The organism is Bifidobacterium sp. ESL0764 (assembly GCF_029395515.1).
Classification (GTDB): domain Bacteria; phylum Actinomycetota; class Actinomycetes; order Actinomycetales; family Bifidobacteriaceae; genus Bifidobacterium.
Genome location: NZ_CP113919.1, coordinates 2,018,501 through 2,076,171, shown reverse-complemented (window position 1 = coordinate 2,076,171; position 57,671 = coordinate 2,018,501). Strand labels below are relative to the sequence as shown.

The window sequence follows — 57,671 nt, the reverse complement described above, 5'->3', positions numbered from 1 at the left end:
TCACGCGGGCACGCCGGCGACGCGCCACAGCTTCCGTCCGATCGGCATCAGCCGCACCGGCCATCTGGCGATCATGCAGATCCGCGGTTATCTGCCCGCCGAGGCCGCGAGCTACCGGTCCGTGATGTGGCTGGCGTTCGGCTCGCAGCCCACAACCGCCAACGCGCCCTTCTATACCAACGTTTCGTGCACGCCCGCGTATCTGCGTGACACCAGCGGCGAGGTCTCCACCTCCACGCTCTACTGGACCAACCGCCTCATCGCGGCGCTCGCCGATGCGCACTTCGACCTGACCGGCAGCGCCGTCGAGGCGTTCCGCGAGGACATCTTCTCGCACGGCCATCGTTTTGTCGCCGAGGCCGATGCGCGGCTTTTGCAGGCGGTGCGAAAGACTGCGGCAAAGCCGGTTGATGGCCAAGAAGCGCAAGCCGCTGAGCAGGCGCAATCGGTACTGGGCGAACGGCAGACGGATGCTGCGCGTCCAATCATGCAGGCCGCGAACCAGCGCATGGCCGACTATCTCGAGGCACGCAACAAGCAGTTGCTCGACAAGGTGCTCTACATTTCCAGCGAGCACATGCACAACGCCTTCGCCCTTTCGGACCGCCCGCAGCAATAATTGTTGGCAGGCAACAGTCGGAGGTAACGTAAAAGGCGATAAGCCGTGGCGCGAAGGGAGACTTCGGCCGGCTTATCGCCTTTTACGCAATTCGTATTAGTGCGGTTTCAGCGCCAACGGATAAGAAAAATCAGAAATTCCCGCCGTTCCAGCCCCAGTCGCCGGTGGCCGTATAGCGGATATACGTGCGGTCTTCGGGCACGCCGAGCTCGTCGTGCAGCGCGGTCATGATCTGCTTCGACATTGATTCCCAAACCGAGCGGTCGACGCTGCCGGGCTCACCCATGACGTTGACCTCGACGTAAGCCGCCGGCTTGTCGTCGCTCCCGCCGAAATAAATCGGCATGTTGTCCTCGAACGGGCACATCAGCCAGCTCTCGGTCTTTCCGGGGACGGCGGTGATGGCCTTGCCGTACGCGGCCTTCAGGGCCTCGCGCTGCTTGGGAGTGGTGGAAACGGAAACGTGGGTATGAATGACTGGCATAATGGCTCCTTCGTTGTGCTTACAAATCCTTGTTTATTGCCACTGACATCTTACGGCGTACGTTGCGTCTGGCGCCGCTCTGATTCCATTTCTGTCACGTGCGCATTGTTGCGTTTGTGACGCTTCTACGCTGATGAGCGTCACGTTTGCGATCGACCATTGCGGCTCCATTGCATGTGTGACGCTGAGGCGTTTGCTGGTGTCACGTTTGCGATCCCGTAGTTGCGTTTGCGGCAAACAGGCGGCAATAATGTGGCGGTGGTGCGCAGATTATCGGGGTATTTGGTGCAGGTATGCCCGTGGCGCCCTACTTTGCTCCGGTTGTGCGTACATTTGGAATGTTGATACGGATTGATATATCGTGCTGTATTGAAAAATATCGCTTGATGATATTTGAGCAGGCCTATTCCAGCGCGCGGACGTAATCGACGAATCGTGAAGGGAAGGAACGGCAAACGATGAGCGGTAGGCGAGGCCAAGAACCAAGCAGCAGCGTAGCGACGGCCCCGGGAAAACTGTATATCGCCGGCGAATATGCGGTGGTCGAGCATGGCCATCCGGCCATCCTCATCGCCGTGAACCGTCTGTTGACCGCCCGCATCACCGAACACGACACTTCTTCCGCTGCAGCTCAACCGCAAACCTTCGGCGTCGACCCCGTCGGCCGCATCCATTCCGCAGGTCACCCCGAGGCGTCGGTGACCTGGCGGCGTCGCGCGGGACGTGCGGTGCCTGACGTGGAGCAGCCGGGCGCGGCATTCGTGCTTTCCGTCATCCATGCGGTCGAGGAACTGGCCCAGCAGCAGGGCCGTGATCTCAAGATCTACGACGTCAATATCGAAAGCGAACTGGACGACGCCTCCGGGCGCAAATATGGCTTGGGCTCGTCCGCCGCGGTGACGGTGGCCATGATGAAGGCGCTGACCGCGTTCTACGGCCTCGAGCTCGACCCGATGCAGCAATACAAACTGGCGTTCGTTTCGGCCAGCCGCGCCCAGAAAGTCGGCTCCGGCGGCGATCTGGCGGCGAGCCTTTTCGGCGGTTGCATCCGGTTCACTGCTGTCGACCGGCAGTGGGTCACCAACCGCTTGCAGGACACGGCGCTGAGCGATTTGATCACGATGCCTTGGCCGGGGTTGAGCATCGCGCGGCTCCGGGCATTCGGGCCTTCCAGCAGCTTGTGCCTGATGGTGGGATGGACCGGCAACCCGGCTTCCACGCCTTCGTTGGTCGGCCATGTCCAGCAGCAAAGCGCCGCCGAACACGAGCGGCTGTATCAGGCCTTTTTGAGCGGCAGCGATGCCTGTGTCGACGCATTGGCCCAGGCGCTGGTCGCCGATGACGAGCAGGGCGTCATCGCGCACGTGCGCGAGGCCCGCAAACTTTTGCAGACCCTTTCTTCGTTCACCGGAGTCACCATCGAGACCCCGGCCTTGCGCGCTCTGGTCGAGGTGGCCGAAAGCCATGGTGCCGCGGCGAAAAGCTCCGGCGCCGGCGGCGGCGATTGCGGCATTGCGATTGCCGGGCCGAACGCCGACAAAGCGGAGGTTACGCGCGGTTGGCAGGAGAAAAGCATCGTCCCGCTGGATTTGTCGGTGCACGCTCCGCAGGTCGAACTGGCCGAGTGGATGGGTGAGACCTCGGATTTCATGGCCGCGAGGTTTGCCGGACATTTTTGTCAGAAAGCCGGGACCAGCCGCGCCGCCGGAAATGCTGGCAGGGAAGTCAGAACTAGCCGCGCCGCTGGAAATGTCGGCATGGAGGCACCGGCAGGTGAAATCACCGGTATCGTCGATTCGTTGACTGCTGATTCGTTCTCTGGTGATGTCGGCAGGCGCATGTTCGGTATGAATTCGCGGATTGCGGGGGCGAGTTCGAATCGCAAGGACGACCACGTGCGTCTCGCGCTCGCCGAGCATGGCGACGCGCAGCGCAACGCCTTTGATGATTTGGCTTTCATACACCACAGCTTGGGCAGTGTCGATGTCAACGACGTCGATATGTCTACGAAAGTCTGCGGGGCACGCTGGGATATGCCCTTCTATATCAACGCGATGACCGGTGGATCGGCCAAAACCGGTGCTATCAACGCCGCGTTTGCCCGTGTCGCCGCCGAAACGGGCATGGCCATGGCTTCCGGTTCCCAGCACGCCGCCATCCGCGACCCGGGGCTCGAGCCGACGTTCACCACGATTCGTAAGCACGATCCGTCCGGTTTCGTCTTTGCCAACGTCGGGCTTTCCGTCAGCGTTGAGCAGGCCCTGCACGCCGTCGAGATGATCGGCGCCGACGCTCTGCAGATTCACGTCAACGCCGCGCAGGAGCTGGTGATGCCCGAAGGCGCGCGCGATTTCGAGACGTGGCCGGCGCGTATCGCCGCCATCGTCAAGGCCTCGCCCGTGCCGGTGATGGTCAAGGAAGTCGGCTTCGGCATGAGCGTGCGAACCGTTCGGCAGCTTGCGCAGTTGGGGGTGCGTACCGTCGATGTCAGCGGAAAAGGCGGTACCGATTTCGCGCGCATTGAGAATGCCAGGCGGCAGGGCCACGAATACGGCTATATGGCCGGTTGGGGCCAGTCCACGGCATTGTGCCTGTTGGGAGTATTGCCCGACACATGTAATACAACAAATAATGATAACGGCATTCGTGCGGCCGAATCGGATTTCGGCGATACGGCAAATAATAAGGCGAGACGCGGTACGAATGTTACGAGTTCTCGGGCTGATGGCACGAATGATGACGGATGCTCTCATGCGGCCAGTGCCGACTTGCATGTTGATGGTGCTGGTAGCGTTGGGGTAGTCGACAGCATTGAAAATGATGTAAACCATTATGGTGTCGAAGGTGTTGCCGTGCTCGCTTCCGGCGGTGTGCGCAACCCGCTCGACGTGGTGAAGGCGCTCGCGCTGGGAGCCCGAGCCGTCGGTGTTTCCGGCCATTTCCTGCAGGTGCTGAACGCTAGTGGGGCCGATGGCCTGGTTGCTGAAATCAACGGCTGGAAGAGCCAGGTGCGCTCGCTGATGGCGCTGCTGGGCGCGAAAACCGTCGCTGATTTGCGGCGCACGGATTTGTTGGTCACCGGCAAAACGGCCGAAGAAGCACGGTTGTTAGGCGTAGACCTGTCGATGCTCGCGTGTCGCCTTTGAGCAGCCGGTCGATGTGCCGGTGCCGGCGCGGCACGAATCGATGGTCATTATGCCGCTCCGTTGTTTGCCAAAATGTAAATATATGCGAAACCGGCTCCAGGCCATCCCGTTTTCGGTGCATTTCGTGATTTTGAGGCCTCTTGGTGCACCAAGATGGCCTTTTTTGAAGGATTCATGGGTTATTTGCCGAATTTCCGGGTACTTGGTGCACCAAGATGGCTATTTTTTGAAGAATGAGGGGGAATTTGTGATTTTTGTGGGTACTTGGTGCACCAAGAGGCCGCAAAATCACGAATTGCTGAATTCTGGTGGGTGGGCTTCAATAGAAGCATGTTTCCTGCATTTTTGAACGAAGACGCCGAAACCGTGGCGAAAGGGTTGCTCGGCTGCACGTTGGTGCGCCAAATCGACGGCGAGACGTTGGCTGTGCGCATCGTGGAAACCGAGGCATACGACCAACTTGACCCTGCGAGCCATACGTTTCGTGGCTTGAGCGAACGCAACCGCGCGATGTTCGGCCCGTCCGGGCACGCTTACATCTATCTGGTCTACGGCACAAACCTGTGTATGAACGTCACCGCATTCGAGGAAGGATTCGGCGCAGGTGCGCTCATCCGCGCGGCCGAACCGGTGGATACTCGGACTGTCGAAATCGTCGAAAAGCGTCGTGGCGGCAAACGTATCAAGGATTGCCTCAACGGCCCGGGCAAGATCTGCAAGTCGCTCGGCATCACCATGGATCTCTACGGCCACGACCTGCGCAAGCCGCCGCTGAAGCTGGAAACGGGCTCGCTGCGCCCCGGCGAACGCATCGAGGCCACCCAGCGCGTCGGCATCACCAAAGCCAAGGATCGCCCGCGTCGTTTCGTCATCGCCGGCAACCCGTATCTTTCGCGCTGAGATTGAAATAGGTTCTGACATATCTGCTTGGACTCTCGAGAAGAGCGCATCGGTTTTCATGAGTTTGTGCTGGTAAACGGTTTTGGCGGCTTCTGAGGTGCGGTTTGCCTGCATTAGCGTGTGGTGGTGCTGGTAAACGGTTTTTGGCGGCTTCTGAGGTGCGGTTTGCCTGCATTAGCGTGTGGTGGTGCTGGTAAACGGCTTTTGGCGGCCTTTGAGGTGCGGTTTGCCAGCATTAGCGTGTATTGGTGCTGGTAAACGGATTCTGACAGCTTCTTAGATGCCGTTTACCAGCGCCGATGTGCCGTTAAACGTGCGCCGTCGGTTTCTGGGAATCGCTCGGATTGACTGTTGCCGGCGAACGTCAGGAATGTCGCCTATATCAGCGCGACCACGATGACGACGAGGTTCATCACGCTGGTGGCGGCTTCGATGCCGCCGACCTGCATGGCCTTCATGCGTTTGCGTTGCGGGAAAACAACGGCAATCAGCAGCAGTGCGGTGGCGGCGATACCCCAAAGCAGACTGGTGAACATAACGCCGTGCGGCAACGGCAATCCGGCGAAATCCTGCAACAGCGCAGGTGCGGCGAAACTTAGCGCGGCAAGTACGGCATGATAGGCGACCGAAAGCGCGTAATAATCGGAATGGCCATACTTGCGGAACATCGTCTTGACGAACACAACCGAAGCGTATTCGGTGAGGATGAACGCAACTGCGGCCACGACGCCGGCTTTCGGCAGCAGTGGTGAGCCTAGGAAATACAGCGAAAAATACTGAAACGAATGCGGCGCCGCCGTAGCAAGATGAAGGCCGGTTGGCGACAATCTTGACGCAAGGCTTTCGCCTGGGCTCGTTAGTACGAAGAAGTTCGAACCGAGCGAAGTGGCGAGCAAAGCCATCCCTCCGGCGGCGATGACGGAGACCGCGTTGCCCCAGAGCGTACGTTCACTGCGGCGCCAGGCAGCGAGGAAGGAAAGCAAAGCGAGAACGAGATAAACCGGAACCCACCACAGCAATTTCGGGGCTGAAACCAAAACGGGGATGCCGACAATAGCGGTTGCGATGAGATAAACGAGCGCGGGAGTGAGGTAGATATTTGAACGGTGAGATTTGCGTGAAGCGAGGGCAGGGTTGGTGGCGGAGCCGGTGACGGCAGTAGCTGAGCGGCGCGCCTTGGTGTGGCGTGAGCATTGGATGGTGCGGTCTGAGCATTGGGCGGCGCGGTCTGAGCGTTGGATGGTGCAACTTGAGCGTTGGGCGGTGCGGTCTGAAACGGGGGCTTGATCCGGATTTTTTCTTGACGAGCCGGTTGCCGTCGAATTTGCGATATTGGCGTTGTTGAGCCTCTTGGCTTCAGACCGGTGCTTCCGAGCGTCTTTGACCTCGTGCGAGCGGACGGCGAGCCAGCGGGCCGCGGAGAACTGGAAGCAATAACACAGCGTCCATGCCGCCAGCAACCAGACATTGCGCCACGAGACTCCGCCGATGAAGATGCCGCCGAGCGCGGGGAAGAGCGCCATGACCCACGCTCCGGGCTGGTCCGGCAGCCAGAGTTTTGCGACGTTCTTACGCTCTTTTGTCTCAATCATATCCACTACTTTACTTCATATTTCGCGGTGGCAAGGACTCAGAACCGATTATTTCTGCTTAAAAGCAATAATAATAACTATAATATAATAACTTCTTAATAAGGCCGAATGGTTTTGACAAATTTGGTTTAACGCTTTATCATGTTAGCAGTTGTGCGATAAAGCGTTAAATCAAAGTGGAGTACGTACGTTTTATCGTATGATGCAATATTGGCGATTACAAAGGAGTAGACGATGACTGCAAAACCTATCATTATTGATACTGACCCGGGCATTGACGATGCGCTGGCCATTTCGATTGCCCTGTTCGCCCCGGAAGTGGACATCAAGCTGATCACCACCGTGGCGGGCAATGTGAAGCTCGACTATACGACGACCAACGCCCTGCGCATCCTGACCTACCTCAACAAGCGCATCCCCGTGGCCCGCGGTGCCAGCGAACCGTTGCTGCGTGCGTTCCGTGACGCCAGCGATGTACACGGCAAGAGCGGCATGGAAGGCTTCGAATTCCCTGAACCGGACACCTCGCTGCTGTGCGAGCGCAACGCCGTCGACGAGATGCGCCACGTCCTGCTTGCCTCCGACGAGCCCATCACCTTGGTGCCGATCGGCCCGCTGACCAATATCGCCCTGCTGCTCAAGACCTATCCCGAGGTCAAGAGCCATATCGCCGGCATCGTGATGATGGGCGGCTCGATCGACCGCGGCAACCAGGACGTGATGTCCGAATTCAACATCAACGTCGACCCGACCGCCGCCAAGATCGTCTTCCGCTCCGGCGTGCCGATCACCATGGTCGGCCTCAATATCGGGCTGAAGGCCAAGCTGCTGGCGCAGGACAGCGCCCAGCTGCCGACGATGGGCAAGGTCGGCAAGATGGCTTACGGCCTGTTCAAGCATTATCGCAGCGGCACCATGGAGACCGGCCAGCCGATGTTCGATCCGACCGCCATGGCCTGCCTGCTCGACCCCGATCTGTTCACGCTGGTCGACACCTTCGTCGACGTCGAGACCTGCGGCGAGCTGACCACGGGCTGCACCGTCGTCGACCTCGACAACGTCCTGGGCCGGGAGCCGAACGCCAAGGTCGCCGTCGACATCGACGCCGAGCGTTTCCGCAGCTGGCTGCTTGACCGCGTCAGCAAGTGCGACTGATTTTCTGGTCATTTCCTGCTTGCCCGTCAGAGCGCGTCTGGTTCTTGGGGCTCCTCCGACGGGCGGGCCAAAATCTGTATTGACCTCACAGGGAAGGCGACGTTGGCTTTCCGCTACATGAGGGTGTCTAAATATTTTTTGTTGTGGTGTTTCATATTCGAATTCGGTAGGTGTTCTCGCCGGCGGAATTATGAAAATGAGAGAAAGAATTAGGTATGTATCTCGCGTTAGATATATTGGGAATCGCCGTGTTCCTGTTGCTGGGATGGGCGCTGTCCGATAACCGGAGAGCCATCAATTGGATGTCGGTAGGCATTATGACGGTGCTGAACATCGTCATCGCCTGGTTGCTGACCAGTTTCTCCTGGGGCCGCGCGGCCGTGCAGGTCGCGGCGCAAGGCTTCACGGAAGTCATCAAGATCTCCTATAAGGGCATCAATTTCGCCATCGGCAACTGGGTCGGCCCCACCGGCGTCAACCCCGCGCCCGTGAACTTCATCGTCAGCTCGCTGCTGCCCATCCTGCTCATCGTGCCGCTGTTCGACACCCTGAGCTACATCGGCTTCCTGCCGTGGGTCATCAAGTGGATCGGCCGCGGCCTGAGCTTCATCACCCGCCAGCCCAAGTTCGAGTCCTTCTACGCCATCGAAATGATGTTTTTGGGATGCACCGAGGCCCTGGCCGTCTCGAAGGTGCAGCTGCAGAAGACCAGCAAGGAGCGTAACCTGTCGCTGGCGATGATGTCCATGAGCTGCGTGTCCGCCTCGATCATCGGCTCGTATATCCAGATGATACCGGGCCAGTTCGTGTTGACGGCCATTCCGCTGAACTGCATCAACGCGCTGATCGTCGTGGGCATGCTGCACCCGGTGGAAGTCAAGCCCGAAGAGGATGTCATCTACAAGATCGACAACAGCGAAGACGTCAACGATGCCATTCAGGAGGCCGCGGACGCCGAAGCCGGTGTCGTGGCGGAAACCTCCGACGCCGCCAAGGCCTCTGAAACCGCGAAGGTCGTCGAAACCTCCGATACCACCGATGCCAAGCCCGCCTTCAAGGCTCGCGTCGCCAAGTTCTTCCATCGCGACCCGAACAAGCCGCAGAAGGAACCGTATTTCTCCTTCCTCAGCGATTCCCTGCTAGGCGCCGGCAAGCTGGTGCTGATTATCACCGCCACCGTCATCACCTTTGTGGCCATGACCGGCCTGATCGACAAGCTCCTCGGCCTCATTTGGGCCAAGCTTTCGCTCGAGAGCATCCTCGGCGTGATCATGTACATCCCGTCGCTGTTGCTCGGCCTCGACCCGGCCACCGCCTGGAGCATGTCGCAGATCATGGGTCTGAAGCTCGTCACCAACGAATTCGTGGCGATGGGCGAGGTGACCAAGACCATCGCGACCTTCGCGCCTCACTATCAGGCCGTGCTCGCCGTGTTCCTCACCTCGTTCGCCAACTTCGGCACGCTCGGCATGATCACCGGCCTCTACCAGGGCATCGTCGACAAGGAGAAGAACTACCTGATCGGCCACAGCGTCGGACGTATCATGCTCTCCGGCATCCTGGTCAGCCTGCTTTCCGCGGGCATGGCCGGCCTGTTCGTGTGGTGATCGCGTAAACGTCTGACGGCGGTGTGAGTTCCGCCGTCAGAAGGCTGAATGCAAAAGTCCCGCAACCGTTTTCGATATGGTTGCGGGACTTTTCTATGTCGGAACGTTGTCTGGCGGTCGGCTTGGCTAGCGGATATCGGCCACGGTCTTTCTCATCGCAAGCGTGGGGTCGATGAGTTCGTGGACGGGCGAATCGAGCCATGTGCGGTGCTGGTCGTCCTTGTAGGCCGCGATGCGTTGGCCCATAAGCCGCCAGCAGGTGTCGGCCAGGGCGGGAATGTTCTGGTCGATGGTGGCCAGATCGGAATTGAGCCCGATCCTTCCGGCGATGTTGTCGTAGCCGATCACCGAGCAGTCTTTGGGCACGCGCACGTCGAGTTCCTCCAGACGTTTCAGAAGGCCGAGAGCCATGAAATCGTTGCAGCAGAAGACCCCGGTGGCTTTCCAGTCGACGATGGAGTCGGCGGCCTGGTAGCCGCTGTCGAGCCGATAGTCGCCTTCGCAGCTGAGCACGGAGGCCTTCTTGACGCCGGCCTTTTTGAGACTGTCCATAAACCCGTTCTTTCGGGCGTTGGCGCTCACGGCCGTGCTGTCCCCCGAAATGCAGGCCAGGCGCGTGTGTCCGTTGTCGATCAGGGCTTTCGCGGCGAGCTCGCCGCCCATGTAGCCGTTCGAGCCGACGGTGTCGCACCAGTTGACCTCTTGCAGGCGGTCGGTGAGGATGACGGGAAAGTTGAGGTGTTCGATGCGCCGGCGCAGGGTTTTCGGCGATTCGACGGATTGCATCGAGGGGATGAGGAAGAGGCCGTCGATACCGCGGGATTCGAGCTGGCTCAAAAGGTTGAGCTCCGTCTGCTTGGAATCGTTGGAATTGGCGATGATCAGGGAATAGCCGTCGGCCGCGCACACGTCCTCGATCTTTTTGGCGAACGAGGCGAAGAACGGGTTTTCGATATCGGGCACGAGCAGCGCCAGCAGCATCGATTGGTTGGTCACCAGGCTTCTGGCCATCTGGTTAGGAACGTAATGCAATTCCTGAGCCTTGCGCGTGATGAGTTCGCGTTTCTGCGGCGACACCCGTAGCGGATGGTTGTTCAGCACCAGCGAGACCGTGGTTACAGAGACCCCGGATGCCTTGGCGATGTCACGCAGTGTTGCTCGTTTGCTCATCTGTGCGTTCTCTGTCTTTCTCTGCTGTCCGTACCGGTGTCGGTTTCGGCGATGAAATGCGCCGCATCAACTGTTATCGATACTACCAGCAAAGAACGTCTTGATCTGGGCGCTGGTGCCGTAGGAGGCTTGCGCGCCATATCCTGTGGCGGCGTAGGCGGCCACGTAGGAGGCCAGCGAAGCGGAATCACTCAGCGTAAAGCCCGAGGCGAGGCCGGCCAGCAGCGTGCCCATGAAGGAGTCGCCGCAGCCGGTGGTGTCCACGGCGTCGATCTTGGCCGCGTCGACATGATAGGTGCTCTCGCCCGTAAGAACCACGGCGCCGTCGCCGCCCAGAGTGACCACCGCTTCCTTGAAGCCGAAATCGTGCATGGAGCGGGCGATGTAGTTCCAATCCATGCCCAGCCAGTCGCCGTTCTTGGGCTCGGCGATGTTGAGCAACTGCGCCATCTCGTGCTCGTTGACCAGCAGGATATCAGCGTACTTGATGAGCGCCTGCGGCAACGTGTCGGTGAAGGGGGAGTCGTTCAAGAGCACTTTGATGCCGGCGTCGTGGCACATCTTCGCGGTGGCGGTGACGGTTTCGATCGGGCTTTCCAAGCACAGGCCGAGCACCGACGACTTGAGCAGCACGTCTTTCTGGCTGTCGATATAGGCCATATCTACGCTCGCGTTGGACCCGGCGGAGTAGACGATGGTGTTCTCTCCGTTGGCGTCCACCGTGATTACCGTGGTGCCGCTGGCTCCTTCGGCGTGCCGGATATGGGAGGTGTCGACGCCTGCGTCGTCGAGTTTGGCCAGCAGGAAATCCGCATTGCTGTCGCTGCCGACGGCTCCGAACATATTGACTTTCGCGCCGATCCGTGCGGCCGCCGCGGCCTGGTTGCCGGACTTGCCGCCGGGCAGGATGCGCAGCGGGCCCCCGGTGATGGTCTCGCCGGGCTGGGGCAGACGTTTGGTGGTGACCGTGTAGTCGGCGTTCATTGAGCCGACGATGCTGATTGAACCGGAAATGTCGTCCAGTAAGGAAAGCGTCTTTGCATTCATTTCATACTCGATTCACGTGCGTCTGTGCTATTGACATATAGATGTATGTATATGGTAAAACGCTTTATCAAAGAAGTCAAATTATCAGCCAATAAAGAAGGCGTGAAAAGAAGAGCTAAAGAAGAACCGAATCCGATTAAACGGCCATTTGAACATACGACGGCGCCGGATGAACGTCTGCTTCATTCATCCGGCGCCGTTACGGAATTTTGGGTATATGCGCAGCTTACGCGTACATGTTGCGCGGGTGCATGTCTTCGGGCAGGCCGTCCATCAGGCCCGAGACCGAGCCGGATTCGAAGACGGAGCGGATGCCGGCGGCCAGCAGTGGGGCGATGGAGAGCACGGTCATGTTGGGCAGGCGCTTCTCCTCGGGAATCGGCACGGTGTCCATCAACACGATTTCGCGTGCGCCGCAGGTCTTGAGTCGTTCGATAGCCGGGCCGGACAAAAGCCCGTGGGTGGCCACCAGCGTCACCGACTTCGCGCCGGCCTCGTTGAGCGTGCGCACGGCCTCGCAGATGGTACCGGCGGTGTCGATCATGTCGTCGACCACCACGCAGTCGCGCTCGCGCACCTCGCCGATGATGCCATGGGCCACGGCGTGGTTCGGGCGCGTGACGTCGCGGGTCTTGTGGATGAAGGCCAGCGGCAGCCCGCCGAGCTTGGCGGCCCAGCGCTCGGAGACCTTGATGCGCCCGGCGTCAGGGGAGACGATGGTCGCGTTTTCAAGCGGCATGGAGTTCTTGACGTAATCGAGCAGCACCGGCATGGCCGTCAGATGGTCGACAGGCCCGTCGAAGAAACCCTGTTCCTGCGAGGCGTGCAGATCGACGGTCATGATGCGGTCGGCACCGGCGGTCTGGAAGAGGTCGAACATCAGCCTGGCGGTGATGGGCTCGCGCCCGAGGCCCTTCTTGTCCTGACGCGAATAGCCGAGGAACGGGGCGACGACGGTGATGGAACGGGCTGATGCGCGCTTCAGCGCATCGATCATCAGCAGCTGCTCCATGATCCACTTGTTGATCGGGTCGGTGTGCGCCTGCAGCACGAAGACGTCCGCGCCGCGTACCGGTTCGGTATAGCGCACGTACATCTCGCCGTTGGCAAAGTCGTAGGCCGTGGTCTCCAACGGCACGGTGCCGAGGCACTCTGCCGTGGCCGCCGCCTGCTCCGGGTACGCCCGGCCTGTCACCAATGCCAGTCGCTTTTTGGACTTACCCTCGAGAATCGCCGACATATCTCACCTTCCGCTGTAGGTGTGCATTTGGCCTTGCTCTGTGCGAACGAGCAGTGCGCCGCCGGTCGTACAAGGTAGGCCGGCAGGCATCGGACGGTCGCCCGAGCCAAGGTTGATCAAAAGAAAACCAACTCCAATATACAGGCAACCCCGTGCAATTGCCCGAAGCCGGGTTGCGCGGGGTTGTCTGGATAAGTGAGTGATCAGCTATTGGGCTTTTCAGCTGCTATGGAGTTGACGACGATTTTGTGGTTGACGATCGAGAATGGGCTCTCCTTAATCGGGCCAACCACTATGCTTTGACGATGGTGACCGCTGGAAGAATCGCCTTCTCCGATACCTATAAATGAGTCAAATGTTCCAGAGTCCAGATAGATTTTGTAGAGTTCCGGATATTTGTTGATTTTTGTGAACGTAAAGCCGTTTTTTCCGTCAAAACCGTACCCGCACCCCTTCGAATCATGAGCAGCCACGCACTCGTCCACTTTCTTGTTCACAGCGGTCTGCAGGTCCTTTTTCAGCTTCGGTTTGGCCGTGAGAAAGAAGATGGGTGTAAGTTTATCGGCGTGGTTGTCCTCTGTGCCAAGCACAGGGCCATCGCTAGCAGGGATAGGGGCCCCTCCACCCCTTTCATTCACCTGTGCATCCACATATTCCTTGTTTTCGTTTTTGTATGATACCTGATATACGCCGGGATAAGCCTTGAACTCGAGAATGTTGATATTGGAGTTTTCGCTATAGGTTTTGCCCCGTGTACAGGAATTCTTAAGAGTGACTGGAGTGTCGTTGATGGTGAATTTGTCGATTGTACTGTAGGCCATCATTTTGATCGTCTTGACCAATGGAGTGGTGATGACCCAGTTGTTGAAGAGCAGGTATTTCCGTCCCCTGGATTCCACGCGTAATGTCGTTTTATATTGTTCGGCACCGCCATTCGCGTTGTAGGAGATATGAACCTGGTAGCTGCCATCTGTAGTCTGCTTAGTGTTGTCGATGGAATAAGTGCCGATTCCAGCACTTCTATCGGAATGTAAGAGAACAGCTTGGGGGCCATGAACCTGGGGGTCTACTAGCCGATTGGCCTTGGGAATATCGCCTTTGTCAATAGTAAGGGCATTGAGATACTCGCGTACCACCGCCTTGGGGCTGAACAACAGTGCGTTGGCGGCGGCGTAGCATGCGCCCAGCACGAGTACGGCGGCCAGCAGGCTGAGGATTAGAACGGTCTTGCGCTTTCGAGCAGCGCTGACGGCCGGCGTTGTGGCGATCGCCTGCGGCACCTCGGGACTCGGGACCGTTACCGGTGCTGGGTCCGAGGCCGTTGATGACGGTGGCATTGTTGCTGACGCGCCCGCTGAGGGGACGGAGTTGACCGATGTTGTTGGGGCTATCGGCTGGGTTGCGGCTGGAGGAACGGAATCGGCCGATGGCGTTGGCATGGATGCCGGCTGCGTTGGTGTCGGTACCGCTGACGGTGTGGGTGCTGACACGGTTGGCGGCGTAGGCATGGCAGCCGCTGGCATGGGCAGAGGCGCGGACCCCGGAGCCGGTATCGCCGGTATGGCAGCAGGTGCAGCTACCGGTGGTACGGGTGTCTGCGATGGCACAGGCAGAGACCCGGCCCTGGGTGTTGCTGATGCCATTGGCCCGGCGGCTGTCGGCGGCGTAGACATGGCCGCACTCGGCGTCCCCGCGCCTACGGCCTGCCCGCAGTTGGTGCAGAATCTTGAGTCTTGCGGCAATGCGCTGCCGCAATGAGGGCACTTCATCTTGATATACAATTCCTTCGATTTTCAGTTTTTGTTATGAAGTTTTAGTCGTTGATTGTATCTTCGGGCCTTTGGCCCTCGGACTGGTGAGCTTCGGACCGGTGGTCAAAAAGACTGTCGTTCTTCCGGGCCTTCGGCGACTTCGAGTCTCTGGTTTTCAGTCGTTGTTATCGCTGTTGAAAGCCACTTTCACCTTGTTGCCGGAGATGGTGAAGGTGCCGCGGATGCCGTTGGCCGTCGTAGTGGTGTCGTCCGGCTTCCACTCGTCGTCGTAGCTTTTGCGTTCATAGCTGAGTTTCATCTTCCCGGAGGAACTGGTCGTGCCGAAGGAGCCCTGCTCGATGTCGATGTAGCTGTCGCTGACCTTCGGATAGGAGACGACGGTCCACGCGAAGTTCCGGTAGTCGTCATCGTCGCCGTAGAAGTACTCGCCGAAGGGGCATCCATCGGGGTCGGCCTCCTTTTTGGCCGCACATTTATCGATTTTCTTCTTGACCTCACCGTTGAGCGCATCCTTGAGCTTCTGCGTCGGCTTGACCTTCAGAGTGCCGCTTGATGCCACGCTGGTCACATCGTCGGCGGCTACGGAGTTCAGCTTCACGTCAGAGCCGGTGAGGAAAGGAGAGGAACCGGTCGTCACGGTGTAACTGCCGGGGTAGACCTTGAGGTTCAGGGTGGTCGTCGTGGTGCTTTCGGAACCGGTGCTGTTGGTCGAGGTCGAGTTCTTGGAGGAGACGGGGATGTCGTTGACCTTCACCGAGGAGACGACGTTTGGCACGGTCACCTGCAGCTCGCCCACCATGGGGTTGGTGATGGCCCAGTTGTCGAAGAACAGGAACTTGCGGCCGCTGGTGGCCACGTTGAGCGTCTTGGTGTAGTCGCGGCCGGAGAAGCTGTAGGTGACGATGGCCTGGACCGAGCCGTCGGGATTCTCCTTGGTGCTGGTGATGCGCTGGTTGATGATGGTCCCATCGCTCTGCGCCGCATCGCTGGTCAGCAGCACCGCCTGGGCTCCGCTCACCTGCGGGTCGGCGATTGAATTGGCCTGGTCGAAATTGCCTGCGGCGATGGCATCGAGGTACGAGTTGATGGTGTTTTTAGGGCCGAATACCGTCGAATTCAATGTGCTGTAGACGATGGCCAGCAGGATGCACGCGGCGACGGCGACGATGCCGATGATGACATAGCGCTTTTGCTTGGCGGTCATCGGTTTCGCCGCCGTTGCGGAAGGTGCCGCCCCGGGCGTTGCCGGAATATCCGGTACGCTCGAGACGCCAGGCACGCTCGAGGCGGCGGCGTTGAAGCGCTGCGGGCCGGGGATGCCGGGCGCTTGCGTGGTGTTCGGCATCGGCATCGCGGCCGGTTGCGGGGCGGGAATCGGCGAGCCGGGCTGTGGTATGCCGGCGACCCCGGGCACAGGCGGAACGCTTCCGGGCGCAGAGGAAGCCGGGGAGGGGACGGAAACGGGGTTGGCCGGTTGGGCGGCGGCATTGGCTCCGACGGCCTGTCCGCATACGACGCAGAACCGGGAACCTTGGGGCAGTGGGCTGCCGCAGTTGGTGCAATTCATCTTTGGATCTCTCTTTCTCCGGCCGGTTCGCGGCCCTGAACTCTGCTTTTGGTTTTTTGCTCTTCGATCAATGGCTGAGGCCGTCGCCCGTGAGCAGGCGACGGCCTCAATCAGCGGCGGAAAGGCGGGCAGCGGCTAATCAATTAGTGATGTCTGTCTTCCCATCGTTTCGGTCGACGTCCGGTGGTTATCGCATTACCGGTGGCTGCGTCGGACCTGCAGTAGGTGAGGTATACGTCTGCGGGCTCCCCGTCGTGGGCGCGCCCGGGACTGACGGTTGTACGCCGGTCCCCGCGAATCCCTGCTGAGGTGTGACCGGATTCTGCCAGGTTGTCGGCATGCCGGTAGTACCTGCGGGCATCGTCGGTGTCGCCGGCATTGCGGGTGCTCCGGATTGCGGTGCGAGCGGAGCCGTTGGTGCGCTGGGTGTGGAAGGTGCGGCGGGAGCTGCCGGGCCGGCTGGCTTGTTGGCCCCGCCGTTGCCGAGTTCGCTGAGACGCTTGAAATTGGCGCCACAGGCGGTGACATAGTCCTTGATGTTCTGCGGGGTCGGTTCCACGGCTCCGCCCTTGGCGATCTTCCATAGTTCCGGTACTGAGGCCAATACGGTCGGCCCGAAGGTGATGGCCACCGCCTCGATGGCGAAGGCCCAGACCGCCGCCAGCAGCGGGTACCACGTCGCGATGGTGATGGACATGCTGTCCGTGGCGTGCTGGGCGCCGAAAGCGGTCAGGCCGAATACCGCGATAAACCAGAAAATGGCCGTGGCCACGGGTGCCTTCCATGTGTGGTTCCACTTGGCGTAGAACGGGTCCTGCGTGGTGCGGACCGCGGCGCGCAACGCGATGTAGAAGGTGACGATGAAGAAGACGATGGCCAGCAGGATGAAGATCCATGCCTTGGAGGTGCCGGGTGCCCACTGCTTGGCCGACATGAGGTCGGCGAACGTCACCGTGCTCGAGGACTGCGGATCGCTTGCCGTCAGGCCGCCGAAGGACATGATGTCGGTGAGCAGGAACTGCAGGTACGGCATGGCGATCGGGATCATCAGCAGCGGTGCCGCCGTCTTTACGCCGACGACCATGATGATGAGCGTGATCAGCGCCACGATTGTGGAGAGTAGGGCGTAGAGGGCGAAGGCCTCAACGAAGGTGCGTGCCGGGCCGCGCATGCGGTGCGAGAAGCGCCAGATGGCGTGGAACACGTCGTTGCTGTCCGAGGCGTACTGGGCCATGGCATAGCCGATCAGCGCGCCGATGCCGGCCATGAGGAAGGCCATGAAGAACGTGCGGAACGAAGCACCGCCGAGTGTGGCACCTGCCTTGGCGTCACCGATCGACGCCGCGGTGGTGAAGGGGAAGATGGCCGCGAGCAGGACGTAGACCAAGCCGGCGGCGAGACCGACGACGACGGAGCTGATCACGCCGTTCCATTTGAAGCGTGCCCCCACCTGATGGGCGATGAAGTAGGCGCCGAACGCCGCGCCCAGAATCAGCGCGATGCCGGAAAGGCTCATCGGCAGCCAGATCGAGAAGACGGCGCTCATCGTGCCGTTGGTGGCGTCGGACGAAGCAGAGGCGTTGCCGGAGAACGTGCCGGAGACGCCCGCGACCATCATCATGACCAGGACGTGCAGGAAGTCGCTGCTTTTGACCTTGAGCATTTCGGAGAAATCGCCGAAGGGGAGGCTGCCGATATCGCCCACGGCACTGCTGGACGAGGCCATTTCAAGAATGATGGTGTTGATCAGGGCGAGCACGGCGGCCGCGCCCACGCCGATGCCCAGCGAGACGCCCATGGTCTTCACGTTCTCCGGGGTGGAGAGGCTTTGGTAGGCACCCTGCAGCTTCTGCTGCGTGGCGGTGGGTGCTGCCTGTGCGACGGGCGTTACTGCGGGGGCAGGTGCGGAGGCGTATTGTGGCATGCCGGCTGCATTCGGCGCGGCCTGGGCCGGCATCTGGGGTGCCGCGGCCGGAGCCGCAGGGCCCGCTGGGGATGTGGCCGCGCCGGGCAGCGGAATCGACGGGGACTGCGCTGCCGGGGCCATCGGCGCTGCCGGTGTCGCTGCCGACGCAGGCTGGGTGCTTTGGCCGCAGTGCGAGCAGAATCTGGAATTTTCCGGGAGCGTCGTTCCGCAATGGGGACAATACATAATGTCTCTCCGTTCTAAGTCTCTGGCAACCCCGACGTTGGGCAGGGCCGATAACCACAGAATATAAGTGAGGGCTAACAATATGGAGGTAGATTATGCAAAAAATTAGAAATATACAATTATTCGCCTAATTTTCTCGAATCGAGGTGTGGCGGCGAGTCCTGCCGGTATGCTGAGAGAAGAAGAAATCTGCGTGAAAAGAGGGAGAAAGAGCGATGAAGCGTTGCGTATCGTGCGGTGCGAATCTTGATGACGGTGCCCAGTTCTGTTCCAACTGCGGCAGTGCGCAGGGCGGTGCGTCCGCGTCCGCGGCTCAGACAGCATGTCCGAAATGCGGAACTCCTGTCAATTCGGGGATGCGGTTCTGCCAGGTCTGTGGAACCCCCTTGACGCCTGCGGGCACGCCGAACGCCGCGATGCCGCAGCAGGCTCCTGCCTCTGCCCCTGCTATGCAGCAACCCGCGATGCCGCCGATTCCGATGCCTCAGGGCGGTGCACAGCCGACCCAGCAGTTCCAACCTGTCCAGCTCTCCCAGCCGGCGCAGCCTGCTCCGACCCAGCAGTTCCAGCCCGTGCAGGCAACGGTTCCAACGCAGTCCGCTCAATTCCAGCAGGGTTATGTGCAGCCGAACCAGCCGAGCGATGGGTATGCCGACACGTCCTCGCAGGCGGGTTCCAACGGCGTTGCAGAGCCGGAGGCCTCCGACGGCGGCGATGGTGACGGTGACGGCAAAAAGACCAAAAAGGGCAGGAAGAAGTGGATCGCCATCCTGGCCATCATCGTGGTGATCGCGTTGATCGCGGCAGGCGGTGGGCTCTGGTGGCACTTCAAGCACGGTTCCGACGCGTCCGGTTCGTCCAAGGCCACCACTTCGGTGAGCCGCAAGCACAAGGCCAAGGATTCCAAATCCAAGAAGGTCGGCAAAGAGGTCAAGGCCTCGGGCTGCCAGCTTGCGCCGAAGGCGACGCTGAGCGGCGTCGACCACAGCGACACCACGATGCTGGCCAGCTTCGACCTCGACACCAAGTGCGACAAGCAGAACCAGGCGTTCAAGCGTGACAAGGTCAAGGTCATCATCGAAGACAGCAACGCTGTGGTGGCCTCGGCCGTCTACGATTTCTCCAAGCAGCCGATCGCGTTCAAGGGCGGGTCGGCCAAGGTCACGCTGGCGTACAGCCTGTCCCAGTACTGGCGCCCGTTCGACGAGATCGAGATTTCGGAAACCAAGGTCACTTTCCAGCCTGGCGAGGCCGGCAACGGGTCGGCGGCAAAGAACGTGAAAAAGGCCTTGGGAGGCGCGGATGTGCGCGACAGCGACATCGAGCGCTACTCCAAGGAAGCGCTGAAATGGCAGACGGACCACGACGAGAGCCGCGGTTGGGACTTCCACAGTGACGTATTCACCACTCAGATCTCCAGCAAGAAGGAAGGCATGAAGGCCGGGGGCAAGACCTGGGAATTCCACGACATCGAGCAGGAATTCCTCGCCAACCGCATCAAATACCCGAAGGCCATCCTGATTTGGGGCAAGGATTTCGCGCATTACACTCAGAACGGCGCCGACGCCAGCTATTACGTCACCCTTTCCGGCGAGCCCTTCTCCGACAAGGACGCCGGCAGCAACTGGTGCAAGTCCAACAACCTCAATGCCGACTCGTGCATGGCCGTCAAGACCGGATCCGACGACTGAGCGGCGATATACGTCCTTTGAAGTCGGCCCTTTGAAGCTGTCCGGTTGAAGTCGGCCGGAACTACTATTATAGAAAAGCTATGTCTGACGCGATTTTGCGCCTGAGATGGCACGCATACACACTCCTGTCGCGGAAAGACCGCGGCCGACTTTAGTCCGAAGGAGGTGGGTGATGTCTGCACACAAGTATGAACTGATGTTCATCGCCGATCCGGAGCTTGACGAACGAGCCCTGAAGAAGCTGACCCAAGAGTATATGGAAATCGTCACCAAAGAGGGCGGTTCCGTTTCCGACCCCGATATCTGGGGACGCCGCAAGCTTGCCTATGAGATCGATGGCAAGAACGAAGGCAACTACGCCGTGGTCAACTACAGCTGCGAGCCGGCGACCAGCGACGAGCTCGACCGCGTTCTGAACCTGAACGAGTCCGTAATCCGTACGAAGATTCTTCGCAAGGATGTCAAGTAAGTCCCAACGCGGGAATATTGAATTTTAGTCTATTTGCTTTTGCTTTAAGCGTTTCAAGGCAAAGCTGGTGAGGAAGGCACGTCATGGCAGCAGGAGATACGGTTATCACGATTATCGGCAACCTTACGGCTGACCCGGAGCTGCGCACTATCGGCAGCGGTGCGTCGGTCGCGAGTTTCACGATCGCCTCGACGCCGCGCACGTTCAACCGCCAGACCCAGCAGTGGGAGGACGGCAATGCGCTGTTCATGCGCTGCTCCGCCTGGCGTGACATGGCCGACCATTGTGCGTCCAGCCTTGCCAAAGGCATGCGCGTGATCGCGCAGGGCCGCTTGCAGCAGCGTTCGTACACCGCCAACGACGGGAGCAATCGCACGGTTGTGGAGATGACGGTCGACGAGATCGGCCCGTCCCTGCGCTACGCCACCGCCCAGGTGCAACGTCAGTCGTCTTCGAACGGCGGGTTCCAGGGTGGTTCCCGCAACAACGGAGGCTATAACGGCGGCGCCGGCAACAACGGAGGCGGTTATAACCGTGGCGGCAACGGCGGATACCAAGGCGGCGCAGGCTACTCGGGCGGCGCTTCCGCCGGTCAGTCCCAGCCGCAAGGCCAGCCTCAGACCGGCAGCGATCCGTGGGGCAGCTCAGCCAATTCCGGCGACGGGTTCTCGACCTTCGGGGGCAGCTCCGATTTCGGCGGGGATTCCGACGAGCCGGAGTTCTAGCGATAGGTACGCGAAAAGGCGCCGGAAACCTAGAAGCCAAGCAATAGACGTTAAACAAGTGTTAAGGAGACATTGATATGTCACGTAAAAGGCCAAAACCACCAGTCAAGCCGTTTAAGAAAAAGCCGAACCCGCTGAAGGCTGCGAAGATCACCGAGATCGATTACAAGGACACCGCGCTGCTGCGCAAGTTCATCTCCGACCGCGGCAAGATCCGCTCGCGTCGCATCACCGGCGTGACCATCCAGGAGCAGCGCGAGATTTCCCGCGCCATCAAGAACGCGCGTGAGATGGCCCTGCTGCCTTACGCCACCAACGGCCGCTGATAGGAGGCAAGAACAATGGCTGAAACCAAAGTTATTCTCACCAAGTCCGTCTCCAACCTCGGTCACTCCGGTGACGTCGTTGAGGTCAAGCCCGGCTATGCACGCAACTACCTGATCCCGCAGGGCCTCGCCTTCGCGTGGAGCAAGAACGCCGCTTCTCAGATTGAAGCGATGAAGCGCGCACGCCTGGCCAAGTCCGTGGCCACCCGTGAAGACGCCGTGGCCGCCAAGGCCGCCATCGACGGCACCGTCGTCGAGTTGAGCGCCAAGGTCTCCGAGTCCGGCAAGCTGTTCGGTGGCATCTCCACCATGGACATCGCTTCCGCTCTGGAATCCAAGGCCGCCGTCGATCCGAAGGCGATCAAGGTCGAGACCATCAAGACCACCGGCGAGTTCCCCGCCACCGTGGCCCTGCACCCGGAAATCTCCGCGAGCTTCACCGTGAAGGTCGTCGCCGAGTAATTTCAGGATTCATAACGGTTTATCACCGCAAGCTTAAGCAAGAAAACCCGCCGCGCACATCGTGCCGGCGGGTTTTCGTATACTTGGGCAATGCAAAAGGGCCGAATCCAACAGAATCAGGATAACACTGCTGGATTCGGCCCTCTGAAATCGATCGGCGACTTACATCTCGCGTCGGCTTCCTATCGTCGACGCCGTCAAGCCGCTAATCGCCGAAATCACTGAGCGGTGTAGCCGCCGTCGGCCACGAACTCGGAGCCCGTGGAGAACTTGGACTCGTCGCTGGCCAGGAACACGGCCATCCAGGCGATGTCCTCAGGATCGCCCAAGTGGCCCATAGGGGTCTTGGACTCTTCGAGCGCAACCAGTTCCGGATGCGGATCGACCATCGGGGTGTGGATGTATCCGGGGTGAATGGTGTTCACGCGGATGTTGAGATGGTTCTCGGCGCAATAGAGAGCCGCGGACTTGGTCATCAGGCGCACGCCGCCCTTGGTGAAGTCGTAGGCGAGATTGATGGACTCGCCGATCAGGCCTTCGATGGAGCACATGTTGATGATCGAGCCGCCGCCGAAGTTCTTCAGGTTCTGCACGCCGTGCTTGGTGCCGAGCATCATGCCGGTGCCGTTGATCGCGACGGTCTGGTCCCACTGCTTGAGCGGGATGGTCTCGATGTTGTTGCCCACGCCGATGCCGGCGTTGTTGACCACGACGTTGACCTTGCCGAACTTGGCGATGACGTCCTTGAAGGCCTGCTCCCACTGATCCTCTTGGGTAACGTCGAGGGTGACGAACATGGCGTTTTCACCGAGCTCGTCTGCGACCTTCTTGCCGTTTTCCGCGTTGATATCGGCCAAAGCGACCTTAGCGCCTTCGTCGACGAACTTCTTCGCGATTGCCAGGCCGATGCCCGAAGCGCCACCGGAAACCAGGGCAACTTTGCCGTCAAGACGATTTACCATAATCTAACCTCCTCATTGTTCGATTACTTACATAAACAGTCTAACACTTGGCTATCTCTAATAATTTGTTATCAAAAAGGAGTGATCGGCAATTCGTTGCAAATAAAGCGAACCAAGTCTTTTCAGTGTGTCGTATTGTTGTTTTTATTCTTTTTGTGATTCTGCGAGATCCGTTGATTATGCGGACGAAAGTCGGTTTCGCTTTGGCTTGAAGCGACTGCGTCCATCGGCGTATAATAGGCTGGTTGCGCGTTCGGGGGGTCGGGGCGCGCCAACTGTTGCCAAACCCCTGAAGTGCCTGGCTGGCAAAGTATTGAGGTTTAAAGAATTTGCAAGAAGAACACGTATCCACACAGACAAAACTATCCATCGCCGCGGCGGCGTTGCTTTCGTTTACGGGCATCCTTACCGAGACGTCGCTGAACGTCACATTTCCGACGATGACGCGGGAATTCGGCCTGCCGCTTTCGACCATCCAGCTGCTGACCTCCGGTTACCTGCTGATGGTGACCATCGTGATGAGCACGTCGTCGTTCCTGCTCAAGCGCTTTGACACCCGTCTGCTCTTCCGCTGCGCCGTCATCGTCAGCATCGTCGGCACCGTGCTGTGCTGCCTGCCCTTGAACTACTGGCTGCTGCTGCTTGGCCGTCTGCTTCAGGCGGCGGCCACGGGCGTCTCCACTCCCTTGATGATCAACGTCATCCTCGCGTTGGTGCCGGTGAGCCGACGCGGCACCTACGTCGGCGTGGCCAACATGGTCACGTCGTTCGCCCCCGCGCTCGGCCCCACCTACGGCGGCCTCATCAATTACTACTTCTCCTGGCGCATCATCTTCGTCTTCACGTTGCCCCTGCTGGTCATCGCGTGGGTGCTGGGAGAGACGAACCTGCGGCTGAAGGCGCAGGGGGCCGGCAAGTCCTTCGACGGCATCGGATTGGTGCTGCTGAGCTTCTTCATGGTCAGCTTCACCGAGATCTTCGACCAGTTCGGAGCCGGCGGCGGTTGGTCGTACAAAGTCGCCATCGCCATCGTCGTGGCGGCGGTCCTGCTCGGGCTGTTCATCTGGCGTTGCTTGGCCAGCAAGTCCCCGTTGCTCAACCTTCGCCTGTTCAAGAATCCGATCGTGAGTCTGCGCGGCGCGAATTACGCCATCCTGCAGTTCATCAATATCGGCAGCTCCTTCCTGCTGCCAGTGTTCGCCGAGAACTTCCTCGGCATCGATTCGCTGGCCGCCGGGCTGATGCTTCTGCCGGGTTCCCTGCTCGGCGCCGCCATCGCCCCGTTCGTGGGCCGGCTCTACGACCGCCGCGGCCCGACGCTGGTGCTCTTGGTCTCCAATATCTCGCTGATCATAGGGGCCACTGCGCTGTGGGCCATGACCGGCAAGGCGAGTGTGGTGATCCTGACCCTGCTTTATATGTTCCTGCGTGCCGGTTTCAATTTCGGTTACGGCAACACGATGTCGGACGCCAGCAAGTTCGTCTCCGGCGCTCAGCAGACCGATTTCAACTCGCTGTTCAACGTGCTGCAGCAGTATGCCGGATCGCTCGGGACGACGGTGCTTTCCGCGTCGCTTTCCTTCAGCGAAGCCCGCATTCCGCACAATATCAAGGCTGCGTCGGCGGCCGGGGCCACGAATGCCTTCGCCCTGCTGATTATCCTGGCGCTGGTGGCGCTGGCGATCACACTGGTTTCCATCAAGGTGCGCAAGAACCCGTCCGTCGAAATGCAGAAAGTCGAAATCTGACCCGTCGTTTCGTGCGAATTGGTTTCTAGGCTCCGCATACGTAACGCATAATGCAATGAGCATCACAGGGTAGTTTTCATCACATTCGCCCACGGCTGGAAAGCGGCTTTGTATTGCAAAAATCGACGCGCGATGCGTTACGCTTTAAGGCAATCGATGTGAAAGCGTTTGTTGGCATTCCGCCGACGCAGCCGTAGCGGGGTCGAACGTCGTAGTGGAAAAGCGAGACTCCGGCAAAGCGAAAGAAACGGCGAACGCAGCTTGGCATCGTGAACCGACAATGGCAATGAAGCGAAAGGGGCCGACGATGGCAGACAAAATCAATGCATCCGACGCGATGATCAAGGTACTTGAAGATTGGGGCGTGAACCATATTTTCGGGCTTCCCGGAGGGTCGTTCGACTCGACCATGAATGCGCTGCACAACCGGCGGAAGACCATGAAGTACATTCAGGTGCGTCACGAAGAAGCCGGGGCGCTCGCAGCGGCCGGCGAGGCCAAGTTCACCGGCAAGATCGGTGTGTGCTTCGGTTCCGCGGGCCCGGGTGCCGTCCACCTCTTGAACGGCCTGTACGACGCGAAGCACGACCACGTTCCGGTGCTCGCCTTGGTCGCCCAGGTGCCCACCGCTAAAATGAACACCGATTATTTCCAGGAAATCGACGAAGGCCCCATCTTCGACGACGTCGCCGTCTACAACCGCACGGTGATGACCGCCGAGCAACTGCCGGCCGTGGTCGATCAGGCCATTCGTCAGGCCTACGAGCATTCCGGTGTCGCCGTGGTCATCATTCCCAAGGACCTGGGCTGGACGCCGATCGATGATGACTTCCGCTCCACCGCGCATGATTTCAGCCGTGGAAAGCTGTGTGCCCAGCCTGATCCAAAGGATGTGGCCGAGGCTGTGAGGATCTTGAACGAGGCCGAACGCCCGTTGATCTACTTCGGAGCCGGCGCCAAGGATGCGGCCGAGGAACTGGTGGCGCTCTCCGACAAGATGAAGATTCCCATGATGTCGTCCGCGTTGGGTGTCGGCGTGCTGCCGGAAGGGCAGAAGGCGTACGTGCGCAGCGCCGGGCGTGTGGCCACCAAGCCGGGCGTGGACGCGGCTTTCTGTGCCGATGCCGTGCTGTTCATCGGCACCAATATGCCCTTTACCTCCTACTTTGTCCATCCGAACGCCAAGTTCATCCAGGTCACCATCAAACCCACGGACATCGGCAAGCGCCACCACGTCGACCTCGGCATCGTGGCGGACGCCAAGGCCACGTTGAAGGCGATGCTTGAGGCGGCTCCGAACGTGGAATCGCGGCCTTATTACGATGTGATAGTGGAAGACCTCGCCAATTGGAACGAATGGTCGGCCGCCCGCGAGGACCTCGAGGGCACGCCGCTCGAGCCCGATACCGTCTTTGCGCGCATCAACCGCAACGCCGAGCCCGACGCCATCTTCGCCGTCGACGTCGGCAACGTCACCATCGACGGTTATCGCATGCTCAAGGTGAGCCCGAAGCAGAAGATCTCGACTTCCGCGTGGTACGCCACGATGGGCTATGCGCTGCCGGCGGCCATCGGCGCGCAGGAGAGCTACCCCGACCGCCAGGTCTTCTCCATCAGCGGCGACGGCGGGTTCGCGATGAACATGCAGGACATCATGACGCAGGTGAAGTATCACGAGCCGATTATCAACATCGTGCTGACCAACGAGGCGTTGGGCTTCATCGAGGGCGAGCAGGACGATATCAACCAGCCGCATTCGGGCGTCGACCTGATCGACGGCGACTACGCGGACGCGTGCGCGGCGTTGGGCGCGAAGGGATTCGAGGTCCGCACGCTCGCCGAGCTGGACGACGCGTTCGCCCAGGCGGTGGCGAACCACGACGGCCCGAGCGTCATCGACGTGAAGATTTCCGGCATCCGCCCGCTGCCCGTCGAGCAGCTGGTGCTCGACGTCGACGAACACCACACCCAGGCCGACGTGGACGAGTTCGCCCGCACCTATCGCACGCAGGGACTGGTGCCTATCAGCAAGTTGCTTGAGCGCCACGGGCTGGACGGCCGTATCGAGCCGTTGAAGCGTTTCGGTTCCGTCTGAGTTCCGCCGGTCCCGTTCGGCTGTGTGCAAGAACGAAAGGACCCCTAACGAAACGTGATAACTGAATAGAATGAATATCCTCTGACAGCGAGGGTACGCAGAAAACGGCTTACGGGTTGTGAAGCGCCGATTCCGATGGTTGTGACGGTGAAAGAGACGAATATCGGAACGGATTTCTTCAAAAACCGTAGGTCGTTTTTGTTTTTTTAACCGCGCAAATATTGGTCCCTGCCGCACGTTGCCATGCATCTTGTCTATTATGGATACTGCATAAACGTTAATTGTTTACAATATCCGACATGAGGAGCGTGCGACTTTGATTCGGCCTCGGCGAGGAGACGGACAAGACAGGCAAGACGACAAGACACGACTTCACCGTCATTCCCGCAACGCCCCGATTACATTGGGCAATGCCATAGGTTACGGTATCGGCGACATTTTCGGCGGAGGTCAGCTTACGCTCATCGGCACCTACCTGGTGCTGTTCTGGACGCGGTTTTGCGGCATGTCCATCTCGTTGGCACAATCGGTGGTGGGGCTGAGCGCCATCATCAGCGGCGTCGCGGCTCTTTCGTTCGGTATCCTCGGCGATAATCTCTATCGTTTTCCGATTGGTCGTCATTTTGGCCGTCGGCATTTCTTCCTTATGCTGGTGCCTCCACTGATTCTGGTCGGTATCCTGCTGTGGATTCCCGGCCTGCCGTTTGTGGTTTATTTCCTCGTCTATGTATTGTGGGTCACCGTCGCCCAGCTGTTCGCCTCCGCATACAACACGCTGCCCGGCGAGATGGCGTACGGCTTCGACGACCGCACCAAGCTCTCGACCGTACGTCTGCTGATTTCCGGGGCTTCCGGCACGCTGATTCTGCTCATCGGTGGAGGCACGCTTTCGGTGTTCGGCGAGCACAGGCCGGCTGGATACATGATGTTCACCATCGCCATCACGATTTGCTTTGCTCTGGCTGTCTTCATCTGTTGGAAAAGCACGTGGGAGATGACGCCCGAGGAGGCGGGATTCGGTCGGTATGTCAATGATGCGGCTGGGAAAGCAAAGGTTGAAAGCCATCTTTCGGTACGTGCGGAAGTCAAGCTGTGGCGGCATCGCCTTGCCGTCATGTTCCGCGAATACGCCAGCACGCTGCGCATCGCGATTTTCCGTCGCCACCTGGCGCTCTACCTGCTGATGCTCACCGCCGGCGACGTGTTCGGCCAGACTTTCGTGTTCTTCGTCATCTATGACTGGAACAAATCCGCCGCGTTCGCCTCGTTGCTCTTAAGTTCCGGCATCATCACCGTGCCGCTGAACCCGCTGTTCGGCGCGACCATGATCAAGGTCGGTCCGAAACGCATGTATCAGGCGAGTTTCGCCGCGAGCCTCATCGGCCTGGCTTGGATTTTCGCCGCATGGCGTTTGGTCGGGGTGATCGCGGAACCGTGGTGGACGGTGTTCGCCGTCGCCGGCGCCCTGTTCTTCTTCATTGCCAAGGCCCCTTCCGGTTATCTGCCGTGGGCCGTCTTCCCGTTCATCGCCGACGTCGATCAGGTCGTGTCCGGCAGATATCGCGCCTCGACATTCACCGGCATACAGGCAGGATTGCGTCAGTTGACTTCGGGGCTTTCCTCGATTGTCGTCGGTGCTATCTTGGGATTCGTCGGTTTCGACTCCTCGCGCCGGGTTCAGAGCGTGTTGGCGGGTAATGGCTTGGGAGCGTTGATGATCGGCTGGTACGCGCTTTCCGTCGTCATCTGCATTGTCGTGGCGCGTCGGTTCAACCTTGACAAGCGCACGGACGGCATCGCCCTCGCCGAGTCCGCCCGCGTCGCCTCAGGCGGGGACCCACGCAGCGTCGATTCGTCTGTTCGTGTCACGCTGGAAGACCTGACCGGCCAGCCCTACGGGCGGTGACGGGCGCTGCAGGCTGTGTGTATCTGGCAAACGGTACGAAAAAAGGTACCGCCGAACGACGATACCTTGCTCGTGCCCCCACGGGGATTCGAACCCCGGACACGCTGATTAAGAGTCAGCTGCTCTAACCAGCTGAGCTATAGGGGCGCTGGTCTAAACTACAAGAGCCAAGAGAACAGTATACATACGCAATGAAATTTGCGCAAGGCGGTGTGTCGCTATCAATTATACATTGAACTTGAAAACGTTTGACAACAAATTTTCGGAACGAAAAAACTGAGAATGAAGTGTTTTATTCGTACGGTGAGTTACACTTCTTATTGATCGGATATGGATATGTTCAACGTTTTGAGCATGGCATCTTCGAAGAATGACTAAGAACGATAGATGTTCTGTGCCTGAATTACGCGGTTGTGGTGATGGCACGTTCGTCGCACTCGAGGAGGAAGAACAATGGAATTCTCACTTAGCGCAAAGCTGGCGGCCGAGTTCATCGGCACGGCTTTCCTGATGATATTCGGCAACGGCGCGGTCGCCAATACCGAACTGAAGGGCACGAAAGGCCACGGCACCGGCTGGCTCAACATAGCGATGGGCTATGGTTTCGGCGTCATGTTCCCGGTGATGATGATCGGCTCGGTCTCCGGCGCGCATATCAACCCCGCGATGACCATCGGCCAGGCGGTCAACGGGCTCTTTCCGTGGAGCGAGGTGCTGCCCTATATCATCGCGCAGCTTCTGGGCGCGGCTCTGGGCCAGTTGATCATCTATATCACCTATCTTCCGTATTACAAGATGGAGACCAGTCCGGACGCCATTTTCGCGACATTCAGCACCACTGAGGCCTCCGGCAACAAGGTCGTCTACTTCCTCAACGAGCTCTTCGGCACCCTCGTCCTCGTGCTCGGGGCGCTGTGCATGCTCTCCCTGCCTTGGGGCAAGAAGGACCCGGCCGCCGCGGCCATCGTCGTCGGCCTCATCGTCTGGGGCCTGGTGACCTCCATGGGCGGCTCCACCGGCCCCGGCCTCAACCCGGCCCGCGACCTCGTGCCGCGCTTCCTGCACTGGATCCTCCCCATCCCGAATAAGGGCACTTCGCGCTGGGGTGAGGCCTGGATTCCGGTGATCGCCCCGATTATCGGCGCCATCATCGGTGCTTGGATCTTCAAGGTCTGCTTCGGCTGATTCCAAGGGTCCCGGATTGCTGAACGTGTATTTTCCGTAATCCAACGGTAAGCCAACGGTGAACCGACAATGGCGGTGCGACCTGCGATTCTGCGGGTCGCGCCGTTGTATTGTTTGATATCCTTTGCCGGCTTGTAGTTAACAGAGGATGCGTTATCGAAAGTTGGGATACGAGAACTATCCGTTTCCGATTTCCTTGGTTTGCGAGGATTATGAAAAATGCTGGCCCATGAATTTTTCTCGTCATGAAGAATATCTATTATTGTCCCCATAACAGGGAAATCCGAGTGGGGGAACGACGTGACACGTGAGCGACCGACGAACACGGGAACCCCACGCGGCAAGGGGACGGAAAACGGGCGGAAGACGTCTGCGAAGACCGGCAAAAGTGCGAAAAGCAGGGGAGCGGCATTACCGATCGGAATTCTTCGGGCTTGTGCACGGTGGGTCGGCGTGGTCTTGCTTGCCGCGATCCGTGGATTCAATCACGCTGTGCGACGCGGCTTTCGGGCGTTTCGCGATTTCCTTGGATTACGTAGGCCGAAGACTACAGGCGGTTTGCACGGCTCGGCCGGCAAGAACGCTTCGCGCACGCGAAGAAAGGCGGCACGCGGCGTCCGCAATCCAGACCTTGACGGTGAACTTGGTATTTCCGAAATATCGCAGGGTTTCATCGGCTCGGTGCTGGGTCAGGAAACCGATGAAGGCTCCGCGCGGAAGGCCGCTGTGCGATCGTCGGCAGATTCTGCCGCGTCGCGGCCTGTATCCAAGTCCGTTTATCGTTTTCGCCGCATCGTCGTGCTGATGGTGGCGTTGGTGGCCGTCGTCGCCATCGTTTTCGGCTGCAGGGCGGTGATATCCGCGGTCGGCGGCCATGATGATTCTCCGACGCGGCAACATTCGTCTTCGGCCGTCTCAAAGGCCGATTCCCAGCGGGCCAGGCAGGTGAAAAAGCGCGGCAAAAGCAAGCCGCCGAAACCTGATCTGACCAAGGCGACCCCGTTGAAACCCCTGACCGACCAAAGCCGCGCCTCGATCCTCGCAGCCGCGCAAAAGACGGTGGCGGCCAGCGGCAAACCGGCTCAGCAGTATTCCTATTGTGTGAGCACGAAGGGCAACGTGGGCGACGCCAAGGTCGGGCAAGTCTTCGAAAACACGATTTTCCGTACGCTGAACGACCCGCGTGGCTGGCCGCGTGCCGGCGCGACCTTCACGTACAGCGCCGATTCCAGTAGCTGCGATTTCGTCATCTATCTTTCGCAGCCGTCGCTGATGACCACGTTCTCGGGCAACTGCTCCGACGAATACAGCTGCCGCGTGGGCAACAACGTCATCATCAACGTGGACCGTTGGAACGGCGCCACCCCGCAGATGCTGAACGCCGGGATGTCGCTCGACCGCTACCGCACCATGGTCATCAACCACGAGGTCGGCCATCGCCTCGGCCATATCGACAACGAACCTTCCTGCCAGGCTTCAGGAGCTCTGGCGCCGCTCATGCAGGAGCAGTCGATGGACCTGCGCGGCTGCAAGCCCAACGAATGGCCGTTGGATTCCGAGCTCTGGATTCAATGATCGGGCGGGCAACCAAGGTCGGCCGTTTTGCGCCCACGCCTTCCGGACGGATGCATATCGGCAACGTCTACGCGATGTTGGCCGCGTGGCTTTCGGCGCACGAGGGCGATGGCCCGGAAGCGGGCAAGGTGCTGCTGCGCATTGAGGACGTCGACGGGCCGCGTGCGGTGAGAGACGCCGACAAATGGATCATGGACGATCTGCACTGGCTCGGGCTCGACTGGGACGGCGAGCCGGTCTACCAGTCGCAGCGCACACAGATTTACGAAGAGGCATTGCGGGCGCTCAAATCGTTAGGTGTCGAAGATGTCGCCTTAGCTGATGGGGCTTCAAAAGGTCCGTCGGCCTCCGGTGATTTTCCGCTGGTCTACCCGTGTTTCTGCTCGCGTGCCGACCTGCGCGCGGCCTCGGCGCCGCAGGAGGGCGACCGGTTTCTGATCTATCCCGGAACGTGTCGGAAGCTGCTGAGCGAGCGACCCGGCGAAGTGCGCTCGCGGCTGGAAGCGGGGAAACGGCATTCGTGGCGTATCGCCGTGCCGGAAGAGGGCTCGAGGGGGAGCATTGTCACGTTCGACGATCGCGTATTCGGCCGGCAGCGCTTCGACCTGCCGCTTCAGGTCGGCGACACCGTCATCCGCCGTTCCGACGGCATCTTCTCCTACCAGCTGGCGGTGGTGGCCGACGACCTGTTGATGGGTGTCAACGACATCGTGCGCGGCCGTGATCTGCTGCGTTCCACGGCCTTGCAGATCTGGATTCGGCGTGCGTTGATTGCCGCAGGTTTCGCCGCGAAATACGGGATTGGCGCTGAGGGTCATTCGACCGAAATTGATCATCGACACAGATCGTATAGTAATACATTAAAAGCAAGCAATAGCCGGATGACGGATAATCGTGACACCGAACAATCGAATAATTCTCGGCCTTTCGATCATCGCAATGTCGCAAAACCAAATAATGCTGCGGTCTGCTGTGCCAACGCAACGGCGGAACGCCCGGTCTATGCCCACCTTCCGCTGATCGACGACCCGATCGGGGTCCGCCTGGCCAAGCGCAAGCACTCGCTGGACCTCGGCGCGCTGCGTGCGGACGGGGTAAAACCGGAGCAGGTTATCGGTTATTGCACGTGGCTGCTCGGTGTCCGTATGCCGGGCTCTGTCCACATTTCGGACACCTCGGCTCCTGTTCCGTTGAGCGCTCGAGAAGCCTTGGAATGCTTTGCTTTCGACGATATTCGAGCCGACAGATCCGATCGAATTTTGGCTCCGAATTGGGCGGATGAAGTTGACAGAGGCAAAAACGGAAGTGTAGCGTAAGCACCAATAACTAAACACTACAAACCGATGAAGCGGGGAAGTAGACGGAAACGCGCGATGAGCGAGCCTGGGATGGTGAGAGCCGGGACGAGATGCGAACCGTTGAGTGGGCCGCTGAGGGCGCACCGATTGGCTGGATTTCCGGCGATGAGGCTGCGACGTAAGGCATACGTCAGTTGCCGGGGATGTGTTGGCATTCCGATAAGGGCACGGGAGACCGTGAACCAAGGTGGCACCGCGGGCATATATTCGCTCGTCCTTGGCTGTAATTGACAGCTGGGACGGGCTTTTTTAGTCCCTGAACGAGGCGAAAGCCTTCAGGAGGTGCCCATGGTGAACGTGAGTGCGGGAACTGGTGCGGGTTCGAACGGCGGTGCAGCCGTGCGAGGTGCTGCCGGCGACGAAAGCCGTTACGCTGGCATTCGGCCGACGCTTGACGAAGTACGCGAGTTGGCTGGTACCGGCAAGTATCACCGGATTCCTGTGATGCGCGAACTGCTCGCCGACCGCCTGACCACCATCGAGGCCATGCGCCGGGTGCGTGCCGCCTCCAACCATTGCTTCCTGCTGGAAAGCGCCGAAGCCGACCAGCGCATGGGGCGCTATAGCTTCCTCGGTTTCGCGCCGACGCTCGAACTGACCTGCAAGGCCGGTGACCTGCGTATCAAGCGTGTGGCTCCTGCCGGAACTTCGGACGACGACGTCGTGATTGAGCACAGGCACGTCGATCATCCGAGTGACGCGATTCGCAAGGTGCTTGCCCAATATGCCAGCCCGCGCCTCGAAGGCTTCCCGCCATTTGCCGGCGGCTTGGTGGGCTACTTCTCCTTCGGCTATTTCGCCTACGCCGAGCCGACATTGCGGCAGGAAACCCGCGATCCCAAGGCGTTGCCCGATGTCGACCTCATGCTCTTCGACCAGCTCATTTCCTTCGATTCCTACCGTCAGCGCCTGCAGCTCATCGCCGGCGTCGACACCAGCGATGTGGATGCCTCCTACGAGCGTGCGGTCTCCCAGATCGAGGGCATGCAGCAGATTCTCGAGAATGGCCAGCGTTACGATTTCAAGCCGCTGGAGCTTCAAGGCGACCTCACGCTGACGCTCGACCGCGAGCAGTATGGCTCGATGATCAGGACGGCGAAGGAACACATCTACGCCGGCGACATCTTCCAGGTCGTACTTTCCAACCCCAGCACCGCTCTGGCTTCCGGCAGCCTGTTCGACGCCTACCGTCTTATGCGCGCCGAAAACCCGAGCCCCTACATGGTCTTCATGTCCAGCGACGACATCGAAATCGCCGCCGCTTCGCCCGAGACGCTGGTGCGGCTCGAGGACGGCAAGCTGCTCACGTATCCGCTTGCCGGAACGCGTCCGCGCGGCGCGACGCCGGAGGACGACAAGCGCATCGAGCACGACTTGCTGAGCGACGAGAAGGAACTGGCCGAGCATAACATGCTGGTCGACCTCGGGCGCAACGACATCGGCCGCGTCGCGCAGCTCGGCAGCGTCGAAGTCGAGCGGCTGCACGATATCCTGCGGTTCTCGCATGTCATGCATATCGGTTCCACGGTTGCGGGCAAGCTCGCGTCTGGCAAAGACGCGCTCGACGTCATCGACGCGGTGCTGCCGGCCGGCACGCTTTCCGGAGCCCCGAAAATCCGCGCTTGCCAGATCATCGCGGAACTTGAGCAGGCTCCGCGCGACATCTACGGCGGCGCCATCGGCTACCTCGATTTCTCCGGCAACCTCGACACCTGCATCGGCATCCGCCTGGCGTTCAAGCACGACGGCAAGGTGACGGTGCAATCCGGGGCGGGCATTGTGGCCGATTCCGACCCGGACAAGGAATTTGAGGAATGCCGCAACAAGGCGCTCGCCGTTGTGGACGCCATCAACCAAGCGAACGGAGGTCTGAAATGATCACCATCGTCGACAATTACGACAGCTTCTCCTACAACCTCTACCAGCTCATCGGCTCCATCGACCCGGACGTGCGCGTGGTGCGCAACGACGACCTCGACGTGGCCGGGCTGGCCGCGTTGGGCTCCGATGGCATCGTGCTTTCGCCGGGGCCGGGCAAGCCCGCGGACGCGGGAATCTGTGAGGACGTGGTGCGCGAGATGGGCGGGAAGGTGCCGATTCTGGGCGTCTGCCTCGGCCATCAGGCCATCTGTGAGGCGCTGGGCGGCAAGGTCGTTCCCGCTGCGGAGCTGATGCACGGCAAGGCCTCTCCGGTCGAGCTCGATAACGATTGCCCGCTGTTCGCCGGGATGCCCTCCGAAATTCAGGCTGCGCGTTACCACTCACTTGAGGCGGACAAGGCGACCTTGCCGGAGACGTTGCGCGTCGTGGCCCGCACGCTCGGCACCGACGAAATCATGGCCGTCTCCCACGTCGTCGATCCGACGTTCGGCGTCCAATTCCATCCCGAAAGTATTCTGACCCCGCTCGGCTCGCAGATACTCAGGAATTTCATCGAGGTGGTCGACCGATGGCGGGCTGGCAAGCGCCGGTGAGCGGCCGTTGAGCTGATAAGCCAGACGGGCGGTTCGGCAAGCGGGATGTCGATAGGCCGGTCATTACGATCAATAGCTATCAATAAATAAGTAAAACAATCAATAAATAACAAGGAAGTCATCATGATCAGTGAAGCAATCGTCAAAATCGTCAACAAGCACGACCTCACCTACGACGAGGCCTACCAAGCGATGAAGGAGATCATGGGCGGCAAATCGACACCGACCCAGAACGCGGCCTTCCTCGCGGCGCTTTCCACCAAGTCGGCCGAGGCAGAGACCATCGACGAGATCGCGGGCTGCGCGGCGGCCATGCGCGAACTGGCCACCCCCGTGCCGCACCCCGGCATCGAAACCATCGACATCGTCGGCACCGGCGGCGACGGCGCCAACACCTTCAACATCTCCACCACCGCGGCGCTGATCTCCGCGGCCGCCGGAGCCCACGTGAGCAAGCACGGCAACCGCGCGGCCAGCTCGCAGTGCGGCACCGCCGACTGCCTCGAGGCCTTGGGCGCGAACATCTCGCTGGCGCCCGACGAGGCGGTCGACCTGCTCAAAGCCGACAACTTTACCTTCCTTTTCGCCCAGCGTTACCACACCGCGATGCGCTACGTCGGCCCGATCCGCAAGGAACTCGGCTTCCGCACCGTCTTCAACATCCTCGGGCCTCTGACCAACCCCGCGCGCCCCGAGTACTTCCTGCTTGGCGTCTACGACGAATACCTCGTCGAGCCCATCGCCCACGTGCTCGAAAGTCTTGGCGTGCGTCGCGCGCTGGTGGTCTACGGACGCGACAAGATGGACGAGGTCTCGCTTTCCGCCGAAACCGCGGCTTGCGAGCTGCGCGACGGCGAATACCATCCGATGACGCTGACCCCAGAGGAATTCGGCCTGACTCGCTGCACCAAGAAGGACCTGCTGGGCGGCACCCCGCCGCAGAACGCCGAGATCACCCGCGCCATCCTGGGCGGCAAGGAAACCGGTCCGAAGCTGGAGGCCGCGCTCTTCAATGCCGCCTGCGCGCTCTATGTTTCGGGCGTCGCCTCGTCGATCGGCGAGGGCGTGGAGCTGGCCCGCGAGCAGATCGCTTCCGGTGCCGCGATGAAGACGCTCGAGGCGTTTGTCGCCGGTTCGCAGGCATTCGCCAAGGCCGATGCGGATAAGTAAGCGCTGAAATGATACTGCAGGATTGCAGATACGTTGTATATGTATTGCAAATGGTGTAATCCTGCGATATCCGATATCGGCTTCGATACCAACGATAAGAAGGTGCAAGAGTAATGGCTGATTCCGAGAATATTCTCCAACGCATCGCCGCGAAAACCCGCGAACGCGTGGCTGAGGAGAAGGCGCAAACCCCGCAGAGCGAGGTGGAGGCGCAAGCCCGTGAGGTCGCCGCGCAAAAGGTTGCGGCGGGGGAGACCGGCAACGCGGCGTTTCCGTTCGAACGCGCGTTGAAGGCTCCGGGCATGAGCTTCATCTGCGAGCTCAAACGCGCTTCGCCCAGCAAGGGCCTGATCGCGCCGGACTATCCCTACCTCAGCATCGCCCGCGATTATGAAAAGGCCGGGGCGGCGGCCATCAGCTGCCTGACCGAGCCGACATGGTTCAAGGGTTCCGACGAGCATCTGCGGCAGGTCGCGGCGGCGGTCAGCATTCCGGTGCTGCGTAAGGATTTCATCGTCGACGAGTACATGATTTTCCAGGCCCGTGCGTGCGGTGCTTCGGCCGTGCTGCTCATCTGCTCGATTTTGAGCGACCGGCAGATCGCGGATTACGTCGCGCTCGCGCACGAGCTCGGCATGAGCGCGCTCGTGGAGGCCTACCAACCCGACGAGGTGCCGCGAGCGATGGACGCCGGCGCGCGGATTATCGGTGTCAACAACCGCGACCTGCGCAATTTCGAGGTGGATTTCGAACGCAGCCTGCGTCTGCGCCCGACCGTCGGCCCGGACCGCGTGTTTGTTTCGGAATCCGGCGTATACACTCGTGCCGATGTGGCGCGGCTCGAGGCGGCCGACGTGGACGCGGTGCTGATCGGTGAGACGCTGATGCGTTCGCCGGACAAGGCCGCGGCGCTCGCGGAACTTCGTGGCAGCGCCGCCGATAGCGCGACGGTAGCTGGTAAGTAAGAGACGAAATGATGAATAATCCGGCGGCATCCGCCGCAACCGTTCCTGCAGGTCGCATGCCAGGCAGTTTGTCCGTTCGAGGGTTATTCGTGACTGGGAATGAGAGGTAGTGCGATGAATGATTCGATGGCATCGCTTCGCTCCGCGTCTTTGGAATCGTCCGATAACGGTGTGCCATTTGAAGATGACGCCATGGTTGCTCATGCCATTGCGGACAATACGGTTTCGCTTGCTAACACGGTTGACGTGGATGTTGCAAATGTCGCAAATGGTTGCAAAGTCAAGCTTTGCGGGCTCAGACGCGAGCAGGATATGGACGCCGCGCTGGCGGCCGAACCCGATGCTGTCGGATTCATCATTGATTTCCCCAAATCGCATCGTTCGATTTCTCCCGAGCGTGTGGCCGAGCTGGTGAGGTATATGAAGGCTCGAGCTGTCGAAACCGGTGTAAAACCGCCGGCCGCGGTAGGAGTGTTCGTCGACCAACCGGCCGAGCACGTGGCTGCCGTCGCGCGTGACGCCGATCTTGATACGGTTCAGCTGCACGGGCACGAGGACGAGGATTATCTTGCGCAATTGCGCGGGCTCGTAACTCTGCCGATTATGCAGGCGTTCAAGGTTCGCGAGACGGACGACGTGGCTCGTGCCGTCAAATCGTCGGCCGATCTCGTGCTGCTCGACGCCGGTGCGGGTGACGGCAGGACCTTCGATTGGTCGCTGGTGGCCGAGGTCGAGCGTCCGTTCGTGCTCGCCGGCGGCTTGTCGGACGAAAACGTGGCCGAAGCCATTCGCGCGACGCATCCGTTCGGGGTCGATATGAGTTCCGGCGTTGAAACCGACCGTCTCAAGGACCCGGCCAAGATGCTCGCCGCGGTCAAGGCGGTACGCGAACTGTCGAATACTGCGAAAGCGGGTGGTGCGTATGGTCGATAATCCAAAAGCATTTGTCGTAAGCAATTCGGGAGCATGGTTGCATCGGCACCGACGCAAACGTGACGAATATCGTCGATGGCGGCTGCCCGCCTGATAATCCTGCAAAACGAATCCGAACAGAATGATTGGCAGCACTGCCGATCGCCAACAAAAACCAATTTGGGTATCCGCAATCGGAAATCCAACCGAACAAAACCGTCAACCAGCAATACAATCAACGGTTATAGCTGTTAGATAAAAGGAGCAAATCATGACCAATTCGCCCAATTCCAAGGGGCGCTTCGGCATCCACGGGGGCCAGTACATCCCCGAGACGCTGATGGGCGCCGTCAACGAGCTGGAGGAGGCCTACAACCATTACAAAACCGATCCGGACTTCCTCGCCGAGCTCGACGACCTCGAGAAGAAGTACGCGGGCCGTCCGTCGCTGTTGTATTACGCAGAGAATATGACCAAGGACCTCGGCGGTGCCAAGATTTATCTGAAGCGCGAGGACCTCAACCATACCGGTGCGCACAAGATCAACAACGTGCTCGGCCAGGCGCTCTTGGCCAAGCGCATGGGCAAGACCCGGCTGATCGCGGAGACCGGCGCGGGCCAGCACGGCGTGGCCACGGCCACCGTCGCGGCGCTTTTCGGCATGGAATGCGTGGTCTATATGGGCCAGGTCGATATGGAACGCCAGGCGCTGAACGTCTACCGCATGCGGCTCTTGGGCGCGGAAGTACGCGGGGTGACCAGCGGCACCGGGACGCTCAAAGACGCGGTTTCCGAGACCTTCCGCGAATGGACGCGACGCATCGCCGACACCCACTACTGCCTCGGCTCGTGCATGGGCCCGCACCCCTTCCCGACTATGGTGCGCGACTTCCAGGCCGTCATTTCCAAGGAGGCCCGCGAGCAGATTCTCGAGGACGAAGGCAAGCTTCCGGCGGCGGTGATCGCGTGCGTCGGCGGCGGCTCCAATGCCATCGGCAGCTTCTACAACTTCATTGGCGACGAGGGTGTGAAACTCATCGGCTGCGAGGCGGCAGGGCGCGGCATCGACACCGACCGCACCGCCGCCACGATGAACACCGGATCGCTCGGCATCTTCCACGGCATGAAAAGCTACTTCTGCCAGAACGAGTACGGCCAGATCGCGCCGGTCTACACGATTTCCGCCGGCCTCGACTACCCGGGTGTCGGCCCGGAGCACGCGGCGCTGAAGGATTCCGGACGCGCCCAATACGTCGCCATCACCGACGACGAGGCCGTCGACGCCTTCGAATACCTCAGCCGTACCGAGGGCGTCATCCCGGCCATCGAAAGCGCGCACGCCGTGGCCTATGCCATGAAACTCGCGCCGACGCTGCCCAAAGACCAAAGTATCATCGTCACCCTTTCCGGGCGTGGCGACAAGGACGTGGCGGCCATCGCCCGCTACCGTGGGGAGGATCTTCATGACTGACAACACCAATGCTGCTTCCGAGCGTGCCGCGGCCGCCGAAGCGAGACTGTTTGCCAACAATGACGGCGATGCGCAGGGTTCGCGCCCGGCCGGCGACGCTGCGAAATCGCAACCCGTCGTGCCGCACCGTTCCCGTATCGCGCAAGCGTTCACGGCCCCCGATGGCAGCCGCCGCAAGGCCTTCGTCCCGTTCGTCACAATCGGCGACCCCTCGATTGCTCTGACCGAAAAGCTGGTGCCGGCCATGGTCGATGCCGGCGCCGACCTGATCGAGCTGGGCGTGCCCTTCTCCGACCCGACGGCCGAAGGGCCGGTCATCCAGGAAGCCAGCAATCGTGCGCTTTCCGCCGGGACGACCACCGACGACGCCTTCGCGCTGGTTGAGCGTCTGCGAGGCGAGCACAAGATCGAGACGCCGATGGTCTTCATGACCTACTCCAACGTGCTCTATTCCTACGGGCTTGAGCGTTTCGCGCGTCGGGCGGCCGAAGTCGGGCTCGACGGCGTGATTCTGCCGGACGTGCCGCACGAGGAAAAGCCGGAATTCGACGAGCCGCTGGCTGCCGCAGGGCTCGAGCTGGTCAGCCTCATCGCGCCGACCTCGCACGAGCGCATCCGCAGCATCGCCTCGGACGCCAAGGGCTTCATCTATTGCGTCAGCTCGCTTGGCGTCACCGGTGTACGCAAGGAGATCACCACCGACGTGGCGGGGATGGTGCGCGAGGTGCGCGCCGCCACCGACGTGCCGGTCGCCATCGGTTTCGGCATCTCCACTCCCGAGCAGGCCGCGAAAATGGCCGGTGATTCGGACGGTGCCATCGTCGGCTCGGCCATCGTGCGCATCGTCGGCAAGTACGGCGAGGACGCGGTACCTTACGTCGCCGATTACGTGCGCTCCATGGCCGATGCCGTTCACGCCCTGAACTGAGGATTCCGCAAATCGGTCATAATGATTCGGCCATAGTAATAAGGAATAATTAATAAGAAATCGCGGGCACATTCGTCATCGGACGTTGTGCCCGCATTCTGGTGCTGGGAAACTGCACTTGGCCCGCCATTAAAGTCCGTTTTCCAGCAGTAGGTTGTGTTGGCAGTTGGTGGGTGTGTGCGTCTGCATTTTGGTGCTGGTAAACTGCATCTGGCCAGCTGGTAAAGTCCGTTTTCCAGCATGAAGATGTGTCGGCGATGGATTGTCGACAAAATGATGATCCGTTATTCCTCTTTTATTGCTGCGCGATGACATGGGCATGCATAATATGGAGGCGGACAATCGAAGTGGAAGCGGGGAATGATGACTGCTTATATGGATCACAAGGATCTCGCCAACGAGGTCATCGACGAGGCGCGGACCAAGGAAATCGCGGATGGCGTGCATCGCGTGCTCGATGACATTGCGCAAGCCGAGGCGGCTTCCGGGCGCGGGGCCGGGGCAGTCAAACTGCTCGCAGCCACGAAAACCCGTGATGTCGGCGAGATCATGGCGGCCATCGACGCCGGCGTGCGTATGATCGGCGAGAACCGTCCGCAGGAGATTTCGGCCAAAGCCGAGGGACTGATTCGCCAGTGCGCAGCACGCGGTTTTTCGCTGGGTGCCGCCGCGAATGCTCAGAATGTCAATGGTTCCAGTGTTTCCGCAGCTTCTCAAACCGCATCGCGCGGCCACATTCCGTTCCATCTCATCGGCCAGTTGCAATCCAATAAAATCGGCAAGGTTCTGCCGTACGTCGATACCATCGAATCCGTAGGTTCTCTCGACGAAGCGCAGAAAATCGCGCGTCGTGCCGTGGCCCGCAATATCGTCGTCGGCGTACTGCTGGAAGTCAACGAATCCGGGGAAGCTTCGAAGTCCGGGTGCGAGCCCGACGAGGCCGCGGATCTCGCTTATCAGATTGCTGCCATGGAAGATCTGCAATTGCAAGGTTTGATGACCATCGGTGCCCACGTCGACGACGAAAAGACGATACGTGCCGGATTCGCCCACTTGCGCGGCGTCCGCGACACGATTCTGAACTCTGGCGAGCCCGGAACCGCGGGCTGCAAGGACCTTTCGATGGGCATGACCCACGATATGGACTACGCGGTGGCCGAAGGCTCGACCATCGTGCGCGTCGGCACCGCGATTTTCGGCGAGCGCGCGTTTATCTGAGATGGCGAATTGGCAGAACAGCAAGTGTTCCTGAAACCATAGAGAATAGTGGAATACGCTGGGTGCAAGGTTTGTCAGGCTTTCGGTTATTGATTTTTTCTTTGATGTTTTTGAAAGGTGACGAGAGATAATTTAGCGTTACATCAACGTTTGGGGGAAGACGATGAGAGAACAAGCGAAAATAAAAGGGCCTTCAGGTAGGAACAAAGCCAGAAGCAATGGCCGTGTGATTCGCGTTCGCGCGGTGGTCTCCGGCTTGGTGCAAGGCGTGGGCTACCGTTACTTCGCAGTCAACGAGGCTCGGCGTTGCGATGTCGCCGGCTGGGTGCGCAATCGGCTCGACGGCTCGGTCGAAGCCGAGGCGCAGGGCGAGCAGAGCCTGGTGGCCGCGTTCGTCGAACGGCTTGGCCACGGCCCGCAATGGGGTCGCGTCGACCACGTGGAAACCACGGAGATCCCGCTTGCCGACAACGAGGGCTTCGAATTCCGCGTCCGTCGCGACGCCCGCTGAGATTGCGTTGTTGCCAGCACTAAGTGCGGTTGATGTGCTGGAAATAACGCATTTAGCGGTTGAAAATAGGTCATTACCAGCATAAGGGCCATAGTTAGTGCTGGTAACAACGCATTTGGATTGCCGTTTGGCCCGGTTCGTGGTCATGCCCGGAACACAACTGTGCGCAGGAAACTGTAGCCATGGTTGAACAGGGCGGTTCGGCGCCGAATATTTTCGGTATATTTCCTGCTTTGCCTGTTCCCAGACCGGAAGATGGCGTAGGCTGGAGGCATGAGAATCGCACGCTACTCCTATAACGATGTTCCGCACTATGCCTTCGTGCAGACCGACAAGAACGACAAGAAGGATTATCTGGTCGAGCTCGACGGCTATCCCTTTGGCTCGCAGCCGGTCGGCCCTACCGGTCAGCGACATTTGATCGACGAGGACGGTGTTCGCCTGCTTGCTCCGGTCATCCCCTCCAAGGTCTACGGCCTGGCCAAGAATTACGAGGCCCATGCCGAGTTCATGCACGCCAAAGGCCAGTCGTCCGCCGAACATGCGCCAAGCGAGATGGTCATTTTCATGAAGCCGTCCACCTCCGTCATCGGCCCCGACGATCCGATCGTCATTCCCGACTATTCCAATGACATGAACTTCGAACCCGAGGTTGCCGTGGTTATGGGCCGCATCGCCAAGAACGTTTCGGTCGACAAAGCCATGGACTACGTGCTCGGCTTCACCTGCGTCAACGACGTGACGCTGCGCGATCTGCAGGGCAATGACCCGATGTGGACGCGGGCCAAGGGCTTCGACACCTCCTGCCCGCTCGGCCCGTGGATCGAGACCGACCTCGACTGGAAGGACGCGAAGATCTCCTTCAAGCTGAACGGCGAGGACGTACCCGCAGCTTCTGGCACCACCGCCGACCTGATTCATTCGATTCCCGAACAGATCGCCAAGATTTCCAGCTTCGCGACGCTGCTGCCGGGCGATGTCATCATGACCGGCACCCCCAACGCCTCCGGCACGTTGAAGCCGCGTGACGAGGCCATCGTCAACATCGAAGGCATCGGTTCGCTGCGCAACGTGGTCGTCAAGGGCTGAATGCGAGGTTTCGCAAGTACCGTATATATAAGGTATGCGCGAGATAGATGAAGGTATAGGTATCGGACAGGCCGGTTGGCGGAGTTGATTCCGCTGGCCGGCCTGTTTCTATTATTCTTTGGTCCGGTAGAGTCCGAGTCCGACCATTTCTGTGTTTGGTGTATTCATGTCTGTCGGTTCAGACAGGTTTGAATATGGGTTTGGTGTCACGAATCGTGCCGATAAATCTGTCGGTTATTGGCGTCATGAGCCATCTCGTATAGGGAACTAGACAATGAAGTCTAAAAGTTGAGTCGAAGAGACTCAAGTTTTGGGAATAGAACCCCTTCGTTTGCGGTTGTACTAATTAGATAGTGAACGATGCCTTGAAACCCGCCGATTTACGGCGGAACAGGGCGAATAGACGGAGGAAAACATGGAACAACAATTTACGACCATGGCGCAGGAAGCAATCGGCGACGCGATTCAGAGCGCGTCGGCGGCGGGCAATCCCCAGGTGGATACCCTGCATGTGATGGATGCGCTGCTGCGTCAGGAAAACAGCGTGGTCACCGGACTGATCAGTGCTGCGGGCGGAGATCCGAAAGCGATCGGTGCCGCGGTGCGCAACGCGTTGGTTGCTCTACCGAGCGCCAGCGGTTCCTCGACCTCGCAACCACAGGCGAGCCGCCAGTTGACGGCCGCGTTGGCTCAAGCCGAAAAGGAAATGAAGCAGATGGGCGACGAATACGTCTCCACCGAACACCTGCTGATCGGCATCGCCGACGCCGCGCCGAACGAAAGCGCGACGATTCTCAAAAACAACGGCGTGACGCCGGAAGCCTTGCGCAAGGCTGTGCCCGGTGTGCGCGGTGGCGCAAAAGTCACCAGCCCGGACGCCGAAGGCAGCTACAAGGCGTTGGAGAAGTATTCCACCGACCTGACTGCGCAGGCGAAGGAAGGCAAGCTCGATCCGGTGATCGGCCGCGACCAGGAGATTCGCCGCGTCATGCAGATCCTCTCACGCCGCACCAAGAACAACCCGGTGCTGATCGGCGAGCCCGGCGTCGGCAAGACCGCCGTCGTCGAAGGCTTGGCGGAACGTATCGTTGCCGGCGATGTGCCGACGACGCTGCAGAACAAGAAGCTCATCAGCCTTGATCTGGGCTCGATGGTGGCCGGTTCGAAGTACCGTGGCGAGTTCGAGGAACGTCTCAAGGCCGTCTTGAACGAGATTAAGAGCGCGAACGGTGAGATCATCACCTTTATCGACGAGATCCACACCATCGTCGGCGCGGGGGCGGCCGAAGGTTCGATGGATGCGGGCAATATGTTGAAGCCCATGTTGGCGCGCGGCGAGCTTCGCCTGATCGGTGCGACCACGCTCGACGAATACCGCGAGAACATCGAGAAGGACCCGGCGCTGGAACGTCGTTTCCAGCAGGTTTTCGTCGGCGAGCCCAGCGTCGAGGATACCATCGCGATTCTGCGTGGCTTGAAGCAACGTTACGAGGCACATCACAAGGTGACCATCGGCGACGACGCGCTCGTGGCCGCGGCGACGCTTTCGAACCGTTACATTTCCGGCCGTCAGCTGCCCGACAAGGCCATCGATCTGGTCGACGAGGCGGCGGCACACCTGCGCATGGAGCTGGATTCGCAGCCTGAGGAGATCGACGAGCTGCAGCGCCGCGAGACCCGTCTTGAGATGGAGGAGATGCAGCTGAAGAAGGCCGAGGACCCGGCCAGCAAGGACCGCCTGAGGAAGCTGCAGAGCGACCTGGCGGATACCCGCGAGAAGCTCTCCGGCCTGAAGTCGCGTTGGGACGCCGAGAAGGCCGGCCACAACAAAGTCGGCGACTTGCGTGCCCAGCTCGACGCCAAGAAGGTGCAGGCCGACAAGTACACCCGCGAGGGCGATTTGGAGAAGGCCAGCAAGATCCTGTACGGCGAGATTCCGGCGATCCAGAAGCAGTTGGATCTGGCGGAACAGGCCGCGGACGAGGAGAATGCGGATGGCCAGGAGACCGAGCCGATGGTTCCCGACCATGTCGACGCCGATTCGGTGGCGGGTATCGTCTCCGAATGGACCGGCATTCCGGTCGGCCGTCTGATGCAGGGCGAGAATGAGAAGCTGCTGAATATGGAGAAGTTCCTTGGGCGTCGCGTCATCGGCCAGAAGGAAGCCATCCAGGCGGTTTCGGATGCGGTGCGGCGCTCGCGTGCCGGCATCTCCGACCCGAATCGCCCGACCGGTTCGTTCCTCTTCCTCGGACCCACGGGCGTCGGCAAGACGGAGCTCGCCAAGGCGTTGGCGGACTTCCTCTTCGACGATGAGAAGGCCATGGTGCGCATCGACATGAGCGAGTACATGGACAAGGGTTCGGTGACCCGTCTGATCGGTGCGGCCCCCGGCTACGTCGGCTACGAAGAAGGCGGCCAGCTCACCGAGGCTGTGCGGCGTCGCCCTTACTCCGTCGTGTTGTTCGACGAGGTGGAGAAGGCGAATCCCGAGGTCTTCGACATCCTTTTGCAGGTGCTTGACGACGGCCGTTTGACCGATGGGCAGGGCCGGACCGTGGACTTCAAGAACACGATTCTGATCATGACCTCGAACCTCGGTTCGCAGTTCCTGGTGCAGCCTGATCTGGATGATGAGGCGAAGAAGAACGCGGTGATGGACGCGGTGCACGCGCACTTCAAGCCGGAATTCATTAACCGTCTCGACGAGCTGGTCATCTTCCATCCGCTCACCCGCGAGGAGCTGGGTGAGATCGTGGACATCCAGGTGCGTCAGGTCGCCTCGCGCTTGACCGACCGTCGCATTACGCTCGACGTCACCAAGGCCGCGAAGGAATGGCTTGCCAATGCCGGTTACGACCCGGCTTACGGTGCCCGTCCGTTGCGTCGCCTGGTGCAGACCGAGGTCGGCGACCAGATGGCGAAGATGTTGCTGAGTGGCAAGGTTCACGACGGCGATACCGTTTTGGTCGACCAGACCGGCGGCGATCACCTCGAGCTGAGCACGATGCCGGAGGATCCGTTGGATGAGGATCACGACGTCGAGTGAGCCGAAGGCGTGAAACCAGAAACGCAACGCAAGTGAAAGCAAGCAGGCGTGACGTTTCGGTTTTCGCCGGTAACCGTTGAATGATGGCTTTCTGATAGGAAAGGCCGGATTGTTGCAGGAATGCAGCGGTCCGGCCCTTTGCTTATGTTCGCGGTCTATTTGAGATGCTTTTAGCGAGATGCTGATAAGGAGATGCTTGTAACGACACGTCGTTGGCGTGTTCTGGTTAATCGGGTCAATCGTTGCTATGCCGTGTCTTTCTGCGGCCACTGATAATAAGGATAACCGCGAGAATAGCGAGAATAAAACCGGCGACAACCAGCACTCCCACACCGCCGAACAACGCGACGACCAGCCGTGGCTGCGGGCCGAACGCCACCAGAAGCGCGAAGGCCCAGACCGCGATGATGATGACGGTGATCGTGAAGACGCGGGAGAAACGGGCGACTTTCCTCACTCCGGCGATGAGTGTGGCAAATGCGCGGTCGGCTATGGAATCGCTTGGAGTTTCCGGGATGGAGGTGGAAGTTGTTGATGAAGTGGCCGAATCTTGGAAACGTTCGGCGTCGCGCAGGATGGAAAGCTCAAGCAGCTCGATGCTCAGCGCCAGGGCGACGATGACGTTGACCGAACCAAAATAGGCGTGACGTGAACCTTCGGGGAACTGATTGCCGGCCACGCAGATGGCCAGACTGTAGATATAGGCGCCGGTGGCTCCCAGAGAAATCAACGAATTGACGTCGGGCATATGGCGTTTCAGCGCGTGCCAGCCCTCCCGGTGGATTGGCGATCCGCAATAGAACATCGCCGGGGTGGTCAGGATGGCCTGTACCCATGGATTGATGAGCCAGCTGGGAATCAGAGAATCGCTGAAACGGCTTAACAGTGAGGGGATGAACACGATGACGGTAAGGACCAGCGCGAGTATCAGCAGGCGTGAGATACGTGAAATCTGAGCCGTGGTCTCATTGGACTGCCCCTTGGCGGCGTTATCGTCGGAAGAAGTGTCGATGCCGGCGTCGGAAACGTCGAGGTTGCGTAGTCCTTGAAGTGCGGCTTCCACCGGTGATGGCGCCGAAGTCGGCGAGCGGAAAAAGAGGAGGATGAGCCACGTTGCCAGCACGGCGAGCACCACTGCCAAACCGCCCATGAATAAGTCGAATCCCACGGTTCCTCCTTGATTACCCTTTCATCATTCCAGCAAGTGGCATCGATATCCATATCGGCGCCATGATTGACACGAGATATACGCACAGCTTCGTGTCTGGATTTCGTCCATGGTGTCCTGTGTAATAGAACATATGTTCGAAAATCCTGTAGTGGCAATCGTGATGGTCATCCTCGCAGCGGCGCTGGGGTTGGTGGCCGGCTTCGTGCTGGGCAAATCGAAGGGGCAGGAGGCTGCGCGAACCGTCAAAAACACCGATGCCGAAGAGGCGCAGGCGCAAAACGAAGAGCTTCGCCATCAGGTCGGCGAGCTCACTACGCAAGCCGCACAATATCGCGCTCAGTGCGACGGGTTGAACCAGCAGCTGGCGTTCGTCAAATCCCAGTTGGCACAAGCCCAGCAGGCCGAGCAGCTTCGTGTGCAGCGCCAGCAGGAGCAGGAGCGTGAGGCGGCCGAGCGCAAGCGGCAGGAGCAGGCCAAGGCGATGGCCGAACAGAGCAAGGTGCTTTCGGCACTCGCGCCTGTTCAGAAGAACCTCGATGCCTTGCAGCAGAAGGTCACCCAGATCGAGGAAGGTCGCAAGCATGAGATGGGTGCTTTGGGCCAGCAGCTCAAGGGGTTGAACGACCAGCAGACCCGTTTGGACAAGGAGACCAGTTCGCTTTCCGCGGCGTTGCGTAATAATAAGGTGCGCGGCGCGTGGGGCGAGGCGCAGCTGCGCAACATCGTGGAGTCTGCAGGGCTCTTGGAGCATGTCGATTTTGATACGCAGGTGGTCGTCACCGATCCTGAAGGCCGTGTGCAACGGCCGGACATGGTAGTGTATCTTCCCGGCGGCAAGACGATTCCCATCGATGCCAAGGCACCGTATTCCGATTACCAGCGTGCCTGCGAGATTCCCGACACCGCTTTCGACGACGAGCTCAAACGCCGCGACGAATTGCTGGCCGCTCATGCCAAGGCGTTGCGTGAGCATGTCAAGACCTTGGGAGACAAGGCCTATTGGAACGCTTTCGACACCACTCCGGATTTCGTGATTGCCTTCATCCCCAACGATGCCCTGCTCGAGGCGGCGTTGAAGGTCGACCCGACACTGATGGACGATGCTTTCGCGCGTAAGGTCGCACTGACCTCGCCGGTCACGTTGTGGGCCGTTTTGAAGTCGGTCGCCTTCGCTTGGCAGCAGCAGAGCCTGACCGATGACGCCAAGATGCTCTTCGACCTTTCGCGTGAGCTGTATGAGCGGTTCGCGGTTCTTGGCGACAAAGCCAACAAGCTCGGCCATTCGATCACCCGCACGGTTTCGGCCTACAATGCCTTCGCCTCGTCGCTGGAATCGCGGGTGTTGGTCACCGCGCGTAAAATGCAGAAGATTGATTCGAGCAAGGTCATCGACCCGGTCGATATGGTCGATTCCGAGAAGACCGACGTCCGCGAGCTGACCGCGCCCGAGCTGAATCTGGAGTCGGAGGAGCAACAATGAGTGCCGAGCAAGCCGAGGCCAAAGCTGAAAGCAAGGGCGGAGATGAAGCACAAGGCAAGGGCGAGTTGCAGTCGCTTTTGCAAGTAGCGGTCGAGAAGAAGCCGTTCAGCGAGCTGTTCGATGTAAGCCTTGACCATCGTGGTGCCGAGCTGATTGGCGACATCTTGCTCAATACGCTCGAGAACCGTGGTTTTGCGCTTGACGATTTCGATGCGGTCGGTGCGTTGACCGCTGCCGCCGTGCCGATGGTGACCGCCGTGATGCATGCGGCTCATGCCCGTGGGCGCGAACTCAGTGGTTTCGTCATGGATTTCGTCTATCCGTCAATTAAGGGGCCGTCAATCTTAGGCAAACGCGTGGTACTGCTGGATTCCTGGCTCTCCGAAAAATCGTATGTGCAGACGTCTTCGCTGGTCACTTTGCGTAACGGCAATGAGCTGAGCCTCGATTTCAGCGTCGTGGAACATGAAGGCGCGCAAGTGGCCGCCATCGCCTCATTAATCGGTGGCGTCAGCGGCGATGCCGCTGCAAGCAGTATCAAAGTCATCAACCCCATTTCCGGTGAGGAACGCAATCTGCCATTTGTCACAGCTTTCGATGAAGACGAGTTGCGTGGTGACGCAACTGCAGCGCCGAAAGCCCGCTGAATATGTGCAGACCGAATCTCAATACGGTGGTTCGCTTAGGGGACAGCGGCCTACCTCATTCCGATGATGTTGAATGTCTCGAATTCCCTGGGAATGTGGATTTGAAACATGTGCATTTTAGAGAGATCAAGTATTTGAAATCAATTGGTAACGCATTTCTGATTGGCGCTGGCGTTGCTGCGCCAATCGAAGGGAGTATTGACTGATTATGCGTGAGCCCAATCCTGTAACTGCGGCGGCCCGGGCTTCCGGTGAACCGGTTTTCCGTGAGATCGGCGTCGGTCCATGGGCCGAAACCCACCCGAATGAACCACGCCCCGACGATCCGCGGTCTCCCAATTTTGACGCGCGCTACGATTCGGAGCTGCTCGGCAACGGCGACCGCCGCAATGTGCTCGACCGGTTCCGCTACTGGTCGGTCGAAGCCATCAAGGCCGACCTCGACGAGCAGGGGCGGCATGGTTTCGATGTGGCCGTCGAAAATTGGACGCATGATTTCAACATCGGCTCGATGGTGCGCACGGCCAACGCCTTCGCCGCCCGCAAGGTCCATATTGTTGGCCCCCACAAGTGGAACCGCAAAGGCGCGCTGATGACCGAGCTCTACCAGCACGTCGATCATCATCCCTCGATTGAGGAGCTGGTGGCGAGCTGGAAGCAGGAAATCGCAGAGGAAATCAAACAGGCGCAAGCCGACGAAGCCAAGGCCGAATTCCGTGTGGACAAGGCCCGCTACCACCGCATCGCCGAGGAAGCCAAAGCCTCCCGCATCATCGCGCTCGACATCATTCCCGGCGCCGTGCCCATCGAAACCTACCGTTTCCCGAACCGCTGCCTGATGCTCTTCGGTGCCGAAGGACCAGGCCTTTCCCAAAAAGCGCTGGAACTGGCCGATGACGTGGTCTACATCTCCCAGTTCGGTTCGGTGCGCTCGATCAATGCCGGCGCCGCCGCCGCTGTCTCGATGCACTGCTGGATTTCCCAGCATTTGACCAGATAAGGTCGTCAACCACGCAGTCTCTAGTGGTGGATAGCCAACGAACCTCTTTTCGTTTCTGTGCATAAATCTGTGCACGATTCGGGCGCTCAACCCTTGACACGCCTCAAATGTGGATAACCCCTACCATTCGACCACACTACCCGTTTTGGCTTGTGTTAAGGTAGGCAAAGCGCGTGTAATTGATGTATGAACGGAACATACGAAAATCCGGTGATAGACCCGAGAATTCACCAACGTCATCCAGACATAACAGATGACGATGTGAGACATGCGTGGCATTTTCGGTTCTTATCTGGTCCCAGAAGAAAGCAGACGAGGCAATGGGCTTCGATAGGTTTTGACAGCAAGGGTAGATTATTGGAAATGGTGTCGACGGATAAAAGTGGTGAGTTGCTTATTTTCCATGCCATGACCCCGCCTTCGAAGCGTACAATGATAGAAGTAGGAGCTTAAGATTTTAAGGATTGTTAAAAGGAGGTATTAATGGACAGCGAAGAAATTGAGAAGAAATTTGGCTATACGCCTGAACAATTAGATGAGATGGCCGCTGAGTATGAAAGCGGAGAATGGGAGGGGCCGCTTGATTATGTAGTGCAGTTGCGGCCCATTACTCCTGAAATGCGTAAGAAGATTGACGAAATTTGGGCTGGATATAAGCGTGAGGATGCTGAGAAATCCACAAAAGCGAACACTGGCCGTAAATTAGCTGCGGCGTATCGCTGAGATACTTATAAATGAAGAGAAGTCGAATAATAGCCTGGGTTTACCCTGAATTGTCCCTGAACATACCCTGAATCATCCCCGAGGTCGATGCTGACCGCACCGCGTACATGATACCTTTGAAATCATGATAGAGATAACCAATCTGAGTAAAAGGTTCGGCTCCAAAACCGCGCTCGACGGTGTCAGCTTCACCGCGCCCGATGGCAAGGTGACCGGGTTCCTCGGCCCGAACGGTGCAGGCAAATCAACGACGATGCGTGCGGCGCTGGGGCTGATTTCGTCCGATTCTGGACGTGTGCTGGTCGACGGTGGCGACTTCCGCAAGTCACGTGCCCCGATGACGAGCGTCGGCGCCGTGCTCGACGCCAAATCCGCCCATAAGAACCGTTCAGCATACAATCATCTGCTTTCCTTGGCACTTACCAACGGCATCTCCAAGCGCCGTGTCGACGAGGTCATCGATATGACCGGTCTGGAAAGCGTCAAGAAACGCAAGGCCGGCGGCTTCTCGCTGGGCATGAGCCAGAGGCTTTCCATCGCGGCGGCACTGCTGGGCGACCCGCACAACCTCGTGCTCGACGAGCCGGTCAATGGCCTCGATCCCGAAGGCGTGAAATGGGTGCGTGAGCTCTGCAAGTTCTATGCGAGTCAAGGTCGGGCGGTGTTGCTGAGCTCCCACCTGATGAGCGAGGTCGCGCTGACCGCCGACAATTTGGTCATCATCGGGCAAGGCAAGGTGCTGGAGACGACGACGGTCAACGATTTCGTCACCGAGCACTCCGGCCATTCGATTCGCGTAGTCACCCCGGAACCTCAAAAGTTGCAGGCCATTTTCGCTTCTGCTCCCGAAGTTCAGGTCCGCATCGAGCAACGTATGACTTCCGACCCGCGCGAAGGCGAGGTCTTCCGCATCAACGGGGCCGACCTTAAGTCCGCCGCGCAGGTGTTCGCCCAAGCGCAATTGATTACCTACGAGCTTGTCGAGGAAAAAGTCTCGCTCGAAGATGCCTACATGGCGCTCACCCATTCGCAGGTGCAATACGCCGCCAAGGAGTTGCCTGGCGAGCGGCCGATTGAATACGTGCCGCAGGGCACGGCCGGTGCCGGTGCCAGAAATGCCGGAAATGCCGGAAACGCAGGGAATATGCAGATGAACAATATGCAGGTCAACGGGGGAGAGCAGGCACGATGAACGAGACCAATACCATGAATCCGAACATATCTTCAGCTTCTCAGGCCGGTGGAGCACGCTACGCCGTCAACCGCAGCATGTCGCGCGCCCGTCTGAGCTTCCTCGGCAGCGTCCGTTCAGAGCTGGTGAAGCTGCGCAGCGTCGCCTCGACGTGGTGGCTTTCGGCGCTCGCCTGCATCATTGGGGTCGGCATCTCGGCGATACTGGCTGTGAGCGTCAAACAGGAAGCCTGTTATGACGCGAAAGGCAAACTGCTGGCGACGCCTGCCCCGATTCCGCGTTCCGTCGTGTTCAGCTGTATCGCGCAGAGCCTCGCCATCTCGATTGTGCTCATCGGTGTGGTCGCCATCCTTGCGGTGACCAGCGAATACGCCACTTCCTCGATTCAGATGGCCTTGGTCGTCAATCCACGTCGCTGGATGTTCATGAATGCGAAGGCCGTGGCAGTCGCGATCCATACGTTTGTGCTCTCCTTGGTGATGTTGCTCATTTCCTGGGGTGTGGTTGCGGCGATACTTGCCGGCAACAAGCAGACTCCGCTGGGCAGCAAGGAGCATTGGCTGCCGATTATCGTCATTCTTGGCGGTGCGGCGATGATCACACTGGTCTCCGAATTCTCGCTGGGACTGGGTGCCATCATCCGTTCGACCGCCGGTGGCGTGGTGGCGCTGGTGGCGGTGTACACGATGGCGACTTCGGTGTTCGGCCTGATCTTCAGCTTGTCGAAGCACATGCAGTGGGCCTATTGGTGCTCGCAGCTGATGCCGTCGAGTCTGGTGAACAGTTTCCTGTCCGGCCAGCCTGCCGAAGTCGAGGCCGGAATGTTGCCCAAGGGCTGGTCGGTTCCCGGCTGGTGGCAGAGCGGACTGATCATGCTCGGTTGGGCTGTCGTCTTCTACCTCATCGGCGCGTTCGTCGTCCGCCGACGTGATGTGAAGTAAGCTCATCGTTTTGTCCGAACCGTCAGATTCATTGGAAGTCCTGTATGCTGCCATTCGCGGCGTGCGGGATTTTCAATTTGTAGATCTCCCAAGTCTTATGACACCACGACCTTGGGGAGCAAGAAGACAATCCTGCGAGAAAACATATACTTTTTACTGCGAAAACGTACGCTTCCTAGCAGGAATGCCCGGTTTCCAGCAGGAATGTCCGGTTAGGATTTTGGTAACCGGAGGTTCCGTGCCGCCGTCTTGAATATGTGTTCCTATCTTTTGTCTCAACCAAACGAATTTTGATACTCGGTTACTGTGCCTAGATAAACCGTGTGTTTTTGTCGTTTTCAAACATAAAATGGAAGCATATTGAGTGACGTTGAGAATCGGTTAGAGATAGGGAAGAACTATGAGATTCTGCGACCAGTGTGGTGCGAGGATGGATGATGGCGCCGTCGCATGTCCCAACTGTGGTGCCGTGCCTGTGTCCGCAACGTCCGGTTCGTCTCAACCTGTCGGTGCTGTGCCGCCGTCGCCGTCGCTGGCTTCTGTTCCGCCGCAGGCTTCGGGCGCGTCTTATGCGTCTTTGACCAATGCGGAGGCGGGTAATCCAAGCTATCCTCCTGTCTTGTCCGGTTCTTCCGAAACGTTTGGCCTTGCCGCCGGTGGTTTGGCGTCGCCGAACCAGCCGGTTGCGAAGGTTTCCCATTCCAAGCGCAACATCGTTATCGCGATTGTCGCTGCCGTGGTGGTGGTCGTGTTGGTGCTTGCCTCGGTCCTGTTCATTCGCTCGCGCTCGAATTCAGGTGCCGCCCATTCATCGGACGCATCTTCGGCAGTAAATACGCCGACCAAGCCGTTGTCCCAAGCGCAATATCCGGCCGGCGAATGGGCTCTGCGCGCGAAACTCAAAGACGCGAGCTGGAAGACGCTGTCGGTCAATGTGGATGAGCAGGGCGATATCGCGCTCCTCGCGTCCGGAGTGAAGGTATTTTCCGGCAAGTTGAGCAAGGAAGCGACTAACGGTGGTAACGATAGCGTCGAATACACCGTCAAGAATCTCGCCGTATCGCGTCCACAGCCGCATTTCCTCGGCGATCCCTTTGACAGCTATCTGAGCGACAAGGAAATCGCCGCGTCGGATGTCACCATCGATGTGCCTAAGAAGGGAACGACGGGGGACTGGTATCTGGCGATTCAGGAATCCAATGGCGTGCAGTGCGAGTTTGGTATGACGGTGAAGGACGATCATAAGTTCACCATGGGGTGGAGCTACGGCTGGAACTCTACAGATGCGGACGACGACGAAGATAGTGACGACGATTACGATGACGATTACGACGACGATTACGACGACGATTCCGAAGAAGACGACGCTTATCTTGACGGCGACGAGGATGGCTCGGTTGAGCAGAGTTCTGTCAAGCAGGTAAAAGACCAGATGCCCGATTTCGACGAAACGCGAACCGGCACGTGGAAACCGGTGAAAAGCGATACCCCTGGCCAAAAGGCGTACTTGGTGTCGATGGATGACGGTGGGCTTTTCGATAAAGTGTCCGGACAGCATCCATCCGACATTCAGTACACGTTTGAGGTTCCAAGCAACCATTAAGCCGTTGCCTACCGGGCGGTGGCGGCGGTTTGCTGGTCGTCCGTTTGAACGGCGAGACGTAATTGAGTCTGACCAAAACATATAGACGGACAATGAAAAGAGAAAAGGGAAAGCCATGAAATTCTGTGAGCATTGCGGGGCGCGGATTGATGACGGTGTCCGGTTCTGTGCCAATTGCGGCGCACCGGCACCCCAGACAGTGCCACTGCAGCAGCCGTCGGCCATGCCTCCCATGCCGTCGACGACGCAAGCCCCACCAGCCTCTCAGCCCGTCATGGCGGGGTTCGCTCCTGACACGCTTGGCGCGGCGGAATCCAAATCTGCCGCTCCTGGTATGGGCCTTCCTCCTACGGGAGCTTCTGCCCAGACGTCTGTTCAGGGCAAACACCGCAACCTCATCATCGTGGCGATTGCTGCGGTGGCAGTGGTGGTCATCGCCCTTGGCGCGTTCTTCCTGACCCGTCCGACGGCCAAAAGCGGGGTGAACGACAGCGCTGCGCAATCCGAATATCCGGTCGGGCAATGGTCCCTTCATATGAAAACGAGGGGGGCGGATATCACGCTTATCGCCGTCTCCGTCGGCAAGGACGGCAAAGCCTCGTTGCATACGTCGGTCGGTACCGGATCCATCGATATCATCGACGGCAAGCTGGGCAAGCCTGATTTCGCCGGCGGCAGCGCCACCTACCATGTTGGCGATCTGAAGTTTCCCCACGCCAAGCAGCCCAACCTCTTTTCCGATAACAACGAAAAGGTGGTCCAACCCTCATCCATTACTTTGACAATGCCTAGAAAGGGGATTGTGGGCGATTGGCGCGTAGTCGTCAGGAATGCTGGTGCCAAGTCGTCTGGCCCCCATGAGTTCACGATGAAAGTGGGCGCTGACCATTCTTTGGTGTTCGGTTGGAAAGGCGGCTATGGCGTTTACAACAGCGGTGTGCGCAGTGGCGTGTGGTCGACGAAAAAGTCTGATGACAAGAGCAAGCAACGTTTTGGCGTCGAGATGGAATCCGGCAATCTGATGGATGACGAATATGGTTCCGACGATGATGATGCTGGCGATGAAGCCGATATGCAAGGCAAGATGGAATTCTATCTAGAAGCCCCACAATACTAGACAGTTGAATGCATTGCCAGAACTCGTAATGCGTGACCGTCTATGGCGATATCATAGGGTTGCGTGCGCTTTCCCGACAGAATCATCTTTGTTCCTAGATGGATTGCCTGATTGATGGCAATCACGAAAAGCATATTAGGCGTCGCCAGGTTTGGTGGGCGGCATTGGCACCCGCATCACGTCACCTGAACGTCACAGACGACTCATACAATTGAGATTATGCCTACTTTCACAAGAGATACAGTCGAGCATCTGGGGCAATTGGCCCAAATTGCGCTCACCGACGAGGAAGCGACCCGCATGCAAGGCGAGTTGAACGTCATCGCCGATTCTATCAACAAGGTGCAGGAAGTCGCGTCCGACGACGTCGAACCTACTGCCAACCCGGTTCCGCTCGAGGCGTATCTGCGCCCCGACGTCCCTGAAAAGCCGTTGAGCCGCGAGGACGCGCTCGCCGGAGCCCCAGCCACGGAGAACGGTATGTTCGTCGCGCCGCGCATTCTCGGAGGTGAAGCCTGATGGCCGAAGCAAATGAATTGGTGAAGCTCACCGCCGCCCAGATGGCGGAGAAGATTCGCAACAAGGAAGTCTCCAGCCGCGAGCTGGTCGACGCCGAGCTCAACGTCATCGACGCGGCCGAGCCGGATATCCATGCGTTCCTGCACGTTTCCGCCGACGAGGCGCGTGCCCAGGCCGACGCCTTCGATAAGAAGAATGCCGCGGGCGACACCGAGGGCCTGCCGGAGCTCGCCGGTGTGCCGATCGCTATCAAGGACATGATCGTTACCAAGGGTATCGAAACGACCGCCGCTTCGAAGATTCTCGAAGGCTGGATTCCGCCCTACGACGCCACGGTCATCACCAAGCTCAAGGCCGCTGGCATGCCGCTTCTGGGCAAGACCAACCTCGATGAGTTCGCCCAGGGTTCCTCCACGGAGCACTCCGCGTTCGGCCCGACCCACAATCCTTGGGACACCTCCCGCGTCCCCGGTGGCTCCGGCGGCGGTTCCGCTTCCGCGGTCGCCGCGTTCGAGGCCCCGCTCGCGCTCGGCACGGA

At 59.5% G+C, this 57,671-nt stretch carries 48 protein-coding genes and 1 tRNA gene (2 of these 49 running past the window's edge); 38 read left to right on the top strand and 11 right to left on the bottom strand.

Annotation, left to right across the window (positions count from 1 at the left end; genetic code table 11):
• Window positions 1–619, top strand: partial view of a C69 family dipeptidase gene (locus OZX71_RS08060; protein ID WP_277159954.1) — the 3' end only. 1,424 nt of this gene lie to the left of the window's left edge; the window shows 619 of its 2,043 coding nt (coding positions 1,425–2,043); its start codon lies beyond the left edge, outside the window; the stop codon is at window positions 617–619.
• A 130-nt stretch (window positions 620–749) separates the two neighbouring features.
• Here OZX71_RS08060 and OZX71_RS08055 read toward each other — a convergent pair whose 3' ends face one another.
• Window positions 750–1,103, bottom strand: a complete 354-nt coding sequence (locus tag OZX71_RS08055; protein WP_277159953.1) for a phenylpyruvate tautomerase MIF-related protein — start codon at window positions 1,101–1,103, stop codon at window positions 750–752.
• A gap of 458 nt (window positions 1,104–1,561) precedes the next feature.
• Here OZX71_RS08055 and OZX71_RS08050 point away from each other — a divergent pair, with 458 nt between their 5' ends.
• Complete coding sequence (locus tag OZX71_RS08050; protein ID WP_277159952.1) at window positions 1,562–4,249, top strand: phosphomevalonate kinase; 2,688 nt, start codon at window positions 1,562–1,564, stop codon at window positions 4,247–4,249.
• A 330-nt stretch (window positions 4,250–4,579) separates the two neighbouring features.
• Window positions 4,580–5,149, top strand: a complete 570-nt coding sequence (locus OZX71_RS08045) for a DNA-3-methyladenine glycosylase (protein WP_277159951.1) — start codon at window positions 4,580–4,582, stop codon at window positions 5,147–5,149.
• Between the two features lie 377 nt (window positions 5,150–5,526).
• On the opposite strand, the gene OZX71_RS08040 is transcribed toward OZX71_RS08045, so the two are convergent.
• Entirely contained in the window at window positions 5,527–6,741 is a 1,215-nt protein-coding gene (locus OZX71_RS08040) for a YwiC-like family protein (RefSeq protein WP_277159950.1), read from the bottom strand.
• Window positions 6,742–6,975: 234 nt separating this feature from the next.
• Here OZX71_RS08040 and rihC point away from each other — a divergent pair, with 234 nt between their 5' ends.
• Window positions 6,976–7,896, top strand: coding sequence for a ribonucleoside hydrolase RihC (gene rihC / locus OZX71_RS08035; RefSeq protein WP_277159949.1), 921 nt, complete (start codon window positions 6,976–6,978; stop codon window positions 7,894–7,896).
• A 215-nt stretch (window positions 7,897–8,111) separates the two neighbouring features.
• Window positions 8,112–9,503, top strand: a complete 1,392-nt coding sequence (locus tag OZX71_RS08030) for a nucleoside transporter C-terminal domain-containing protein (RefSeq protein WP_277159948.1) — start codon at window positions 8,112–8,114, stop codon at window positions 9,501–9,503.
• Window positions 9,504–9,629: 126 nt separating this feature from the next.
• Here the strand turns inward: OZX71_RS08030 and OZX71_RS08025 are convergent, their stop codons facing one another.
• The 4 genes from OZX71_RS08025 to OZX71_RS08010 all read right to left on the bottom strand — a co-directional run bounded on the left by OZX71_RS08025 (window position 9,630) and on the right by OZX71_RS08010 (window position 14,240).
• A complete protein-coding gene (locus tag OZX71_RS08025) occupies window positions 9,630–10,673 on the bottom strand; it encodes a LacI family DNA-binding transcriptional regulator (RefSeq protein ID WP_277159947.1) in 1,044 nt (347 codons plus the stop codon).
• A 66-nt stretch (window positions 10,674–10,739) separates the two neighbouring features.
• Window positions 10,740–11,720: a ribokinase gene (locus OZX71_RS08020; RefSeq protein WP_277159946.1), complete on the bottom strand. Its 981-nt coding sequence runs from the start codon at window positions 11,718–11,720 to the stop codon at window positions 10,740–10,742.
• Between the two features lie 226 nt (window positions 11,721–11,946).
• Window positions 11,947–12,960 carry a ribose-phosphate diphosphokinase gene (locus tag OZX71_RS08015; protein WP_277159945.1) on the bottom strand — a complete coding sequence of 338 codons (1,014 nt, stop codon included), beginning with the start codon at window positions 12,958–12,960 and terminating at the stop codon, window positions 11,947–11,949.
• A 203-nt stretch (window positions 12,961–13,163) separates the two neighbouring features.
• Window positions 13,164–14,240 carry a hypothetical protein gene (locus tag OZX71_RS08010; protein ID WP_277159944.1) on the bottom strand — a complete coding sequence of 359 codons (1,077 nt, stop codon included), beginning with the start codon at window positions 14,238–14,240 and terminating at the stop codon, window positions 13,164–13,166.
• A gap of 88 nt (window positions 14,241–14,328) precedes the next feature.
• Here OZX71_RS08010 and OZX71_RS08005 point away from each other — a divergent pair, with 88 nt between their 5' ends.
• Window positions 14,329–14,718, top strand: a complete 390-nt coding sequence (locus tag OZX71_RS08005) for a hypothetical protein (protein ID WP_277159943.1) — start codon at window positions 14,329–14,331, stop codon at window positions 14,716–14,718.
• Between the two features lie 168 nt (window positions 14,719–14,886).
• On the opposite strand, the gene OZX71_RS08000 is transcribed toward OZX71_RS08005, so the two are convergent.
• Window positions 14,887–16,299: a zinc-ribbon domain-containing protein gene (locus OZX71_RS08000; RefSeq protein WP_277159942.1), complete on the bottom strand. Its 1,413-nt coding sequence runs from the start codon at window positions 16,297–16,299 to the stop codon at window positions 14,887–14,889.
• A gap of 187 nt (window positions 16,300–16,486) precedes the next feature.
• Complete coding sequence (locus tag OZX71_RS07995; protein ID WP_277159941.1) at window positions 16,487–18,451, bottom strand: zinc-ribbon domain-containing protein; 1,965 nt, start codon at window positions 18,449–18,451, stop codon at window positions 16,487–16,489.
• 215 nt (window positions 18,452–18,666) lie between these two features.
• Between OZX71_RS07995 and OZX71_RS07990 the strand changes: the two genes are divergently transcribed.
• From OZX71_RS07990 to rplI, 5 genes are all read left to right on the top strand, one after another.
• The gene (locus tag OZX71_RS07990) at window positions 18,667–20,142 is read left to right on the top strand and encodes a zinc-ribbon domain-containing protein (protein WP_277159940.1); all 1,476 of its coding nucleotides are present in this window, start codon (window positions 18,667–18,669) and stop codon (window positions 20,140–20,142) included.
• 172 nt (window positions 20,143–20,314) lie between these two features.
• Window positions 20,315–20,611, top strand: coding sequence for a 30S ribosomal protein S6 (gene rpsF, locus OZX71_RS07985; RefSeq protein WP_277159939.1), 297 nt, complete (start codon window positions 20,315–20,317; stop codon window positions 20,609–20,611).
• 83 nt (window positions 20,612–20,694) lie between these two features.
• A complete protein-coding gene (locus OZX71_RS07980; RefSeq protein WP_277146105.1) occupies window positions 20,695–21,336 on the top strand; it encodes a single-stranded DNA-binding protein in 642 nt (213 codons plus the stop codon).
• A 77-nt stretch (window positions 21,337–21,413) separates the two neighbouring features.
• Entirely contained in the window at window positions 21,414–21,662 is a 249-nt protein-coding gene (gene rpsR, locus OZX71_RS07975) for a 30S ribosomal protein S18 (protein ID WP_277143412.1), read from the top strand.
• 15 nt (window positions 21,663–21,677) lie between these two features.
• On the top strand, window positions 21,678–22,124 hold the full coding sequence (gene rplI / locus OZX71_RS07970; protein WP_277146107.1) for a 50S ribosomal protein L9: 447 nt from the start codon (window positions 21,678–21,680) through the stop codon (window positions 22,122–22,124).
• A 218-nt stretch (window positions 22,125–22,342) separates the two neighbouring features.
• Here the strand turns inward: rplI and OZX71_RS07965 are convergent, their stop codons facing one another.
• Window positions 22,343–23,086 (bottom strand): SDR family oxidoreductase, encoded by a 744-nt coding sequence (locus OZX71_RS07965; protein WP_277159938.1) that lies wholly within the window; start codon window positions 23,084–23,086, stop codon window positions 22,343–22,345.
• 329 nt (window positions 23,087–23,415) lie between these two features.
• Between OZX71_RS07965 and OZX71_RS07960 the strand changes: the two genes are divergently transcribed.
• From OZX71_RS07960 to OZX71_RS07950, 3 genes are all read left to right on the top strand, one after another.
• The gene (locus tag OZX71_RS07960; RefSeq protein WP_277159937.1) at window positions 23,416–24,834 is read left to right on the top strand and encodes an MFS transporter; all 1,419 of its coding nucleotides are present in this window, start codon (window positions 23,416–23,418) and stop codon (window positions 24,832–24,834) included.
• A gap of 307 nt (window positions 24,835–25,141) precedes the next feature.
• Window positions 25,142–26,929 carry a pyruvate oxidase gene (spxB, locus tag OZX71_RS07955; RefSeq protein WP_277159936.1) on the top strand — a complete coding sequence of 596 codons (1,788 nt, stop codon included), beginning with the start codon at window positions 25,142–25,144 and terminating at the stop codon, window positions 26,927–26,929.
• 316 nt (window positions 26,930–27,245) lie between these two features.
• On the top strand, window positions 27,246–28,835 hold the full coding sequence (locus OZX71_RS07950) for an MFS transporter (RefSeq protein ID WP_277159935.1): 1,590 nt from the start codon (window positions 27,246–27,248) through the stop codon (window positions 28,833–28,835).
• A gap of 73 nt (window positions 28,836–28,908) precedes the next feature.
• Here OZX71_RS07950 and OZX71_RS07945 read toward each other — a convergent pair.
• A tRNA-Lys gene (locus OZX71_RS07945) sits at window positions 28,909–28,982 on the bottom strand.
• 306 nt (window positions 28,983–29,288) lie between these two features.
• Between OZX71_RS07945 and OZX71_RS07940 the strand changes: the two genes are divergently transcribed.
• From OZX71_RS07940 to clpB, 14 genes are all read left to right on the top strand, one after another.
• Window positions 29,289–30,020 (top strand): MIP/aquaporin family protein, encoded by a 732-nt coding sequence (locus OZX71_RS07940; protein ID WP_277159934.1) that lies wholly within the window; start codon window positions 29,289–29,291, stop codon window positions 30,018–30,020.
• 558 nt (window positions 30,021–30,578) lie between these two features.
• Window positions 30,579–31,595: a DUF3152 domain-containing protein gene (locus OZX71_RS07935; protein ID WP_277159933.1), complete on the top strand. Its 1,017-nt coding sequence runs from the start codon at window positions 30,579–30,581 to the stop codon at window positions 31,593–31,595.
• Window positions 31,592–32,911: a glutamyl-Q tRNA(Asp) synthetase gene (locus tag OZX71_RS07930; protein ID WP_277159932.1), complete on the top strand. Its 1,320-nt coding sequence runs from the start codon at window positions 31,592–31,594 to the stop codon at window positions 32,909–32,911. Before OZX71_RS07935 ends, OZX71_RS07930 begins: the two co-directional genes overlap by 4 nt.
• 330 nt (window positions 32,912–33,241) lie before the next feature.
• Window positions 33,242–34,831, top strand: a complete 1,590-nt coding sequence (locus tag OZX71_RS07925; RefSeq protein WP_277159931.1) for an anthranilate synthase component I family protein — start codon at window positions 33,242–33,244, stop codon at window positions 34,829–34,831.
• Window positions 34,828–35,427, top strand: a complete 600-nt coding sequence (locus OZX71_RS07920; RefSeq protein WP_277159930.1) for an aminodeoxychorismate/anthranilate synthase component II — start codon at window positions 34,828–34,830, stop codon at window positions 35,425–35,427. Before OZX71_RS07925 ends, OZX71_RS07920 begins: the two co-directional genes overlap by 4 nt.
• A gap of 123 nt (window positions 35,428–35,550) precedes the next feature.
• Window positions 35,551–36,597 (top strand): anthranilate phosphoribosyltransferase, encoded by a 1,047-nt coding sequence (trpD, locus tag OZX71_RS07915; protein WP_277159929.1) that lies wholly within the window; start codon window positions 35,551–35,553, stop codon window positions 36,595–36,597.
• A 113-nt stretch (window positions 36,598–36,710) separates the two neighbouring features.
• Window positions 36,711–37,562, top strand: coding sequence for an indole-3-glycerol phosphate synthase TrpC (gene trpC, locus OZX71_RS07910; RefSeq protein WP_277159928.1), 852 nt, complete (start codon window positions 36,711–36,713; stop codon window positions 37,560–37,562).
• A 114-nt stretch (window positions 37,563–37,676) separates the two neighbouring features.
• Window positions 37,677–38,495 carry a phosphoribosylanthranilate isomerase gene (locus tag OZX71_RS07905; RefSeq protein WP_277159927.1) on the top strand — a complete coding sequence of 273 codons (819 nt, stop codon included), beginning with the start codon at window positions 37,677–37,679 and terminating at the stop codon, window positions 38,493–38,495.
• A 250-nt stretch (window positions 38,496–38,745) separates the two neighbouring features.
• Complete coding sequence (trpB, locus tag OZX71_RS07900; protein ID WP_277146119.1) at window positions 38,746–39,945, top strand: tryptophan synthase subunit beta; 1,200 nt, start codon at window positions 38,746–38,748, stop codon at window positions 39,943–39,945.
• The gene (gene trpA / locus OZX71_RS07895) at window positions 39,938–40,873 is read left to right on the top strand and encodes a tryptophan synthase subunit alpha (protein ID WP_277159926.1); all 936 of its coding nucleotides are present in this window, start codon (window positions 39,938–39,940) and stop codon (window positions 40,871–40,873) included. The genes trpB and trpA overlap by 8 nt, the downstream gene beginning before the upstream one ends.
• Before the next feature lie 363 nt (window positions 40,874–41,236).
• Window positions 41,237–42,091: a YggS family pyridoxal phosphate-dependent enzyme gene (locus tag OZX71_RS07890; RefSeq protein ID WP_277160694.1), complete on the top strand. Its 855-nt coding sequence runs from the start codon at window positions 41,237–41,239 to the stop codon at window positions 42,089–42,091.
• 163 nt (window positions 42,092–42,254) lie between these two features.
• Complete coding sequence (locus tag OZX71_RS07885; RefSeq protein ID WP_277159925.1) at window positions 42,255–42,602, top strand: acylphosphatase; 348 nt, start codon at window positions 42,255–42,257, stop codon at window positions 42,600–42,602.
• A gap of 273 nt (window positions 42,603–42,875) precedes the next feature.
• A complete protein-coding gene (locus OZX71_RS07880) occupies window positions 42,876–43,691 on the top strand; it encodes a fumarylacetoacetate hydrolase family protein (protein ID WP_277159924.1) in 816 nt (271 codons plus the stop codon).
• 415 nt (window positions 43,692–44,106) lie between these two features.
• The gene (clpB, locus tag OZX71_RS07875; protein WP_277159923.1) at window positions 44,107–46,740 is read left to right on the top strand and encodes an ATP-dependent chaperone ClpB; all 2,634 of its coding nucleotides are present in this window, start codon (window positions 44,107–44,109) and stop codon (window positions 46,738–46,740) included.
• A gap of 235 nt (window positions 46,741–46,975) precedes the next feature.
• Here the strand turns inward: clpB and OZX71_RS07870 are convergent, their stop codons facing one another.
• Window positions 46,976–47,908, bottom strand: a complete 933-nt coding sequence (locus OZX71_RS07870; protein WP_277159922.1) for a hypothetical protein — start codon at window positions 47,906–47,908, stop codon at window positions 46,976–46,978.
• A gap of 133 nt (window positions 47,909–48,041) precedes the next feature.
• On the opposite strand from OZX71_RS07870, the gene rmuC reads away from it, so the two are divergent.
• The 10 genes from rmuC to gatA form a co-directional block, all read left to right on the top strand.
• Window positions 48,042–49,391, top strand: a complete 1,350-nt coding sequence (gene rmuC, locus OZX71_RS07865; RefSeq protein WP_277159921.1) for a DNA recombination protein RmuC — start codon at window positions 48,042–48,044, stop codon at window positions 49,389–49,391.
• Window positions 49,388–50,038: an orotate phosphoribosyltransferase gene (locus tag OZX71_RS07860; protein ID WP_277159920.1), complete on the top strand. Its 651-nt coding sequence runs from the start codon at window positions 49,388–49,390 to the stop codon at window positions 50,036–50,038. The genes rmuC and OZX71_RS07860 overlap by 4 nt, the downstream gene beginning before the upstream one ends.
• 208 nt (window positions 50,039–50,246) lie before the next feature.
• Window positions 50,247–51,038, top strand: coding sequence for a TrmH family RNA methyltransferase (locus tag OZX71_RS07855; RefSeq protein ID WP_277159919.1), 792 nt, complete (start codon window positions 50,247–50,249; stop codon window positions 51,036–51,038).
• Window positions 51,039–51,521: 483 nt separating this feature from the next.
• Entirely contained in the window at window positions 51,522–51,761 is a 240-nt protein-coding gene (locus OZX71_RS07850) for a hypothetical protein (RefSeq protein ID WP_277159918.1), read from the top strand.
• A 124-nt stretch (window positions 51,762–51,885) separates the two neighbouring features.
• Window positions 51,886–52,953: an ATP-binding cassette domain-containing protein gene (locus OZX71_RS07845; RefSeq protein ID WP_277159917.1), complete on the top strand. Its 1,068-nt coding sequence runs from the start codon at window positions 51,886–51,888 to the stop codon at window positions 52,951–52,953.
• On the top strand, window positions 52,950–53,894 hold the full coding sequence (locus OZX71_RS07840; protein ID WP_277159916.1) for a hypothetical protein: 945 nt from the start codon (window positions 52,950–52,952) through the stop codon (window positions 53,892–53,894). The genes OZX71_RS07845 and OZX71_RS07840 overlap by 4 nt, the downstream gene beginning before the upstream one ends.
• Window positions 53,895–54,294: 400 nt before the next feature.
• Entirely contained in the window at window positions 54,295–55,497 is a 1,203-nt protein-coding gene (locus tag OZX71_RS07835; RefSeq protein ID WP_277159915.1) for a zinc ribbon domain-containing protein, read from the top strand.
• 115 nt (window positions 55,498–55,612) lie between these two features.
• Window positions 55,613–56,614, top strand: coding sequence for a zinc ribbon domain-containing protein (locus OZX71_RS07830; RefSeq protein WP_277159914.1), 1,002 nt, complete (start codon window positions 55,613–55,615; stop codon window positions 56,612–56,614).
• 219 nt (window positions 56,615–56,833) lie between these two features.
• Window positions 56,834–57,133, top strand: a complete 300-nt coding sequence (gene gatC / locus OZX71_RS07825; protein ID WP_277146135.1) for an Asp-tRNA(Asn)/Glu-tRNA(Gln) amidotransferase subunit GatC — start codon at window positions 56,834–56,836, stop codon at window positions 57,131–57,133.
• On the top strand, window positions 57,133–57,671 hold the start of the coding sequence (gatA, locus tag OZX71_RS07820; protein ID WP_277159913.1) for an Asp-tRNA(Asn)/Glu-tRNA(Gln) amidotransferase subunit GatA. Its footprint extends 1,000 nt past the window's final position; the window shows 539 of its 1,539 coding nt (coding positions 1–539); the start codon lies at window positions 57,133–57,135; its stop codon lies off the right edge, out of view. Before gatC ends, gatA begins: the two co-directional genes overlap by 1 nt.

Coding starts and splice junctions, on each gene's coding strand:
- OZX71_RS07835 (WP_277159915.1), top strand. CDS start 54,295: ATGAGATTCTGCGACCAGTGTGGTGCGAGGATGGATGATGGCGCCGTC.
- spxB (WP_277159936.1), top strand. CDS start 25,142: ATGGCAGACAAAATCAATGCATCCGACGCGATGATCAAGGTACTTGAA.
- OZX71_RS07995 (WP_277159941.1), bottom strand. CDS start 18,451: ATGTATTGTCCCCATTGCGGAACGACGCTCCCGGAAAATTCCAGATTC.
- OZX71_RS08040 (WP_277159950.1), bottom strand. CDS start 6,741: ATGATTGAGACAAAAGAGCGTAAGAACGTCGCAAAACTCTGGCTGCCG.
- OZX71_RS07855 (WP_277159919.1), top strand. CDS start 50,247: ATGCGTGAGCCCAATCCTGTAACTGCGGCGGCCCGGGCTTCCGGTGAA.
- OZX71_RS07930 (WP_277159932.1), top strand. CDS start 31,592: ATGATCGGGCGGGCAACCAAGGTCGGCCGTTTTGCGCCCACGCCTTCC.
- OZX71_RS08020 (WP_277159946.1), bottom strand. CDS start 11,720: ATGAATGCAAAGACGCTTTCCTTACTGGACGACATTTCCGGTTCAATC.
- trpB (WP_277146119.1), top strand. CDS start 38,746: ATGACCAATTCGCCCAATTCCAAGGGGCGCTTCGGCATCCACGGGGGC.
- OZX71_RS07860 (WP_277159920.1), top strand. CDS start 49,388: ATGAGTGCCGAGCAAGCCGAGGCCAAAGCTGAAAGCAAGGGCGGAGAT.
- rihC (WP_277159949.1), top strand. CDS start 6,976: ATGACTGCAAAACCTATCATTATTGATACTGACCCGGGCATTGACGAT.
- trpD (WP_277159929.1), top strand. CDS start 35,551: ATGATCAGTGAAGCAATCGTCAAAATCGTCAACAAGCACGACCTCACC.
- trpC (WP_277159928.1), top strand. CDS start 36,711: ATGGCTGATTCCGAGAATATTCTCCAACGCATCGCCGCGAAAACCCGC.
- rmuC (WP_277159921.1), top strand. CDS start 48,042: ATGTTCGAAAATCCTGTAGTGGCAATCGTGATGGTCATCCTCGCAGCG.
- OZX71_RS07845 (WP_277159917.1), top strand. CDS start 51,886: ATGATAGAGATAACCAATCTGAGTAAAAGGTTCGGCTCCAAAACCGCG.
- OZX71_RS07925 (WP_277159931.1), top strand. CDS start 33,242: ATGGTGAACGTGAGTGCGGGAACTGGTGCGGGTTCGAACGGCGGTGCA.
- OZX71_RS08055 (WP_277159953.1), bottom strand. CDS start 1,103: ATGCCAGTCATTCATACCCACGTTTCCGTTTCCACCACTCCCAAGCAG.
- OZX71_RS07830 (WP_277159914.1), top strand. CDS start 55,613: ATGAAATTCTGTGAGCATTGCGGGGCGCGGATTGATGACGGTGTCCGG.
- OZX71_RS07980 (WP_277146105.1), top strand. CDS start 20,695: ATGGCAGCAGGAGATACGGTTATCACGATTATCGGCAACCTTACGGCT.
- rplI (WP_277146107.1), top strand. CDS start 21,678: ATGGCTGAAACCAAAGTTATTCTCACCAAGTCCGTCTCCAACCTCGGT.
- trpA (WP_277159926.1), top strand. CDS start 39,938: ATGACTGACAACACCAATGCTGCTTCCGAGCGTGCCGCGGCCGCCGAA.
- OZX71_RS08000 (WP_277159942.1), bottom strand. CDS start 16,299: ATGAATTGCACCAACTGCGGCAGCCCACTGCCCCAAGGTTCCCGGTTC.
- OZX71_RS08050 (WP_277159952.1), top strand. CDS start 1,562: ATGAGCGGTAGGCGAGGCCAAGAACCAAGCAGCAGCGTAGCGACGGCC.
- OZX71_RS07885 (WP_277159925.1), top strand. CDS start 42,255: ATGAGAGAACAAGCGAAAATAAAAGGGCCTTCAGGTAGGAACAAAGCC.
- OZX71_RS08015 (WP_277159945.1), bottom strand. CDS start 12,960: ATGTCGGCGATTCTCGAGGGTAAGTCCAAAAAGCGACTGGCATTGGTG.
- rpsF (WP_277159939.1), top strand. CDS start 20,315: ATGTCTGCACACAAGTATGAACTGATGTTCATCGCCGATCCGGAGCTT.
- OZX71_RS08030 (WP_277159948.1), top strand. CDS start 8,112: ATGTATCTCGCGTTAGATATATTGGGAATCGCCGTGTTCCTGTTGCTG.
- OZX71_RS07890 (WP_277160694.1), top strand. CDS start 41,237: ATGACTGCTTATATGGATCACAAGGATCTCGCCAACGAGGTCATCGAC.
- OZX71_RS07880 (WP_277159924.1), top strand. CDS start 42,876: ATGAGAATCGCACGCTACTCCTATAACGATGTTCCGCACTATGCCTTC.
- rpsR (WP_277143412.1), top strand. CDS start 21,414: ATGTCACGTAAAAGGCCAAAACCACCAGTCAAGCCGTTTAAGAAAAAG.
- OZX71_RS07940 (WP_277159934.1), top strand. CDS start 29,289: ATGGAATTCTCACTTAGCGCAAAGCTGGCGGCCGAGTTCATCGGCACG.
- OZX71_RS07905 (WP_277159927.1), top strand. CDS start 37,677: ATGAATGATTCGATGGCATCGCTTCGCTCCGCGTCTTTGGAATCGTCC.
- OZX71_RS07990 (WP_277159940.1), top strand. CDS start 18,667: ATGAAGCGTTGCGTATCGTGCGGTGCGAATCTTGATGACGGTGCCCAG.
- OZX71_RS07920 (WP_277159930.1), top strand. CDS start 34,828: ATGATCACCATCGTCGACAATTACGACAGCTTCTCCTACAACCTCTAC.
- OZX71_RS07965 (WP_277159938.1), bottom strand. CDS start 23,086: ATGGTAAATCGTCTTGACGGCAAAGTTGCCCTGGTTTCCGGTGGCGCT.
- OZX71_RS08025 (WP_277159947.1), bottom strand. CDS start 10,673: ATGAGCAAACGAGCAACACTGCGTGACATCGCCAAGGCATCCGGGGTC.
- OZX71_RS07840 (WP_277159916.1), top strand. CDS start 52,950: ATGAACGAGACCAATACCATGAATCCGAACATATCTTCAGCTTCTCAG.
- OZX71_RS07850 (WP_277159918.1), top strand. CDS start 51,522: ATGGACAGCGAAGAAATTGAGAAGAAATTTGGCTATACGCCTGAACAA.
- clpB (WP_277159923.1), top strand. CDS start 44,107: ATGGAACAACAATTTACGACCATGGCGCAGGAAGCAATCGGCGACGCG.
- OZX71_RS08045 (WP_277159951.1), top strand. CDS start 4,580: ATGTTTCCTGCATTTTTGAACGAAGACGCCGAAACCGTGGCGAAAGGG.
- gatC (WP_277146135.1), top strand. CDS start 56,834: ATGCCTACTTTCACAAGAGATACAGTCGAGCATCTGGGGCAATTGGCC.